Annotated in this window: 41 protein-coding genes (1 of these 41 only partly in view); 24 read left to right on the top strand and 17 right to left on the bottom strand. The window is 63.2% G+C overall.

All coding sequences use genetic code 11. The annotated features are described in order from the left end of the window. Positions 1-275: 275 nt before the first annotated feature. Positions 276-581: a DUF2288 domain-containing protein gene (locus ACNFIC_RS17905; RefSeq protein WP_138221162.1), complete on the bottom strand. Its 306-nt coding sequence runs from the start codon at positions 579-581 to the stop codon at positions 276-278. Positions 582-939: 358 nt separating this feature from the next. On the opposite strand from ACNFIC_RS17905, the gene ACNFIC_RS17900 reads away from it, so the two are divergent. The 7 genes from ACNFIC_RS17900 to ACNFIC_RS17870 all read left to right on the top strand — a co-directional run bounded on the left by ACNFIC_RS17900 (position 940) and on the right by ACNFIC_RS17870 (position 8513). Beyond that, positions 940-2055 carry a branched-chain amino acid ABC transporter substrate-binding protein gene (locus ACNFIC_RS17900; protein ID WP_138221161.1) on the top strand — a complete coding sequence of 372 codons (1116 nt, stop codon included), beginning with the start codon at positions 940-942 and terminating at the stop codon, positions 2053-2055. Between the two features lie 235 nt (positions 2056-2290). After that, positions 2291-3214 (top strand): high-affinity branched-chain amino acid ABC transporter permease LivH, encoded by a 924-nt coding sequence (gene livH, locus ACNFIC_RS17895; protein WP_138221160.1) that lies wholly within the window; start codon positions 2291-2293, stop codon positions 3212-3214. Further along, a complete protein-coding gene (locus tag ACNFIC_RS17890; RefSeq protein ID WP_138221159.1) occupies positions 3211-4467 on the top strand; it encodes a high-affinity branched-chain amino acid ABC transporter permease LivM in 1257 nt (418 codons plus the stop codon). The genes livH and ACNFIC_RS17890 overlap by 4 nt, the downstream gene beginning before the upstream one ends. Further along, positions 4464-5231 carry a high-affinity branched-chain amino acid ABC transporter ATP-binding protein LivG gene (gene livG / locus ACNFIC_RS17885; protein WP_070094357.1) on the top strand — a complete coding sequence of 256 codons (768 nt, stop codon included), beginning with the start codon at positions 4464-4466 and terminating at the stop codon, positions 5229-5231. Before ACNFIC_RS17890 ends, livG begins: the two co-directional genes overlap by 4 nt. Continuing rightward, positions 5232-5933 carry an ABC transporter ATP-binding protein gene (locus tag ACNFIC_RS17880; RefSeq protein ID WP_416781537.1) on the top strand — a complete coding sequence of 234 codons (702 nt, stop codon included), beginning with the start codon at positions 5232-5234 and terminating at the stop codon, positions 5931-5933. A gap of 194 nt (positions 5934-6127) precedes the next feature. After that, positions 6128-6802, top strand: coding sequence for a COG3650 family protein (locus tag ACNFIC_RS17875; RefSeq protein ID WP_416781536.1), 675 nt, complete (start codon positions 6128-6130; stop codon positions 6800-6802). Between the two features lie 103 nt (positions 6803-6905). Then, positions 6906-8513, top strand: a complete 1608-nt coding sequence (locus ACNFIC_RS17870; protein WP_416781535.1) for an NAD(P)/FAD-dependent oxidoreductase — start codon at positions 6906-6908, stop codon at positions 8511-8513. Between the two features lie 100 nt (positions 8514-8613). Here ACNFIC_RS17870 and ACNFIC_RS17865 read toward each other — a convergent pair whose 3' ends face one another. After that, positions 8614-9078 carry a glycine zipper 2TM domain-containing protein gene (locus tag ACNFIC_RS17865; protein WP_138221155.1) on the bottom strand — a complete coding sequence of 155 codons (465 nt, stop codon included), beginning with the start codon at positions 9076-9078 and terminating at the stop codon, positions 8614-8616. A 148-nt stretch (positions 9079-9226) separates the two neighbouring features. Here ACNFIC_RS17865 and ACNFIC_RS17860 point away from each other — a divergent pair, with 148 nt between their 5' ends. Continuing rightward, positions 9227-9457 (top strand): hypothetical protein, encoded by a 231-nt coding sequence (locus tag ACNFIC_RS17860; RefSeq protein ID WP_416781534.1) that lies wholly within the window; start codon positions 9227-9229, stop codon positions 9455-9457. Between the two features lie 29 nt (positions 9458-9486). Here ACNFIC_RS17860 and pdxH read toward each other — a convergent pair whose 3' ends face one another. From pdxH to dinG, 5 genes are all read right to left on the bottom strand, one after another. Next, positions 9487-10134: a pyridoxamine 5'-phosphate oxidase gene (gene pdxH, locus ACNFIC_RS17855; protein ID WP_138221153.1), complete on the bottom strand. Its 648-nt coding sequence runs from the start codon at positions 10132-10134 to the stop codon at positions 9487-9489. A 19-nt stretch (positions 10135-10153) separates the two neighbouring features. Then, positions 10154-11137 carry an OmpA family protein gene (locus ACNFIC_RS17850; RefSeq protein WP_138221152.1) on the bottom strand — a complete coding sequence of 328 codons (984 nt, stop codon included), beginning with the start codon at positions 11135-11137 and terminating at the stop codon, positions 10154-10156. Positions 11138-11236: 99 nt separating this feature from the next. Further along, on the bottom strand, positions 11237-12382 hold the full coding sequence (locus tag ACNFIC_RS17845; protein ID WP_416781533.1) for a serine hydrolase domain-containing protein: 1146 nt from the start codon (positions 12380-12382) through the stop codon (positions 11237-11239). Between the two features lie 124 nt (positions 12383-12506). Continuing rightward, positions 12507-14735, bottom strand: a complete 2229-nt coding sequence (locus tag ACNFIC_RS17840) for a beta-galactosidase (RefSeq protein ID WP_416781532.1) — start codon at positions 14733-14735, stop codon at positions 12507-12509. Between the two features lie 81 nt (positions 14736-14816). Continuing rightward, positions 14817-16961 carry an ATP-dependent DNA helicase DinG gene (gene dinG, locus ACNFIC_RS17835; protein WP_138221149.1) on the bottom strand — a complete coding sequence of 715 codons (2145 nt, stop codon included), beginning with the start codon at positions 16959-16961 and terminating at the stop codon, positions 14817-14819. A 98-nt stretch (positions 16962-17059) separates the two neighbouring features. On the opposite strand from dinG, the gene ACNFIC_RS17830 reads away from it, so the two are divergent. Continuing rightward, positions 17060-17524, top strand: coding sequence for a CopD family protein (locus ACNFIC_RS17830; RefSeq protein WP_138221148.1), 465 nt, complete (start codon positions 17060-17062; stop codon positions 17522-17524). 981 nt (positions 17525-18505) lie between these two features. Here the strand turns inward: ACNFIC_RS17830 and ACNFIC_RS17825 are convergent. The 4 genes from ACNFIC_RS17825 to ACNFIC_RS17810 form a co-directional block, all read right to left on the bottom strand. Further along, positions 18506-19264: a collagen-like protein gene (locus tag ACNFIC_RS17825; RefSeq protein WP_416781531.1), complete on the bottom strand. Its 759-nt coding sequence runs from the start codon at positions 19262-19264 to the stop codon at positions 18506-18508. Further along, positions 19257-19532 (bottom strand): DUF1145 domain-containing protein, encoded by a 276-nt coding sequence (locus tag ACNFIC_RS17820; protein ID WP_138221146.1) that lies wholly within the window; start codon positions 19530-19532, stop codon positions 19257-19259. The genes ACNFIC_RS17825 and ACNFIC_RS17820 overlap by 8 nt, the downstream gene beginning before the upstream one ends. 102 nt (positions 19533-19634) lie before the next feature. Beyond that, positions 19635-20357 (bottom strand): OmpA family protein, encoded by a 723-nt coding sequence (locus tag ACNFIC_RS17815; RefSeq protein ID WP_138221145.1) that lies wholly within the window; start codon positions 20355-20357, stop codon positions 19635-19637. 90 nt (positions 20358-20447) lie between these two features. Then, positions 20448-21146 carry an OmpA family protein gene (locus ACNFIC_RS17810; RefSeq protein WP_138221144.1) on the bottom strand — a complete coding sequence of 233 codons (699 nt, stop codon included), beginning with the start codon at positions 21144-21146 and terminating at the stop codon, positions 20448-20450. A 160-nt stretch (positions 21147-21306) separates the two neighbouring features. Between ACNFIC_RS17810 and ACNFIC_RS17805 the strand changes: the two genes are divergently transcribed. The 9 genes from ACNFIC_RS17805 to pdeM all read left to right on the top strand — a co-directional run bounded on the left by ACNFIC_RS17805 (position 21307) and on the right by pdeM (position 32301). Then, a complete protein-coding gene (locus ACNFIC_RS17805) occupies positions 21307-21801 on the top strand; it encodes a DUF6231 family protein (protein WP_138221143.1) in 495 nt (164 codons plus the stop codon). A gap of 4 nt (positions 21802-21805) precedes the next feature. Further along, the gene (locus tag ACNFIC_RS17800; protein ID WP_416781530.1) at positions 21806-22282 is read left to right on the top strand and encodes a YchJ family protein; all 477 of its coding nucleotides are present in this window, start codon (positions 21806-21808) and stop codon (positions 22280-22282) included. 48 nt (positions 22283-22330) lie between these two features. After that, a complete protein-coding gene (locus ACNFIC_RS17795; protein WP_138221141.1) occupies positions 22331-22528 on the top strand; it encodes an SEC-C metal-binding domain-containing protein in 198 nt (65 codons plus the stop codon). Between the two features lie 179 nt (positions 22529-22707). Beyond that, positions 22708-25137, top strand: coding sequence for a penicillin acylase family protein (locus tag ACNFIC_RS17790; RefSeq protein WP_416781529.1), 2430 nt, complete (start codon positions 22708-22710; stop codon positions 25135-25137). A gap of 142 nt (positions 25138-25279) precedes the next feature. Beyond that, entirely contained in the window at positions 25280-26296 is a 1017-nt protein-coding gene (locus tag ACNFIC_RS17785) for a ligase-associated DNA damage response exonuclease (RefSeq protein ID WP_416781528.1), read from the top strand. Then, positions 26293-27945, top strand: a complete 1653-nt coding sequence (locus ACNFIC_RS17780; RefSeq protein WP_416781527.1) for an ATP-dependent DNA ligase — start codon at positions 26293-26295, stop codon at positions 27943-27945. Before ACNFIC_RS17785 ends, ACNFIC_RS17780 begins: the two co-directional genes overlap by 4 nt. 75 nt (positions 27946-28020) lie before the next feature. Next, positions 28021-29136, top strand: coding sequence for a succinylglutamate desuccinylase/aspartoacylase family protein (locus ACNFIC_RS17775; RefSeq protein ID WP_138221137.1), 1116 nt, complete (start codon positions 28021-28023; stop codon positions 29134-29136). Between the two features lie 68 nt (positions 29137-29204). Beyond that, on the top strand, positions 29205-31652 hold the full coding sequence (locus ACNFIC_RS17770; protein ID WP_416781526.1) for a ligase-associated DNA damage response DEXH box helicase: 2448 nt from the start codon (positions 29205-29207) through the stop codon (positions 31650-31652). Continuing rightward, the gene (gene pdeM, locus ACNFIC_RS17765) at positions 31645-32301 is read left to right on the top strand and encodes a ligase-associated DNA damage response endonuclease PdeM (RefSeq protein WP_138221135.1); all 657 of its coding nucleotides are present in this window, start codon (positions 31645-31647) and stop codon (positions 32299-32301) included. The genes ACNFIC_RS17770 and pdeM overlap by 8 nt, the downstream gene beginning before the upstream one ends. Here pdeM and ACNFIC_RS17760 read toward each other — a convergent pair whose 3' ends face one another. Together ACNFIC_RS17760 and dcd are read right to left on the bottom strand one after the other, a co-directional pair. After that, entirely contained in the window at positions 32302-32532 is a 231-nt protein-coding gene (locus ACNFIC_RS17760; protein ID WP_138221134.1) for a hypothetical protein, read from the bottom strand. It lies immediately after the preceding gene. Positions 32533-32631: 99 nt separating this feature from the next. Continuing rightward, positions 32632-33198: a dCTP deaminase gene (gene dcd, locus ACNFIC_RS17755; RefSeq protein ID WP_003258001.1), complete on the bottom strand. Its 567-nt coding sequence runs from the start codon at positions 33196-33198 to the stop codon at positions 32632-32634. 341 nt (positions 33199-33539) lie between these two features. Between dcd and ACNFIC_RS17750 the strand changes: the two genes are divergently transcribed. Continuing rightward, on the top strand, positions 33540-33749 hold the full coding sequence (locus ACNFIC_RS17750; protein ID WP_016488765.1) for a cold-shock protein: 210 nt from the start codon (positions 33540-33542) through the stop codon (positions 33747-33749). 121 nt (positions 33750-33870) lie between these two features. Here ACNFIC_RS17750 and apbC read toward each other — a convergent pair whose 3' ends face one another. Continuing rightward, positions 33871-34965, bottom strand: a complete 1095-nt coding sequence (gene apbC, locus ACNFIC_RS17745) for an iron-sulfur cluster carrier protein ApbC (protein WP_138221133.1) — start codon at positions 34963-34965, stop codon at positions 33871-33873. A gap of 158 nt (positions 34966-35123) precedes the next feature. On the opposite strand from apbC, the gene metG reads away from it, so the two are divergent. The 3 genes from metG to ACNFIC_RS17730 all read left to right on the top strand — a co-directional run bounded on the left by metG (position 35124) and on the right by ACNFIC_RS17730 (position 38310). Further along, on the top strand, positions 35124-37163 hold the full coding sequence (gene metG / locus ACNFIC_RS17740) for a methionine--tRNA ligase (RefSeq protein ID WP_138221132.1): 2040 nt from the start codon (positions 35124-35126) through the stop codon (positions 37161-37163). Positions 37164-37390: 227 nt separating this feature from the next. Then, positions 37391-38029 carry an endonuclease III gene (gene nth, locus ACNFIC_RS17735; protein ID WP_138221131.1) on the top strand — a complete coding sequence of 213 codons (639 nt, stop codon included), beginning with the start codon at positions 37391-37393 and terminating at the stop codon, positions 38027-38029. A gap of 104 nt (positions 38030-38133) precedes the next feature. Continuing rightward, a complete protein-coding gene (locus tag ACNFIC_RS17730) occupies positions 38134-38310 on the top strand; it encodes a PA3496 family putative envelope integrity protein (protein ID WP_171030998.1) in 177 nt (58 codons plus the stop codon). A 48-nt stretch (positions 38311-38358) separates the two neighbouring features. On the opposite strand, the gene ACNFIC_RS17725 is transcribed toward ACNFIC_RS17730, so the two are convergent. Then, on the bottom strand, positions 38359-38985 hold the full coding sequence (locus tag ACNFIC_RS17725) for a response regulator transcription factor (protein ID WP_138221130.1): 627 nt from the start codon (positions 38983-38985) through the stop codon (positions 38359-38361). Positions 38986-39236: 251 nt separating this feature from the next. On the opposite strand from ACNFIC_RS17725, the gene ACNFIC_RS17720 reads away from it, so the two are divergent. After that, positions 39237-39719 (top strand): hypothetical protein, encoded by a 483-nt coding sequence (locus ACNFIC_RS17720; RefSeq protein WP_138221129.1) that lies wholly within the window; start codon positions 39237-39239, stop codon positions 39717-39719. A gap of 54 nt (positions 39720-39773) precedes the next feature. On the opposite strand, the gene ACNFIC_RS17715 is transcribed toward ACNFIC_RS17720, so the two are convergent. Together ACNFIC_RS17715 and ACNFIC_RS17710 are read right to left on the bottom strand one after the other, a co-directional pair. After that, positions 39774-40991, bottom strand: a complete 1218-nt coding sequence (locus ACNFIC_RS17715) for an argininosuccinate synthase (protein WP_138221128.1) — start codon at positions 40989-40991, stop codon at positions 39774-39776. A gap of 128 nt (positions 40992-41119) precedes the next feature. Then, positions 41120-42055 (bottom strand): flagellar protein MotY, encoded by a 936-nt coding sequence (locus tag ACNFIC_RS17710; RefSeq protein WP_416781525.1) that lies wholly within the window; start codon positions 42053-42055, stop codon positions 41120-41122. A gap of 130 nt (positions 42056-42185) precedes the next feature. Between ACNFIC_RS17710 and pyrC the strand changes: the two genes are divergently transcribed. Beyond that, positions 42186-43117, top strand: the 5' portion of a protein-coding gene (gene pyrC / locus ACNFIC_RS17705) for a dihydroorotase (protein ID WP_138221126.1). 115 nt of this gene lie beyond the right edge of the window; only the first 932 of its 1047 coding nucleotides appear in the window; its start codon is at positions 42186-42188; its stop codon lies beyond the right edge, outside the window.

Below are 43117 nucleotides of genomic sequence, written 5' to 3'. Positions count from 1 at the left end.
GAGTCGCCTGCTTCGCGGGCAAGCCCGCTCCCACAGGGTACGCGGCGCGCTTGCGAAATCAGTTCTCTGCACGACAGCGCAGCCCGGCAGGGCTGGGTGAACTCCTACAGGCGACGGCGACAGGGCAAGCGCAGCCGCCTCAGTTACGCATCCCGTAAACTGTTACCGCCACGCCGAATCACACCGGCATTGTTACCAACTTCCACCTTACGTGAGCTTCAATACGCACCATCGTAATGCCGCTGCGTATTTTCACGCACCAAAAACGCGCAGACTTATTCCGCTTTCTTCACCTGGATCACGATGAACGGCGAGACCACCACCGCCCAGATCTCTGGATCGCGGGTTTGCAGGTCGCGCGCTTGTTCGGCGGTAACCGCGCCGACACTGCCATCACTGCGCCACTTGGCGAAGATATCGCTACGATTCTCTGCCATCGCCTCGGCAACGGCGATCAGGTCGAGAGCGGGGTCGACCCAAATCAGGTCACCCTTGGCCCAGAAACGCTCCAGGGCTTTCCACTCGATGACGGCGGTCTCACCGAGCAATTTGGCATAGAGGGTGCTTGTTTGATCAGTCATGGGTTCACCTGCACAAAGATCGGCCAACAAAAAAGGTCGGCATTTTTGCAGAAAAACCCGGTTTCAAATACGTAATTTGGTCGATCAGGCCCGAACTCATGGGGGCGGGCCATAGATACCGGCAAAGTGATGGCGCTTTTCTATATCTTTATGTCGATCAAGCGACACCCCTGGAAACAGACGCTTTTCGCCCGCTTTTCAAGCGATCCAACGGCGCTCTACACTGTACCGGTACAGTTCCGGGACACGATTCCGGGGAAGGTGGGGTTGCGGTTCGGCGTGGCCAACCGTGAACCCGCCCGGTCTGTAGCCCTGGCCGCCAGGACTATAAGAATTACAACAGAATGAGTGGAGCACTATGATCAAGATTTCCAAGCTGTTCGCCGCGATGGTCCTGGCCGGGGTTGCCAGCCATTCGTTTGCCGCCGACACCATCAAGATCGGTATCGCCGGTCCCAAGACCGGCCCTGTCACCCAGTACGGCGACATGCAGTTCATCGGCGCCAAACAGGCCATCAAGGACATCAACGCCAAGGGCGGCGTCGATGGCAAGATGCTCGAAGCCAAGGAATACGACGACGCGTGCGATCCTAAACAGGCCGTTGCAGTCGCCAACAAAGTGGTCAACGACGGCGTCAAGTTCGTCATCGGCCACCTGTGCTCCAGCTCCACCCAGCCGGCGTCCGACATCTACGAAGACGAAGGCGTGATCATGATCACCCCGGCCGCTACCTCGCCGGAAATCACCGCCCGTGGCTACAAGCTGATCTTCCGCACCATCGGCCTGGACAGCGCCCAAGGCCCGGCCGCTGGCAACTACATCGCCGACCACGTCAAGCCGAAGGTCGTCGCAGTACTGCATGATAAACAACAGTACGGTGAAGGTATCGCGACCGCGGTCAAGCAAACCCTCGAGAAGAAAGGCACCAAGGTCGCCGTCTTCGAAGGCCTGAACGCCGGTGACAAGGACTTCTCCTCGATCATCCAGAAGCTCAAGCAGAACAACGTCGACTTCGTCTACTACGGTGGCTACCACCCAGAGCTGGGTCTGATCCTGCGCCAGGCACAGGAAAAGGGCCTGAAAGCCAAGTTCATGGGCCCGGAAGGCGTGGGTAACGACTCCATCTCGCAGATCGCCCAAGGCGCCTCCGAAGGCCTGCTGGTGACCCTGCCGAAATCGTTCGACCAGGATCCTGAGAACAAGGCCATCGTCGACGCCATCAAGGCCGACGGCAAAGACCCGAGCGGTCCGTTCGTGTTCCCGGCCTACTCGGCTGTGGAACTGATCGCCGAAGGCATCAAGGCGGCCAAGTCCGAAGATACCGACAAGGTGGCAGCCGCCATCCACGCCGGTACCTTCAAGACCCCCACCGGCAACCTGTCGTACGACGAAAAAGGCGACCTGAAAGACTTCAAGTTCGTGGTCTACGAATGGCACTTCGGCAAGCCGAAGACCGAAGTCTCCCCTCAGTAACTGCGTGACTAATAGCTGACCGAGAAGCCCACTGTGCGAGCAGTGGGCTTTGTTTTACGAGGTTCTATGGGCCTGATTCCCGTGATCCGGGAGCCCGCCCACCTGAAAATCTTAAAACCGTCACCCGCGGTTTCCTGGCAGTGCCCACACACATCACGTGGCGTAGACCACGAGAACCTGGGCCGGGGTCACCCCCCTCCAGCGAAATGCAAATCAGGTTTTTAGGAGCGCTGTAATGCCTGAGATCTACCATTTCCTACAACAACTGGTTAACGGATTGACCATCGGCAGTACCTACGCGCTGATCGCCATCGGTTACACGATGGTGTACGGCATCATCGGCATGATCAACTTCGCCCACGGCGAGGTGTACATGATCGGTAGCTACGTGGCCTTCATCGCCCTCGCCGGCCTTGCCATGATGGGCATCCATTCACTGCCGATCCTCATGACCGTGGCCTTCGTCGCCACCATCTGCGTCACCAGTGCCTACGGCTACAGCATCGAACGGGTCGCCTACCGGCCGCTGCGCAACAGCAACCGGCTGATCCCACTGATCTCGGCCATCGGCATGTCGATCTTCCTGCAGAACACCGTGCTGCTCTCGCAGGACTCCAAAGACAAGTCGATTCCCAACCTGATCCCTGGCAGTTTCTCGTTCGGCCCCGGCGGCGCCGAGGAAGTGCTGGTTTCGTACATGCAGATCCTGGTGTTCGTGGTGACCTTGATCGCCATGACCTGCCTGACACTGTTCATCTCCCGTTCCCGCCTGGGCCGCGCCTGCCGCGCCTGTGCCGAGGACATCAAGATGGCCAACCTGCTGGGCATCAACACCAACAACATCATCGCCCTGACCTTCGTCATCGGTGCCGCCCTCGCGGCGGTGGCGGCCGTGCTGCTGAGCATGCAGTACGGGGTGATCAACCCCAACGCCGGCTTCCTGGTGGGACTCAAAGCCTTCACTGCGGCGGTACTGGGCGGCATCGGCAGTATCCCGGGCGCCATGCTCGGCGGCCTGGTGCTGGGGGTGGCCGAAGCGTTCGGCGCCGACATCTTCGGCGACCAATACAAGGACGTGGTGGCATTCGGTCTTTTGGTACTTGTCCTGCTGTTCCGGCCGACCGGCATCCTGGGCCGCCCGGAGGTTGAAAAAGTATGAACAAAAATCTCAAACAGGCGTTCTTCAGCGCCTTGCTGGTCTGGGCCGTGGCCTTCCCGGTACTGGGCCTGAAACTGAGCATCGACGGCATCAGCCTGGTGGTGCACAGCCAGGGTTCGTTCAACCTGACCATCATCAGCGTGTGCTCGGTGCTGATGTTCCTGCGCGTGCTGTTCGACAAGCAGTGGAGCGCAGTGATGGGCCGCCGCTCGGATCGCAAGCTGATCTCACCGGCCGTCAGCAACTTCCTCACCCTGCCGAAAACCCAGCGTTGGATCATCATGGGCCTGATCGTGGTCGCCTTGATCTGGCCGTTCTTCGGCTCGCGCGGGGCGGTGGACATCGCCACACTGATCCTGATCTACGTACTGCTGGGCCTTGGTCTGAACATCGTGGTCGGCCTGGCCGGCCTGCTGGACCTGGGCTACGTCGGCTTCTACGCGGTCGGCGCCTACAGCTATGCGATGCTCTCGCACTACCTGGGCTGGAGCTTCTGGGTGTGCCTACCGATCGCAGGTCTGATGGCTGCTACCTTCGGCTTCCTGCTCGGTTTCCCGGTACTGCGCCTGCGTGGCGACTACCTGGCGATCGTGACGCTGGGCTTCGGCGAGATCATTCGCCTGTTCCTGCGTAACCTCACCGACTGGACCGGCGGCCCCAACGGCATCAGCAACATCGAGAAGCCCACCTTCTTCGGTTTGACCTTCGAACGTCGCGCCGCCGAGGGCATGCAGACCTTCCATGAGTTCTTCGGGCTGGAATACAACTCGATCAACAAGGTGATCTTCCTCTACCTGGTCGCGCTGCTGCTGGCCCTGTTGGCACTGTTCGTGATCAACCGCCTGCTGCGCATGCCCATCGGGCGTGCCTGGGAAGCGCTGCGTGAAGACGAAATCGCCTGCCGTGCGTTGGGCCTGAACCCCACCGTGATCAAGCTTTCGGCGTTCACCCTGGGTGCCTGCTTCGCCGGTTTCGCCGGTAGCTTCTTCGCCGCCCGCCAAGGGCTGGTGACACCTGAGTCGTTCACCTTCATCGAATCGGCGATCATCCTCGCCATCGTCGTACTGGGCGGCATGGGCTCGCAGCTGGGCGTGATTCTGGCGGCCATCGTGATGATCCTGCTGCCAGAGATGATGCGTGAGTTCAGCGAATACCGGATGCTGATGTTCGGTGCGCTGATGGTGTTGATGATGATCTGGCGTCCGCAGGGCCTGCTGCCTATGCAACGTCCACATTTGGAGCTGCGTCGATGAGCCGCGAAATTCTGCAAGTCAGCGGCCTGAGCATGCGCTTCGGCGGCTTGTTGGCGGTCAACGGCGTGGGCCTGACCGTAAAAGAGAAACAGGTGGTAGCCCTGATCGGCCCGAACGGCGCTGGCAAGACCACCGTATTCAACTGCCTCACCGGCTTCTACAAGCCCAGCGGCGGCACCATCCTGCTCGACGGCCAGCCCATCCAGGGCCTGGCTGGCCATCAGATCGCCCGCAAGGGCGTGGTGCGGACTTTCCAGAACGTGCGCCTGTTCAAGGAAATGACCGCGCTGGAAAACCTGCTGATCGCCCAACACCGCCACCTCAACACCAACTTCTTCGCCGGCCTGTTCAAGACCCCGTCGTTCCGCCGCAGCGAAAAGGAGGCCATGGAGCGTGCGCAATACTGGCTCGAGAAGGTCAACCTGACCGAGTTCGCCAACCGCACCGCCGGGACCCTGGCCTACGGCCAGCAGCGTCGCCTGGAAATCGCCCGCTGCATGATGACCCAGCCACGCATCATCATGCTCGACGAACCGGCAGCCGGATTGAACCCCAAGGAAACCGAAGACCTCAAGGCCCTCATTGGCTACCTACGTGAGTCGCATAACGTGACCGTGCTGCTGATCGAGCACGACATGAAGCTGGTGATGAGCATTTCCGACCACATCGTAGTGATCAACCAGGGCACGCCCCTGGCCGACGGCACGCCGGAAGAAATTCGCGGCAACCCTGATGTGATCAAGGCCTACCTGGGGGAGGCGTAAATGCTGAAGTTCGAGAACGTTTCCACCTTCTACGGCAAGATCCAGGCGCTGCACAGCGTCAACGTGGAGATCAATCAAGGCGAGATCGTCACACTGATCGGCGCCAACGGTGCCGGCAAGTCGACCCTGCTGATGACCCTCTGCGGCTCGCCACAGGCCCACAACGGCAGCATCAAGTACCTGGGCGAGGAACTGGTCGGCCAACCGTCCTCGCACATCATGCGCAAGAGCATCGCGGTTGTGCCCGAAGGTCGCCGTGTGTTCGCGCGCCTGACCGTCGAGGAAAACCTGGCCATGGGTGGGTTCTTCACCGACAAGGGTGACTTCCAGGAACAACTGGACAAGGTCCTGGAACTGTTCCCACGCCTGAAGGAACGTTACCTGCAGCGTGGCGGCACCATGTCCGGCGGCGAGCAACAGATGCTGGCGATTGGCCGGGCCTTGATGAGCAAGCCCAAGCTGCTGCTGCTCGACGAGCCATCGCTGGGCCTGGCGCCGATCATCATCCAGCAGATCTTCGACATCATCGAACAGCTGCGCCGCGATGGCGTGACGGTGTTCCTGGTGGAGCAGAACGCCAACCAGGCCCTGAAGATCGCCGACCGCGCCTATGTGCTGGAGAACGGCAAGGTGGTGATGCAGGGCACCGGTGAAGCCCTGCTGACCGACCCGAAGGTGCGCGACGCGTACCTCGGGGGTTGAATCAACAAAGGGCCTTCGGGCCCTTTGTCTTGCCTGCTGATCAGCGGTGTGCGCCCAAGCTCAGGCTGGCGCGGTACCTGTGGGAGCGAGTTTACCCGCGAACAAGCACACGCAAATCGCCCTGGTGCTTGAGATCCCGACGCACCCTGCGTAACGTGGCCAGCTCTTTCGCGAAGATTCCCGGAGCCCGCCCCATGCGCCTCACCCCTTCCCTGCTGCTCGCCTCGATGCTGCCGCTGTTCGCCGGTTGCCAGATGCTGGCCGAAAAGCCCGTCGATCCGAACCTCGGCACCACGCGCATGCAGGGCGAACTGAGCGCCGGTGGCGGCCACCTGCTGTTCAAGCCGTGCAACGAAGCCCGCCAGTTCGTGATAAACGACGCCGGTGGCACGGCCATCCTGCAAGAGGCCTCCAACCTGGCCAAGGATGCCAAGGACAAACTGTTCGCCGACCTGCGCGGACGCCTGGCTGCAAGCAAGCAGGCCGGCAGCGATGGGCAGATCGACGTGACCCGTGTGTACCGCCTGGAACACGGCGCGCGCGGCTGTGAAGACCCCAACTTCAAGCAACTGACCCTGCGTGCAGGCGGCCAACAGCCTGTCTGGGATGTCAAGGCCAGCGGCAAGGGCATGGTGATCAACCGCGAAGGCCAGGCGCCTCTGCCACTGCCGTATCTGGAAGAAGAAATGCCCGGCGGCGGCCTCAGCCTGTCCAGCGAGGCCAATGGCCAGCGCGTCGAACTGTGGGTCGCCCCGCAACGCTGTGTCGAGCCCGTCACCGGCGCCATCCGCCACCTCAAGGCCGAGCTGCGCATCGACGGCAAGACCCTGCAAGGCTGCGCTTACTACGGCGGTGCCCGCGACCTCTGATCGCCAGGCACTTTTATCCTGCCAGTCAGGGCGGCTAACAGCTTATACTTGGCGGTTTGTGTAAAGCCGCCGGCCGCCCATGGCCGGGATACTGGACCCTGCCATGCTACGAATCACCGAACTGAAGCTGCCCCTGGACCACTCCGACGACGCGCTGCGCGCCGCCATCGTCCAGCGCCTGGGCATCGCGGATGAGCAACTGCTCGGTTTCACCCTGTTCAAGCGCAGCTACGATGCGCGCAAGAAGAACAGCGAGATGCTGTTCATCTACACCATCGACCTCGAAACCAGCAACGAAGCCGAACTGCTGAAAACCTTCGCCGACGACCCCAAGGTCGGCGTGGCGCCGGATGTCAGCTACAAATTCGTGGGCCAGGCGCCGGGCGACCTGCAGGAGCGCCCACTGGTGGTCGGTTTCGGCCCCTGCGGTATCTTCGCAGCCCTGCTGCTGGCGCAAATGGGCTTCAAGCCCATCGTCCTGGAGCGCGGCAAGGAAGTGCGTCAGCGCACCAAGGATACCTGGGGGCTGTGGCGCAAGAGCGTGCTCAACCCCGAGTCCAACGTGCAATTCGGTGAAGGCGGCGCCGGGACCTTCTCCGACGGCAAGCTGTACAGCCAGATCAAGGACCCACAGCACCACGGTCGCAAGGTGCTGGAAGAGTTCGTCAAAGCCGGTGCACCGGAAGAAATCCTGTACATCAACAAACCGCACATCGGCACTTTCCGCCTGACCAGCATGGTCGAGAAAATGCGCGAAGAGATCATCAATCTGGGCGGCGAAGTGCGCTTCGAACAGAAGGTCACCGACCTGCTCACCGATGGCGAACAGCTGACCGGCGTGGTGTTGCACAGCGGCGAGCAACTGCAATCGCGCCATGTGGTGCTGGCGCTGGGGCACAGTGCCCGCGACACCTTCCGCATGCTGCATGCCAAGGGCGTGTTCATGGAGGCCAAGCCGTTCTCGGTGGGCTTCCGTATCGAGCACCCGCAGTCGCTGATCGACAAAGCTCGTCTGGGCAAGTATGCCGGGCACCCGAAACTCGGTGCTGCCGACTACAAGCTGGTACACCACGCCAAGAACGGCCGTTCGGTCTACAGCTTCTGCATGTGCCCAGGTGGCACCGTGGTAGCCGCCACCAGCGAACCGGGTCGTGTGGTCACCAACGGCATGAGCCAGTACTCGCGTAACGAGCGCAACGCCAACTCTGGCATCGTCGTGGGCATCGACCCTGAGCGCGACTACCCAGGTAGCCCGTTGGCCGGGATCGAACTACAGGAACGTCTGGAAGCCCACGCCTACGTGATGGGTGGCAGTAACTACCAGGCACCGGCACAGCTGGTCGGCGACTTCGTCGCAGGCCGCCCGTCTACTGCCCTGGGTAGCGTCGAGCCGTCGTACAAGCCGGGCGTCACCCTCTGCGACCTGGCTCCGAGCCTGCCGGCCTTCGCCATCGAAGCCATCCGCGAAGCCCTGCCGGCCTTCGACCGCCAGATCAAGGGCTACAACCTGCACGACGCGGTGCTGACGGGCATCGAGACACGCACCTCTTCACCGCTGCGCATCACCCGCGGCGCCGACTTCCAGAGCCTTAACCTCAAGGGCCTGTTCCCAGCCGGCGAAGGTGCAGGCTACGCGGGCGGCATCCTGTCGGCAGGTGTGGACGGCATCCGCATTGCCGAAGCAGTGGCGCGGGACATCCTCGGCTTCTAAAGCGCCAGTGCATTCGCGGGTTGACCTGCGAATGCGCTAGAGCAGGCAAAGAAAAACCCCGAACAGGCTAAGCCCATTCGGGTTTTTTCTTTTATCGCGATCAGTGGCTGACGCGGCTGGTGCCATCGACAGTCATGATGCGCACGCGCTCGCCGACGCGGAAGATTTCGTTCTGCTGCACCTGCTGCACGTAGGCACGCATGCTACCGTCGTCTTCACGCACGGTGATCTCCACACCTTGGGTACGGGTCAGGCCCTCTTCGGCGGCGGAACCCGCCAGGCCACCCGCTACGGCACCGATCACCGCAGCGACGATGCTGCCACGGCCACCCCCGACGGCAGAACCCGCCACGCCACCAACGATGGCGCCGGCACCGCCGCCGATCGGGGTCTTGGTGCCTTCGATCTTGACTGGACGCAGGGATTCAATGGTGCCCATGCGCACGGTTTGCACGCGGCGGGCCTCGTCACGGGAGTAGCTGTCGCCGGTCAGCGACGACTGGCAGCCGCCCAGCAGCAACGACAGGGTGGTGAAGCTCGCCACCAGCAAAACGGATTTACGCATGAGGACAATCTCCATAAGACAGGTGAGTATTAGACGCTTCGTCATGACGAGTGTCACGACGCAAATGTTGTTTATTTGTTCTCATTCAGCTTCACGACAGCCAGCAACGGCTGTAGCACGGGCATTTCACGTTGGACCAAGGATAGCCATGGATTACTTCATCGTCGTCGTCATCACGGTTGCCGGCCTGTACTTCCATGGCTGGCTGTACCTGCGCATGCGCCGCTGGATGGACCGTGACCTGGCCTTGTCGCTAGCCGGAGACGATCCGCTCAAGCAGGCGCGGATGCTTGAATTGTTGGAACAGGCACGCCGCGAAAAGGTCAATCGCAAGGCCTTGGCGGCCTGGCTTGAGCGCGAGGACCAGCGGACGGGATGATCAGGGGCTGCGACGCAGCCCCGTGGATTTCAAGGCGCCAGGCGCTCGCGTACCCACTGTCCATCTACCAGACGGTAGTTGAGCCGGTCATGCAGACGACTGGCACGTCCCTGCCAGAACTCGATGCGTTCTGGCAGCAAGCGGTAACCGCCCCAGTGCTCGGGGCAATGCGGCTGGGTGTCACTAAAGCGCGCTTGAGTGGCCTTCACCATGTCTTCAAGCTCGGTGCGGTCGGCAATCACCCGGCTCTGCGGCGAGGCCCAGGCTCCCAGGCGACTGCCCAACGGACGCACCTGGTAGTAGTCGTCCGATTCCTTGGCCGAGACTTTCTCCACCCGCCCCTCGATGCGCACCTGACGCTCCAGCGCCGGCCAGAAAAAAGTCATGGCGGCAAAAGGGTTCGCCGCAAGGTGCTGGCCCTTGGCGCTTTCGTAGTTGGTGAAGAACGTGAACCCGTGCGCATCGAGGGCCTTGAGTAGCAGCACGCGGCAATGCGGGCGGCCGTCGGCATCGACGGTGGCCAGGGTCATAGCGTTAGCTTCCACCGGCAACTGCTCAGTGTTCACCGCATCGGCGAACCATTGGTGAAAGAGTGCGAACGGCTCACCCGGGGCCTGGGCTTCGGCCAAGCCATCACGGGTGTAGTCGCGGCGCATATCGGCCAGGGATTGGGTCATGGCTGCGTTTCCTTGACGATCAGTTGGTCTTCGCAGGGCTGTTGGCAGCGACTTTCTTGTCAGTGCTGGCGGTCTTCGCCGCAGGCTTGGCAGGCGCGGCTTTCTTCTTGGCGGCAGTGGCTTTGACCGGCGCCTTGGCTTTGGCCACGGGTTTCTTCGCGGCCGCCTTGGCGACAGGTTTTGCAGCAGGTTTGGCAGCCGCCACGGCAGGAGCCTTGGCTTCCTGACTCGCCACCAGCGAGGTTGGCGCAGGGCTCAGGTTTGGTTGCTGGTACTTGGCCAGCAGCGCGACCATGGTGTTCTGCGGGGTCAGCAGCAGTTCCACGCGGCGGTTCAAGGCACGCCCAGCAGCGCTGTCGTTGGCCGCACGCGGCATCACCGAACCCATGCCCTTGAGCATCAAGCGGTCGCGTTGCAGGCCGCTCAGGCGGAAGATCGCCGACACCGAGGCGGCGCGTTCAAGGCTGAGTTTCTGATTGGCAGCGGTGGCGCCGGTGCTGTCGCCGTGGCCGAGGATCAGGATCGCAGTCTTGCTGTCGGACTCGATGGCCTTGGCCACCTGGGTGATCGGGCCAAGGGTCACCGGCAGCAACATGTTCGGACGGTCCGGGTTGTACGAACCGTCCACCGGGATGGTCACCGCGAGCACGTCTTCACGGCGCTCCAGCTCGAACTTGCTGCCCTTAATGGCTTCGCGCACCTTGGGTTCGTACTGATCGAGCCAGGCCTGGGTGGCTTTCTGGTCGATCTTCGGCACGGCAGCGGCCTGCGGCTTGCTGTCGTCCCCGCCGAACGGCCACCACCAGCGGCTACCGCTCTCGGACTTGGCATCGGCCTTGGCGACGTTCTCGGTAACGGCTTGCTTCACTTCCTTGTCGGCGACCTTGTCCGAACCAAAGGGCCACCAGCTCAAGCCCTCGTCTTTGGAGGCATCCTGCGAGTGGCTGGCGCAGCCGGTCATGGCCAGGCACAGGGCGAGTGCTAAGGTTTTGTGTGAAGACATCAGCGATACACCATGAAATAGAAAGAGATTTTGCCCACACGTATCAGGCGTCGGCATTGAGGATAGTCAATGGGACCGGGCAATACCCGCGTTACCCGATCAAAGGCACTCACCCAGAACCCGTACCAGCTGCTGGGCACGCGGATCCATCAGCACGTAGGGCCCCAGGGTATTGGTGACAAAGCCAAAGGCCACGTCGTATTCGGGGTCGGCGAAGCCCACCGAGCCCCCCGCGCCAGGGTGACCGAAGGCACGCGCGCCGAGACCGAAGGTGGCGTTGGCCACGTGCGGTTGGTCAAGCATGCAGCCCAGGCCGAAGCGCGTCTGGGTGAGCAGGGTACGATCATCACCAAGGCTGTGTTCGCGGGTCAGTTCATCGAGCAATTCGGACTCAAGCAGGCTGCCGTCGAGCAGGCCGGCATAGAAGCCGGCCAGGCTGCGCGCATTGCCATGGCCGTTGGCCGCCGGCTGCTGCATGCGCCGCCACTGCGGCTTGTTGGTGCTAGTCAGGATGGCTGGCGGGTTGGTGAAGGCACGCGTCGAGAGTGCCTCGGGTTCACGCAAGGTCACCTGCAACAGGCGCTGAGCGGCCGCATCACCGGGATTGCCCTTGCCGCGCGCGATATGCGCCACACGATGGAACTCATCGTCGGCAAGGCCAACATGGAAGTCCAGGCCCAGTGGCCTGGCGGTCCGTGCCACGATCGAATCGCCAGGGCCACGGCCATCGGCACGGCGGATCAACTCACCGATCAGCCAGCCATAGGTGATTGCGGCGTAGCCATGTGCGGTGCCAGGCTCCCACCAGGGCGTCTCGGCGGCCAAGGCGTCGACCATGGCCTGCCAGTCGTAGAGCATGTCTGCCGGCAGCAACTGGCGGATGGCCGGCAGGCCGGCACGGTGGCTGAGCAACTGGCGCAGGGTGATGGCTTCCTTACCGGCCTGGGCGAACTCCGGCCAATAGCGGGCCACCGGAGCATCGAGCGCCAGCTTGCCCTCGCCCACCAGTTGCAGGGCAGTGACAGCAGTGAAGGTCTTGGTACATGAGAACAGGTTGGCGATGGTATCGCTGTGCCAGGCCTCACGGCCGTCCTTGTCAGCGCTGCCGGCCCAGAGGTCAACCACGGTCTGGCCGCCGACCTGGATGCACAGCGCAGCACCACGCTCCTGGGGATCTTCGAACAACGCGGCGAAGGCATCGCGCACCGCCTCGAACTTCAGCTCATAGTGACCCTGGATCTGCACCCGCTACCTCTCCGAACGACCTGGCTGGCAAAGGCGTGCATTGTTTCAGTAGTTAAGCGATTTGCCTACTGGATGTCGCGTGATGGGCGCCAGTAAACCCCGCTTTGGTTGAAGCGCAAGGCACTCACTGCGCGGGTTTCTCCAATACGGCGCGCACCTGACCAACGGCTTGCAGGTTGCTCCTGCGCACCGATTCGACAAACCCCGGATACGCCACATCGGTAATGGCCACCAGCCCAAGGTGGCCATTCTCGCCATCGAGCAGGCGGCCACTGGCGGGCTGGTCGAGGTACTGGAACCAATGCACCCCGACGATCATAGGCTGGGCCAGAGCTGCCTTGAGGAACGCCGCATAGGCCGGCCCCCGGTCCTCCTCCCTGGCCACTTCCACAGGCCCTGGCCAGAACGGGCCACGATCGCGCGAACCGAACTGAAACTCCGAGACCAACACTGGCTTGTCCAACTCGGCCAGGCGGGCGAAGTCGTAGCCATCCTCTGGCTTGAGCGTATAGAAGTTGAAACTCAGCACGTCACAGAACTCGCTACAGGCCTTCACCGCTTCCGGCGTACTGACCGCATAGCGCCCCCCCAGCAACAGGTGGTTCGGTGCATGCCACTTCAGGGCATCGGAGATGGTCTTGAAATAGGTCTGGGCGAACACCTGCTGGAAGTACTGGTAATCGCGTTCGATCTCCGGGTGCTCAGGGTTGGGCAACGGCGCCTCGAAGCCTGGGTCTTCCATCAGTTCCCAGGCGCTTAGCTCGATGCCCCAGGCCTTCGAGAGCCCTTCCTGATTGCGGTACTTGTCGCGCAGTTGCTTGAGGAAAGCACGCTTGGCGGGCACGTCGGTGGTCAGGCGCAAGGTGCCGTAGGCCAGGCCATAGCGGGCCTTGGGGTCATCGCCCGGCGCAGCCCAAGCCAGTTCATTGTCGGCGAAATAGCCGATCAGCCAGGGGTCATCGCGATGGTCGCGCGCCGCGATGGCGACGGCGCGCTCGGTGGCCATGGCAAAACGCGGATCGAACGGATCGGGCATGCGCCCCCACCAGTCCATGCCGGTGCTGATGCTGGCGTAGTCACCGACGATCGACAGCGGCAAGGTGTAGGGCATGCGCTTGGCCTGTTCCAGCTCAGGGTCGCTCCAGTTGCCAAGGGTGTTGAAGCCCCAGGCTTGCAGCCGATCGAGGGTGTGCGCCTGCCAGCGCGGCGCATCAAAAGCGAATGGCGCGCAGGCCGGTTCCTGCGGCCCAGTCTGGCACGCCTTGCCGTAGGTACGTTGCAGGTTGGCCGCATAGAAGTCGAACCAGCGCCCCTGCTTGAAATGCCGGCCGTCAGACGACGCGTTGCCATCATCGTTGTTGCCCTGCCCATAAAATGCAGCCAGTGGCTCACCCTCAGCGGGCAAGTCCCTGAACATGCCTTCACGGCCTTCGACATAAGTACGCCCACCGTCGACTGCCACAGCATTGACGCCCAGCGAATAGAACGGATGGCCGTCGGGCGTGACCAGATACCAGCGCCCGTCGCGTTTTTCGGTGCGGAAAAAGCCCTTGGCTTCGAAGGCTGGCCCGGCTCGGACGCCGCCGTACGGGTCCAAGCCAAGCTTGTCGCGTTCGGCCAGCCAGGTCTTGAGCTGCGCTTGCTCGCGGTTGTCGGCAGCCTTGAGCAGGTCTTCGCTGGTGATCTTTTCCGGCCACTGCCCCCGGGTGGACTGGCCATAGCTGTCGATCAGCTCATGATAGGCCGCTTGGTAGGCCTGCTCGTCATCCTGCAGGCCGACCCGCTCGATCAGCAGGCTCTGGGCCACCTTGGGGTTGGGAATGCTGAGGCTGACAGAAGCCACCTGCTTAAGGTCCAACGCGCCATTGCTGCTAGTCAGCAGCAGGCGTTGTCCCTCGAAACTCCACGGCATCGGTGGGCCGGCGCGCATACCCTGGCTGAGCGGCGAGCGGGCGGTGAGTGGGATCATGACGGTTTGTGCAGGCCCGGCCGGCAAGTCGATTCGGCTGTTCAGGCTCCGCCCGTCGCTGTCGGTGACCTGCACGTCCACCGTCAACGCCCAATCCATGGCGCTTTGCAGGCGCAGCGTGAGAAAACGCCCAGCAGACCAGTCCCAGACTCCCGCTTGCGGGGCCAAGCGAAGTGTCGGCTGGGCCGCCGGGTTGAACACCACGCGCCGCAACACTTCGCCCTCAGCGGTCTGCTCCGCATTGTACTGCGGCATCCCGGCATCCTGGGTGATCACGTTCACCACCGAAGCCGGACGCACGAAACTGAACAGGGTCTGTTGCCCAGCGAGCAATGGCGCGCTGAACAACAGGGTGAGCATGGCGGGCAAGGTGCGACGGATCATGGGGCGGTCGATCTCCTTCTGAACCCTCACGGGTTCGCGACAGCGTGATGAACAACGGACCGGAGCATCGTGCTCCGGGGGTCAGCCGATTTCGCGCCGGAACGGCGGCAGTGCGTTGAGGATAGCCTTGCCATAGCGTTGGGTGACCAGACGCCGGTCGAGCAAGGTGATCACCCCGCGATCCTGCTCGGTTCGCAGCAGCCGCCCGCAGGCCTGGATCAACTTCAACGAGGCGTCGGGCACGGCAATTTCCATGAACGGGTTACCGCCGCGCGCCTCGATCCATTCGGACAACGCCGCCTCGACCGGATCATCCGGCACCGAGAACGGTATCTTGGCGATCACCACATGCTCGCAGTAGGCACCGGGCAGGTCGACACCTTCGGCGAAGCTGGCCAGGCCGAACAGTACGCTGTGCTGGCCATCGTCGACCCGCGCCTTGTGTTTGTTGAGCGTCTCCTGCTTGGACAGGTTGCCCTGGATCAGCACCAGCTTGCGCCAGTCGCGGTCCAGGCCATCGAACACGTCCTGCATCTGCTTGCGCGACGAAAACAGCACCAACGCGCCACGAGCTTCTTCGACGATAGCTGGCAGCTCGCGGATGATCGCCGCCGTATGCGCCGTGGCGTCCCGTGGATCGGCACCCAGGTCTGGCACTCGCAACAGGCCGGCATCGCCATGCACGAACGGGCTCGGCACCACGCACTGCACGGCATCGCGCGGCAGGCCCGAACGCATGCGAAAACGATCGAACTTGCCCAGTGCGGTCAGCGTCGCAGAGGTCACCAAGGCGCCGTGGGCGACATTCCACAGGCTCTTGCGCAGCATCTCAGCGGCCAGGATAGGGCTGGCATTGACCTCGATATCGAACAACGCGCCACTTTCGGCCAGCGTCAGCCACCGGGCCATGGGCGGGCTGTCCTCAGGGTCTTCGGCGGTGAAAGCGGTCCACAACTCCCAGTTGCCCTGGGCGCGCGTCACCAGGCTGCCGAACAGCGGGTACCACTCCTCGGCCTGGTGACTGGCGATGCCGATGCTGTTCTCACCGTCCATGCCTTCCTTGAGCAGGTCGGCCAGGCGGGTAAACAGGTCATTGAGGCGAGCAAAGCCTTTTTTCAGCTCGATGCCCACCTCGCGAATTTGCTCGGGGACCACGCCGCCCTCGAAACGATACCGCGGGCGATCACGGCCCTCGACGTCCTCGCCAGTACGGAAGTCCGCCACCTGCTCGCAGAGGGTGAACATGAACTGCTGCTGGGTTCGCACTTCCCGCGCCAGCTCGGGGACTTGCTCGATATAGCGCCCCAGATCGCCCGGCAACGGATGCTGGGCCAGCAGCTTGGTGAGGTTCTTGGCCGTCTGCTCCAGCCATTCGGCGGTGGAACGCAGACGCGAATAATGGGCGAAATGACCGATGGCCTTGTCAGGCAGGTGGTGGCCTTCGTCGAACACGTACATCGTGTCGCGCGGGTCGGGCAGCACCGCGCCACCGCCCAGGGCGAGGTCGGCCAGGACCATGTCATGGTTGGTGACGATCACATCGACCTTGCCCATGCCTTCACGGGCCTTATAGAAAACGCACTGCTGAAAGTTGGGGCAGTGCCGGCCGGTGCACTGGCCGTGGTCGGTGGTCAGGCGCGCCCAGTCCTGGTCCTCGATGGTTTCCGACCAGCTGTCGCGGTCGCCGTCCCAACGATTGCCGGCGAGCTTCTCGATCATGCTGTTGAACAGCTTCTGGCTGCGCTCGTCGACCTCGATGCGAAAGCCTTCTTCCTCGAACAACTGGGCGGTGGCCGACTGGGCGTGGCCCTCTTGCAGCAGGATGTCGAGCTTGGACAGGCACAGGTAGCGGCCACGGCCCTTGGCCAGGGCGAAACTGAAATTCAGCCCGCTGTTGCGCATCAGGTCGGGCAGGTCCTTGAACACGATCTGCTCCTGCAGCGCGACGGTCGCGGTGGCGATCACCAGGCGCTTGCCGGCCGCCTTGGCTGCCGGAATCGCAGCCAGGCTGTAGGCGACCGTCTTGCCGGTACCAGTGCCGGCCTCGACCGCGACCACCGCTGGCTCGCCGGCACGGCGACCTTCGTCGTCACAGGCGATGTCGCCAAGTACCTTGGCGACTTCGGCGATCATCAGGCGCTGGCCATAGCGTGGCTTGAGGCTTTTGGCTTCGAGGAAACGCGAATAGGCGCCCTGGATGGTGGCTTTGAGTTCGTTGCTGATCATGGTCTGCGGGCGCCCGGAGGGCTGGATATATTTTCAGTGTTTCGCATGGGCCGGCTATCATACCCCGCTATTGACCTTTATGCCGCATGGAGATCCGCATGCTCGCCTTTGCCCTGCCCTACACACTGCATGTCCTGGCTGCCCTGGTCTGGGTCGGCGGGATGTTCTTCGCCTGGCTGGTGCTGCGCCCGGCAACGGCTACAACGCTGGAAGGGCCGGCTCGGCTGCGCTTGTGGGTGGAAGTTTTCCGACGCTTCTTCGGATGGGTCTGGCTGGCGGTGGCGATTCTGGCTGTCAGCGGGGTGGGCATGATCCACCTGCGCTTCGCCGGGTTCGAGACGGCGCCGCGCTATGTGCAGGTGATGATCGGCGCAGGGATCGTCATGTTCGCCTTGTTCATGCGGGTTCAATCACTATTGCTGCCGGAGTTGCGGGCGGCAGTGCAGGCTGAGGATTGGGCGGCGGGCGCTGGGGTGTTGGGGCGGATTCGACGGATGGTCGGCGCTAACTTGCTGATTGGGGTTGGGGTGGTGGTTGTGGCGAGTTCGCGGGTTTTGATTTGATTCGTTTGGGCTCGATGGCCAGGGTGTTTGTTTTTGGAGATGTGTGCGCATTCGTTGGCGATGTCGACTTTTAGGCACCTTTCCGCCCTTACGGCGGGTTACTTTGGTCGTGGCCAAAGTAACCAAAGCCGTCCCGCTCCATCATCCGGCCCCTGCGCTATGCGCAGGGGTTCCCTCGCTTCGGCGCCTTTCGGGCCCGCGCGGCCTCCGACTTGCTGCGCAAGTCTACATCTCGCGCCTTCGGCTACGCCGAAGGGTGCTACGCACCTGGCCCTACAGACGCCTACACTCGGCCTCCTGAAGTCGCAATTGGCGGCGCCTGGACTATTGCGCGCTTAGAAGCAAGAGCAAGTTCTGAAGTTCTGTGCAATTCAGGCTTTGCGCAATCCTGTAGGAGATCACCCAGCCCTTTGGGCTGCGCTGTCGCGCAGAGAACTGATTTCGCAAGCGCTCCCACAGATTCCTTCTAAATCAACAAGTTATGTGTATTTCTATGAGAGCGGGCTTGTCCCGCGAAGCAGGCAACGCGGTGGATGGCACCGGCTGTGCCGGTGTTCGCGGCACAAGGCCGCTCCTACAGGTGCAGCGCTGGGTTCAGGCTTGGCGTATTCATGTAATCCGGAGTTCCCACAACTGCAACTAGCGGTTAGCTGCGCAAGTACAGGCGCCACCCCTAACTTCGCGACTTCAGTAGGCCGAGCGGAGGTGACTGGAGGGCCCAAGGTGCGCAGCACCCTTCGGCGCAGCCGAAGGCGCGAGATGTAGACTTGCGTAGCAAGTCGCAGGCCGCGCGGGCCCGCAAGTCACCGCAGCGAGGGAACCCCGGAGCGAAGCGCAGGGGCCGAATGAATGGAGCGAGCATTTTTTGGTTCCTTTTTGATGCTTCAAAAAGGGACCCGCCGTAAGGGCGGAAAGGTGACTCAAAGTCAACTTCACAAATGAATGCGCATACAAACCCCAAAAAAAACAACTAAAAAACCCTCACAACCTCTGCAAAATCAACTCCCCCGAAGCACCCGCCAACCCAGCCGCTCCCTCCACCCCAGGCCGCCCATTAGCCCCAGCATCGGTTCGGTACACCAGGCATCCCTTGCTGACCCCGCCCTTGCCAGCCTTCCCGGCAGCCCCCGGCTTACCCGCAGCGCCCCCCTCCAGCCGCACCACGATTCGCTCCTGAGCGAACCCTTCAGGCACGGCCAGGCGAACCCGCCCACCCGGCGCCCCATCATGCCCATTGCCGCCATTATCCCCATTGGCCCCACGGCTGGCCTGCCCCCAGGTACAACCTCCGGGCTTGCCATTTCCTCCGTCGAGCCCCGCATACCCCGGTGCACCGGCACCACCCCGCGCATCGATGGACAGCCGCTTGGCGTCCAGGCGATCAAAACGCAGATCCAGGTTGCGCCCAGGACGCGCCGGCCGCTCGAAGGTGCCCGACGCACCTGGCGCGCTGATCTCGCTACCTTCACCCAGATAAGCGCTGGCCGCCGCGATACGCAGGTCCTGCCCGGCAGGCGCGATGGCGATGCGCGCATCGCGGCCCAGCTCAAGTCGGTCGATCTTCAGTTCAGTCAGCGTGGCCGGCAGCAGCAGGGTTGCCGAATCCGCTACCCGCACGTGCTCCAAGTGCACGCTGGCCGCTTTGTTGGGCAGACGCAACATCGAGTGGGCAGCGACATCAAGATTCTCGGCCTGAGCCAGGGGCGCCGCCAGGGCGGCCAGCAACATCAATTTACGCACGACGGGTCGCCTCTTCAGGTTTGCGAATGGACATGACATGGAAGATCCCGGTGAGCAGGATCTGCAACCGGTCGAACCAACGGTGGCTACGGCCGCGCAGGCTGCCGTTGAAGCACAGCACTTCGAGCACATGCAGCGTCAGCAGCACGAGGCCAGCAGCATTGATGAGCAGGTTGATCGGCAGTGGCTGCGGCATGAACACGTTGAACAGCACCACCCACCAGAACACCACGGTCAGGGCTTTGCCCAAGCCCAGGATGAACTTCATGAACCGCCCCCACGGATTTTTATGGTTGTGTCGGCCAGGCCCGTAGCCACGGGCCCGGCCAGCAACAGTACCCCGCTTGCCGGGGCGCACGCCAGTGGTGGCTCAGTTCAGGTGCAGCTCTACCCGACGATTGCGCGCCCGGCCCTCGTCGGTGTCGTTGTCGGCCACTGGTTCGCTCTCGCCATGGCCTTGGCTGGTGACCTTCTGCGGCACCAGTCCCTGACTGATCAAGTACTCAGCGACACTACTGGCACGGCGTTCGGACAAGCCTTGGTTGTAGCTGTCGGAACCCACGCTGTCGGTGTGACCGATCACCTTGACGCTGAGCACGCTTGGGTCGCTGAGTTTGGGCAACAAGGCTTGCAGACGCTGCTGGGCGTCGGCGCTGAGTGCAGCCGAGTTGAAGGCGAACAACACCGGGCCCTGATCATCGAGGGTGATCACCTCGGGCGCTGCGGCGACCGGCTCAGGCCTTGGCTGTGACGGCGGGTATTGGGGCAACGGGCAGCCCATGTGGTCAACCTGGGTGCCCGCCGGGGTATCCGGGCAACGGTCGCGGCGATCGAAGACGCCATCGCCATCCTCGTCACCATCCTGGGCGTAGCAGATCAAGCCGCCAGCAATCGCCCCGGCTGCGCCAGCACCGGCTGCCCAGCTGGAACTCTCGATGGCCCCCAGGCCACCGCCGACCAGCCCACCAAGCAGGCTGCACAGTGGCCAGGTCCTTTGATTGAGAGGCGCGCTGCCATCGCTGTGGGTGGCACAACCGGCCAACAGCCCGGTGGCCATCACCAGCGGCAGTGCCGCCTTCGACAAAACACTCATGGTGAATGCTCCTGTGTCACCGGCCGCTACCGGTCACACAGGAGTAAAGACGCGCCCGCGCCACTTCACAAGGCGCGCACGCAGGGGCCGTCAGCGCTGGATCTTGATCTCGGTGCGACGGTTCATGGCACGGCCTTCGGCAGTGGCGTTGTCAGCAACTGGCTGCGTTTCACCGGCGCCCACCACCGAGACGAAGCTGCTGCGCGGAACGCCGTTCTCGACCAGGTAATCAGTCACCGAGTGCGCACGGCGCTCGGAGAGTTTCTGGTTATAACGGTCGGAACCAACGCTGTCGGTGTGCCCGGTGACGCTCAGGCGAGCCGAGCTGGTTTCTTGTTTCAGGCGTGTGGCGATCGTGTTCAGGCGCTGCTTGTCGGCAGGCGTCAGACGCGCGGAATCGAATTCGAAGTGCACATCACGGATGACGATGACCTCTTCCTTCGGTGCCGGCGCAGGCGCTGGCGCTGTCACAGGTGGTGGTGCCGGAGGGCAGCCATTGGCGTCCACCTGCACGCCACGCGGGGTGCCCGGGCACTTGTCGCGGCTGTCCGGCACACCATCGCCGTCCTCGTCGCCATCGCCATGGGCCCAGCAATAGCCGGCCGCCAGACCACCACCGAGCAACGCGCCCCAACCTGCCCAACTAGAACTTTCAATGGCGCCCAAGGCAGCGCCACCTACACCCCCGACGGCAGCACACTTCGGCCAGTCGGTTTTTTGCAAACCTGCACAACCAGTCAACACACTGGTGAGCAGAACCAGGGGTATCGCTGTGCGTACTATGCTCATCTTGTTGCTTCTCCTAGGGGGAATCGGTGCAAAACCGATGCTCTGGGAGTAAAGACCGCCGTTTGGCGCATTGCCAGCAATCAGCCACGCAACGGCGTCATGCCCCTTTGCCCGCAAGCCCAAGCCCGCTAGTCTTGGCCGATCTGAACGAGGACTGGCAATGACCGACGTTTTCTCTTCCCGCACCCCGCAACAGGCGCTAGCCGCCCTGCTCGAGCGCTTCGCCCCGCACAACCTGCTGCTGGTGGGCAGCCGTTTTCCGGCCCTGGAGGCGTTCGCCCAGGCTCACCCGGACACTCGCATCGAGCAAGCAGCGCCCGGTCCGCTGCCGGCGCCACTGGCCGCACAGCGCTTCGACCTAGCGTTGCTGGTGGACTGCCTCGAACACCTGCCCAAGCGCGGCGGCTTGGAGCTGCTGGGCGGCATCCGCAACCTAAATGCCAGCCGTGTAGCGGTACTGGCCGACCTGCCCGCCTGCGGCTGGCAGGACACCGATTTCTTTTCCCTGGCACTGGTCGCCAGCGAAAAATTTGAACGCGATGGCCAGGTGCTGAGCCTGTTTACCTATGATCTGCATGACTATAAACAGGTCCCGGATTGGCTCAACGCCAAGTTCTGGGCCAATCCTGAAAACTTCGGCAAGTACTGGTGGTGATTCAATGAGTGTCTCAGTCTGCCCCTGTGGCAGTGGCAACCTGCTCGACGCCTGCTGCGGGCATTATCACGCCGGCACCCCGGCACCGGATGCGCAGGCATTGATGCGTTCGCGCTACAGCGCCTACGTGCTGGGGCTGGTGGATTACCTGGTGGCCACCACCCTGCCGGCCCAGCAAGCGGGCCTGGACCGCGCCGGCATGGCGGCCTGGAGCGCCCAGAGCACCTGGCTGGGCCTGGAGGTGGAGAGCGCCGAGGTGCTTGGCGGGCAGCCCGAGCACGCCTTCGTCACCTTTACCGCACGCTGGCACGACCTGGAAGGCGATCACCAGCAGCGTGAGCGCTCGGCGTTCGTCCAGCACGCCGGGCGCTGGTATTTTATCGACCCCACCGTGGGCCTGAAAGCCGGACGCAACGACCCTTGCCCCTGCGCCAGCGGACAGAAATTCAAGAAGTGCTGTGCCGCCTACCTCGCAGGCTGAGGCGCACTGGTGCGATAATCGCGCCATATTCAACCGGAGTACCCCGCAATGACCCAGCAACCCCACGTCCATGGCCCCGACTGCAACCACGATCACGACCACCATCACGACCACGGCCATGTGCACGGCCCGCACTGCAACCACGGTCACCAGGAGCCTGTGCGCAACGCCCTGAAAGACGTTGGTCGCAACGACCCGTGCCCCTGCGGCAGCGAGAAGAAGTTCAAGAAGTGCCACGGCGCTTAACAGCAGCCACTCGCGGCAAGCTACAAGCTGCAAGCAAGAGCAAATCACCAGCGCACGTGCTTTTACTTGCAGCTTGCCCTACCACTGGTAAATAAACCGCCCCGGCACCTTGCATGGCGACTGCGCGCTCACTACCTTAGCGCCTTTCCAACCCCGCCACGCCCTGCAGGAGCCCCGCCATGGCCGCCCTTCCCCCTTTCCGCCTTCGCTTCGGCGGCGCCGCCGCGCTGCTCGGCATGCTTGCGCTGGCCGGCTGCCAGATGGGCGGCTACCAGGACAGCGTTCCGCCAAGCACGGGCGTGCAACCGCTCAAGGGCCTGGCACAGAACGTGTCGGTACGGCGCAACGCCATGGGCGCGCCACTGATCGAAAGCAGCAGCTTCCATGACGCGCTGTTCAGCCTGGGTTATGTGCATGCCGGTGACCGCATCGGCCAAATGCTCAGCATGCGCCTGCTGGCCCAGGGCCGCCTGGCCGAGCTGGCCGGCCCCGAGGCACTGGACATCGACCGGCTGATGCGTGCGGCCAACTTGAAGCAGAGCGCCGGCCAGCTCTACGCCGACGCCTCGCCACGGCTCAAGCGTTTCTTCGAGGTGTACGCCCGCGGCGTCAACGCCTACCTGTTCCGCTACCGCGACAAGCTACCAGCGGAGCTGGCCAGCAACGGCTACCGCCCGGAATACTGGAAACCCGAGGATTCGGCGCTGATCTTCAGCCTCTATGCGTTCAGCCAGTCGGTGAACCTGCAAGAAGAGCTGTCGGCCCTGACCCTCGCGCAACAGGTGGGTATCGACAAGCTGGCCTGGCTGCTGCCCGGTGCCCCCGACGAGCCGCTGGCGCATGCCGAAACCGACAAGCTCAAGGGCCTGAACCTGGCCAGCCAACTGCCGGGACTGACCTCGCTGGCCGCCTCCAGCCAGCAACTGGCTGATCTCGGCCTGCTGGGCAACCCTGGCTCATCCAACCTGGCCCTGGGGCCACAGCGCAGCCGCAGCGGCAAGAGCCTGCTGGCCAGCGAAAACCGCGCCACCTGGGCACTGAGCCCGGTGCAGATTCACACCGGCAAGTATCAGGTCGCCGGTCTGTCGCTACCGGGCCTGCCGATCATGCTGGCGGGCTACAACGGCAAACTGGCCTGGAGCGCCAGCGCGGTGATGGCCGACAATCAGGACCTGTTCCTCGAACAGGTGCGTCGCCAAGGCAACCAGCTCACCTACCTGGCCGACGGCAAATGGCAGAATGCCCGGGCGCGCAACGAAACCTTCTTCGTGCGTGGCCAGCGCCCACAGCGCGAGCTGATGTACGACACCCGTCATGGCACGCTGCTGCCGGGTCACGGCAGCCTGGGCCTGGCCCTGCACCTACCGCAGCTCAAAAATGACCGCAGCCTCGATGCGCTGTTCGACCTGACCCGCGCCAGCAACGTGGAGCGGGCCTTCGACAGCACCCGTGAAGTCGGCGCTGCCGCCCTGAACTTCGTGTTCGCCGAGCCCGAGCACATTGGCTGGCAAGTCAGCGGCCGCTACCCGAACCGCCGCGACGGTCAGGGCCTGCTGCCCTCGCCCGGCTGGGACGGTCGTTACGACTGGGACGGCTTTGCCGACGCCATGCTCCATCCCTATGACCAGGACCCGGCCAGTGGCTTCATCGGCCACGCCAACCAGCGCAGCCTGCCCAAGGGCTATGGCATGCAGCTCTCAAGCACCTGGTATTACCCCGAGCGCGCCGAACGCCTGGCCGAACTGGCTGGCAACGGTCGCCACGACAGCCGCAGCCTGATGGCACTGCAGAACGATCAGGTGACGCTGCTGGCGGCCAAACTCAAGCAGATGTTCGACGCCCCAGGCATGGCCCAGCCGCTCAAGCAGGCCATCGATGCCCTGCCTGCGGCGCAGCGCGACAAGGCGCGTGACGCGCTTGCGCGGCTCAAGGCCTTCGACGGCCGCCTGAGCCCGGTATCGGCGGATGCCGCGCTGTACGAGCTGTTCCTGCAAGAGGTCACCCGGCAAACCTTCCTCGACGACCTTGGCCCGGAGTCCAGCCCAGCCTGGCAAGCCTTCGTCAGCAACGCGCAGCTGTCGTACTCAGCCCAGGCCGACCACCTGCTGGGCCGCGACGACAGTCCGTTCTGGGACGACCGCAGCACCCCGCACAAAGAAGACAAACCTACGATCCTGGCCCGCAGCCTGGCGGCAGCCATCGATGCCGGCACGGCCCAACTGGGCGCCGACCGCCGCGCCTGGCAGTGGGGCAAGCTGCACCAGTACCGCTGGCCAGCGGCTAACTACAAAGGGCTGGGCGACACCCTCAACCGCTCGCCGATGGACGCCGGTGGCGACTTCACCACCCTGGCCCTGACCCCGTACGCCTGGGGCAGCCACTTCGACACCCGCCTGCCGGCCTCGGCACGGATGATCGTCGACTTCGGCCAGGCCGAGCCCTTGCAAGTGCTGACCAGCAGCGGGCAATCGGGCAACCCCGCCAGCCGTCACTACAGCGACGCACTGGACGCCTGGTTCAAGGGCCGCTTCAGCAGCCTGCCGCTGCAACCGCAGAACTTCGGCCGGGCCTACGGCAGCCAGCGCTTGACGCTGGTGCCGGGCAAGTAGCCGGTTGCAGGCATGAACACGCCGCCTGGGCTGGCGGCGTGCTCCTTCAACACACACCCTTGCGCCAAAGCGCGCCAATAACAGAACTTTCCCGAAGCTTTCACGCTCCCACCTTGTAACGTCGCTACCGAAGCCCATGCCCATGGACCTCGTCATTGCCCGCCCTGAAGGCCTCTATTGCCCACCTGGGGACTTTTACATCGACCCGTGGCGCCCGGTGGAGCGCGCGGTCATCACCCACGGCCACGGCGACCACTCGCGCCCCGGCAACCGTCACTACCTGACCGCCGCTGACGGCGCCGGTGTGCTGCGCAGCCGCCTGGGCCAGGGCATTGATCTGCAAACACTGCCCTACGGCGAACGCCTGCTGCACCATGGCGTGACCTTGAGCCTGCACCCGGCCGGCCACGTACTGGGCTCGGCCCAGGTTCGCCTGGAATACCAGGGCCAGGTGTGGGTCGCCTCGGGCGACTACAAAGTCGAGCCCGACGGCACCTGCGCGCCGTTCGAGCCGGTGCGCTGCCATACCTTCATTACCGAATCCACCTTCGGCCTGCCGATCTACCGCTGGCCGCCGCAAGCCGAGGTGTTCGCCGCCATCAACGCCTGGTGGCGCGGCAACCGCGAGGCGGGCAAGGCCAGCGTGCTGTTCTGTTATGCCTTCGGCAAGGCGCAACGCATCCTGCACGGCTTGGACGCCGGGCTCGGGCCGATTCTGGTGCACGGTGCGGTGGAGCCTCTGAACCGGGTCTACCGCGAAGCCGGCGTGCACCTGCCAGAGACCCGTTACGCAGGCGACATCCCACGCAATGACCCACTGCTGCGCCAAGCCTTGGTGCTGGCACCGCCCTCGGCGGCGGGCAGCAGTTGGATGAAGCGCTTCGGCGACTACAGCGACGGCTTTGCCAGTGGTTGGATGCGCCTGCGGGGCACGCGCCGTCGGCGTGGCGTCGACCGTGGCTTCGTACTCTCCGACCATGCCGACTGGCCCGGCCTGCTGTGGGCGATCACCCAGACGGGCGCTGAGCGGGTGATGGTGACCCACGGCTCGGTCAACGTGCTGGTGCGCTACCTCACCGAGCAAGGGCTGGATGCCCGGGGCTTCGTCACCGAGTACGGCGAGGAAGACGACAACGCCAGCGCAGAGCCTGGCGCATGAAGGCCTTCGCCGACCTCTACCTGCGCTTGGACGCCACCACGTCGAACAATGCACGCCTGCACGCGCTGGTCGACTATTTCGCCAGCGCACCGCCACAGGATGCCGCCTGGGCGGTGTACTTTCTGGCAGGAGGCCGGCCACGCCAACTGGTCCCCAGCCGCCTGCTGCGCGAGCTGGCCACGCAACTGTCTGGCCTGCCGCCGTGGCTCTTCGAGGAGAGCTACCAAGCCGTGGGTGACCTGGCCGAAACCGTTTCATTGCTGTTGCCCGAAAGCCCCGACGCCAGCGACGAAAGCCTGGCCGACTGGGTCGAGCAGCACCTGCTGCCGCTGCGTGGTCAACCACCGGAGGTTGTGCGCGAGCGCTTGCCAATACTCTGGTCACAGCTAGACCGCCCGAGCCTGATGCTGTGCCTGAAGCTGATCACCGGTAGCTTCCGCGTTGGGGTCTCCAAACTCTTGGTCACCCGCGCCCTGGCACAACTGGCGGGGCTCGACGCCAAGCGCGTAGCCCAGCGCCTGGTGGGCTACACCGACCTCAACCATCGCCCCAACGCCGAGCGCTACCTTGCGCTGATCGCCCCCGAATCCACCGATGAACACCAGCAACGTGGCGGCCAGCCCTATCCGTTCTTCCTGGCCCATGCGCTGCAACTGCCAGTGGCGCAATTCGACGCGCTGCTCGGGCCGCCGTGCGACTGGCTGGTGGAGTGGAAGTGGGATGGCATCCGCGCCCAGGTGGTCAAGCGTGAGGGACGCGTATGGGTGTGGTCGCGAGGCGAGGAGTTGATGACCGAACGCTTCCCCGAGCTGCATAGCCTGGCGGACACACTGCCCGATGGCGTGGTGATCGATGGCGAGATACTGGTCTGGAAACCGGATACCCAAGGCATTGCCGTGCAGCCCTTCGCCTTGTTGCAACAGCGCCTGGGGCGCAAGACCCTGAGCAAGAAGCTGCTGGCCGAGGCGCCGGTGGTCCTGCAGGCTTATGACCTGCTGGAATGGCAAGGACACGATTGGCGCAACCAACCGCAACATGTACGTCGCCAGCAACTCGAACAACTCCTGCAACGCTACCCGTTGGCGCCCTTGCTGCTATCGCCACTGCTCACCGGCGACAACTGGTCCGAACTGGCCCAGCAACGCGAGCGCTCGCGCAGCCTGGGCGTCGAGGGGCTGATGCTCAAGCGACGCGATGCCCTGTACGGCGTGGGCCGCACCAAGGACATGGGGCTGTGGTGGAAGTGGAAAGTCGACCCGTTCAGTATCGACGCGGTATTGATCTACGCCCAGCGGGGCCACGGCCGGCGTGCCAGCCTGTACAGCGACTACACCTTTGCGGTGTGGGATGCACCACCCGGTACAGCCGGACGCAGCCTGGTGCCATTCGCCAAGGCCTACTCGGGGCTCAGCGACGAACAAATGCGCCAGGTCGATGCCATCGTGCGCAAGACCACCGTCGAGACCTTCGGCCCGGTACGCAGCGTCACCCCGACCTTGGTGTTCGAGCTGGGCTTCGAAGGCATCGCCTTGTCCAAGCGCCACAAGAGTGGCATCGCGGTGCGCTTCCCCCGGATGCTGCGCTGGCGTCAGGACAAAACTGTCGAGCAGGCCGACGATCTGGCCACTCTCCAGGCGCTGCTGGGCTGACGCTGCGCCGCAGGTGAAGTTGTACTGCTATCCTTGGCCCCGGCTCATGTCACCGATCGTTATCCCAGGACCCCCATGCACCATTCGACCCACGACCTGCTCTCCCCTGTTCCGGGCAGCGCCCGCCAACTTCACAGCTTCCACTTTGGTCCGCGCGGCGGCACCAAGGTGTACATCCAGGCCTCGCTGCACGCCGACGAGCTGCCCGGCATGCTGGTGGCCTGGCACCTGAAGCAGCGTCTGGGCGCGCTTGAGCAACAAGGCCGACTGCGTGGCGAGATCGTGCTGGTGCCGGTGGCCAACCCGGTGGGTCTGGAGCAGGTGTTGTTGGATGCGCCGCTGGGCCGCTTCGCGCTGCAAAGCGGCGAGAACTTCAACCGCAACTTCGTCGATCTGTCGGACAGCCTCGGCGACCAGATCGAGGCTCACCTCACCCAGGACCCCGCGCATAACCTGGCGCTGATCCGCGAGTACCTGCGTCGCGGCCTGGATGCCCACCCGGCGCTCACCCCGCTGCAGTCCCAGCGCCTCACCCTGCAACGGCTGGCCTGCGATGCCGACATCGTGCTCGACCTGCACTGTGACTTCGAGGCCGTGGAGCACCTGTACACCACGCCCGAGGCATGGCCCCAGGTCGAGCCCCTGGCGCGCTACCTGGGCGCGCAGGCCAGCTTGCTGGCCACCGACTCCGGCGGGCAATCGTTCGACGAATGCTTCAGCCTACTCTGGTGGCAGTTGCAACAACGTTTCGGCAAGCGCTTCCCGATCCCGCAAGGCAGCTTCTCGGTGACCGTCGAACTGCGCGGACAAGCCGACGTCAGCCATGAACTCGCCACCCAGGACTGCCAGGCAATCCTCGACTTCCTGACCCACAACGGCATCCTCGAGGGCCAGCCAGCGCCACTGCCGCCCCTGCGCCAACCCGCCACGCCGCTGGCGGCGGTGGAACCCGTCACCGCCGCGCTGGGCGGGCTGCTGGTGTTTCACGCCAAGCCCGGACAGTACCTGGAGGCCGGGCAACTGATCGCCGAAGTCATCGACCCTCTCAGCGATCGCGTGACGCCGCTGCGCAACAGCCAGGCCGGGCTGCTATATGCACGTAGCCTGCGGCGCATGGCCACGGCGGGCATGGTGGTTGCCCACGTGGCGGGCGAAACGGTGTGCCGCAGCGGCTACCTGCTGGGCAACTGATCGGCTAAACCATTGGGTGGCTGGCGTGGTCCACTAGAGGCACAGTCCTCGACGGATCATTCGCCAGCATGCCTGACCTCGCTTCCACCTGGTTCGCCGCCCGCGGCTGGAAACCCTTCGCCTTTCAGCGCCAGGTCTGGGCGGCGGTCGGCAGAGGCCGCTCAGGCCTGCTCCACGCCAGCACCGGCGCGGGCAAGACCTATGCGCTCTGGCTGGCCGCCCTGCGCGCGTTCGCCCAAACCGATGGCCGGCGCCAGCCCGCCCCCTTGCAGGTGCTGTGGATCACCCCCATGCGCGCCCTAGCCGCGGACACGGCGCGAGCCTTACAGGCCCCATTGGATGATCTTGCCCTGAACTGGACCGTTGGCGTACGCAGCGGCGACACCGACAGCGCCGAGCGTGCCCGCCAGGCTCGGCGCCTGCCCAGTACGCTGATCACCACCCCCGAAAGCCTTACCTTGTTGCTCACCCACGCCCAGGCCGAACATCACTTCGCCAGCCTGCGCATGGTGGTTGTCGACGAGTGGCACGAATTGCTGGGCAACAAACGCGGCGTGCAATTGCAACTGGCGCTGGCACGTCTGCGCCGCTGGCATCCAACGTTGCAGGTGTGGGGGCTGTCGGCGACCTTGGGCAACCTCGACCATGCCTTGCAGGTGCTGGTGCCCGATGACGGGTTGTTGATCAAAGGGCGCCAGGGCAAGCAACTGGTGGTCGACAGCCTGATCCCCGCACAACTCGAACGCTTCCCGTGGGCTGGGCACATGGGGCTGAAGATGCTCGAGCCGGTAGCCAACGCCATCGAAAAGAGTGCCAGCAGCCTGGTATTCACCAATACCCGCGCCCAAGCCGAACTGTGGTATCAAGCCCTGCTCCAGGCCCGCCCGGAATGGGCAGGGCTGATCGCCCTGCACCACGCCTCACTGGCCCGTGCGACCCGCGACTGGGTCGAAGCAGCGCTCAAGCAAGGCCAGCTCAAGGCGGTGATCTGCACCTCCAGCCTGGACCTGGGCGTTGATTTCTTGCCGGTGGAACGGGTGTTGCAGATTGGCTCAGCCAAAGGCATCGCCAGGCTGATGCAGCGTGCTGGACGCTCGGGGCACGCGCCGGGACGCACCTCGCGCATCACCCTGGTCCCGACCCACAGCCTCGAACTGGTCGAGGCCGCCGCCACGCGCCAGGCGTTGGCCAGCGGACGCATCGAAGCACGCTACTCACCGCGGCTTTGCATGGATGTGCTGGTGCAGCATCTGGTGAGCATGGCGCTTGGCGCCGGCATGCGCCCGGACTCATTGCTGCAAGAGGTGCGCAGTACCTGGGCCTACCGTGATCTACACGACAGCCAATGGCAATGGGCCCTGGACTTTGTCCGCAACGGTGGCGGCGCGCTGAGCGCCTACCCTGACTACCAACGCGTCGAAGCACACGCCGACGGAGTCTGGCGGGTCACCAGCGAGCGCCTGGCGCGGCGCCATCGTTTCGGTATGGGCACCATCGTCAGCGATGCCAGCCTACAGGTGAAATACTGGAGCAAAGGCGGCGCAGGGCAGTCGCTGGGCAGCATCGAGGAGGCCTTCATCGCGCGCCTGCGTCCCGGCGACAGCTTGATGTTCAGTGGCCGCGTACTGGAGCTGGTGAGGGTCGAGAACATGACCGCCTACGTGCGCCGTAGCACTTCGCGCAAGGCCGCCGTGGCGCGCTGGAATGGCGGGCGCATGCCTCTGTCCAGCGAGTTGGCCGACGCTGTGGTCGAACAGTTCGAGGCCGCAGCCCAGGGCCGCTTCGACAGCGACGAACTGCGCGCCGTGCGGCCCTTGCTGGCGCTTCAGGCGCAATGGTCGGCACTGCCCACGCGCTCGAGCTTGCTGGCCGAAACCCTGACCACTCGCCAGGGCTCGCACCTGTTCCTCTACCCCTTCGCCGGACGCATGGCCAACCTCGGACTGGCCAGCCTGATCGCCTGGCGTGTCAGCCGCGACCAACCCCTGTCGGTCTCGATAGCGGTCAGCGACTACGGCCTTGAACTGCTCACCCCTTCGCATCTGGACTGGGCCGCCCACCTGCCCGCTGCACTGTCAGGCGAGGCGCTCCTGGCCGATACCCTGGCCAGCCTCAACGCCAGCGAAATGGCCCTCAGGCGTTTTCGCGAAATCGCCCAGATCTCCGGGCTGGTGTTCGGCGGTTACCCGGCCGCGCACAAGAGTGCCCGGCAGATCCAGGCGTCCAGCGGCCTTTACTTCGAGGTGCTGCGCAAGCACGACCCCGGCAACCTGCTGCTCGATCAGGCCCATGCTGAGGTACTGGCCGAGGAACTACAGATCGAGCGCCTGCAACATCACCTGCGCAGGATCGCCAGCCAGCGCCTGGAGCTGCGTGCACTGCGCCGCCCTGGTCCGCTGGCCTTCACCTTGTTGGTGGAAGGCATGCGCGAAACCCTGAGCACCGAAAAGCTGGCCGACCGCATCGCACGCATGGTACGAGACCTGGAAAGCGCCGCAGGCAATGGGCATGGATGAACTGCTGATCGAACATGCCGGCGAGCCATTGTGGCTGCTGGCCGACAAAGCCCTGTACTGGCCGGCCCGGCAAGCGCTGCTGGTGGCCGACCTGCACATTGGCAAGGCGGCCAGCTACCGTGCATTGCATCAACCGGTGCCAAGCGGCACCAGCGAGGCCACCCTGGCCAGGCTGGACGCCCTGCTGGCGCGATACACCTGCTCAATGCTGATCGTGCTCGGCGACTTCCTGCACGCCCGGCATGCCCGCACACCCACCACACTGGCCAAGTTGGCCGCGTGGCGGGAACGCCATGCAGACCTTCAGATCATCCTGATAAGGGGCAACCATGACCGCCATGCGGGCGATCCGCCCGCGCAGCTGAACATTACCGTGCACGAGGAACCCTGGCTGCTGGAGCCGTTCGCCCTGCGCCACGATCCCGAGGCGCATCCGACCCACCCGGTCCTGGCAGGCCATGTCCACCCGGCCTTCGTGCTGCATGGGCGCGGCCGCCAGCGCGTCCGTCTGCCCTGCTTCGTGGTCGGGCCACAGGTCACGCTGTTGCCGGCCTTTGGCGAATTCACCGGTGGCTGGAACGTCGTGTCGAGGCCCGGCACACGCCTGTATCTGACGGGTGCCGGGCAGGTATGGCCGATTCCAGAATGATCAGGCCACGGGCGCAGGAGGCGGCTCGTCGGGCAAGGTCGGTTCGCCGGGCTCCATTGGCGGGTGCTCGCCGGGCTCAGTCGGCTGTGGGGTATCGGGACCAGGCTGGTGCGGCACGCCGCCAGCCTGTACGCAAGTGGGCGGATGAGCCAGCAGCGACCAGGCCAGTATCCCGATCTGGTTCGGCTGCAGGACGGCCAGCTTGGCGCTGATTGCGGGGTCAATCTTCATGGGCAACTCCTGACGAGAGCCGGTGAGCGTCATGCACACCAGGACTGTTCATCTCGTTGGAGTCCATTGCCTGCAAACAATTCCAGGCAATTGGTCGACTCAGGTGCGCGGCAGGGTGACGCCACGCTGACCCTGGTACTTACCGCCACGGTCCTTGTACGAGACTTCGCACTCTTCGTCCGATTGCAGGAAGAGCATCTGTGCCACGCCTTCGTTGGCGTAGATTTTCGCAGGCAGCGTGGTGGTGTTGGAGAATTCCAGCGTCACGTGGCCTTCCCACTCGGGCTCGAGCGGGGTGACGTTGACGATGATGCCGCAGCGCGCATAGGTGCTTTTGCCCAGACAGATGGTCAGCACATCGCGCGGAATGCGGAAATACTCCACGGTACGCGCCAGGGCGAAGGAGTTAGGCGGGATGATGCACACGTCGCTCTTGATGTCGACGAAGCTGCCGGCATCGAAGTTCTTGGGGTCGACAGTGGCCGAATTGATGTTGGTGAAGACCTTGAATTCGTCGGCGCAGCGCACGTCGTAGCCGTAGCTGGAGACGCCGAAGGAGATGACTCGGCTGTCCTGTTCGCCGCGCACCTGGCGCTCGACGAACGGTTCGATCATGCCGTGTTCCTGCGCCATGCGGCGAATCCACTTGTCCGATTTGATGCTCATGGCGGGGAGTCCTGAGAGTGCAAGGTGAAAAAAATCGTGACGCGCATCTTACCGGTCCCGGCGCCTGCGGCAAAGTCGCATCCTTGCTCCTGGACCCAATCCCCGCCAGTCGGGGCCTGTGGCGCCACCGATCCGAATTGCGACAAACCCATCGACGGTTATTGGCAGGCCAGGGAAAGTGGGTTAAGGTGACGCCACTGTGCTGCACGCGACACCGAAGATCTGTTTGATGCACGATTTACGATCGGCCCATCTCCAAGAACCCTTCTGCTCCTTTGCACTCAGTTCACGGCCAGGGCTGTTCCTGAGCCGCCATCAACTTTGTCCAAGGAGACAGAAAAATGTCCAACCGTCAATCCGGTACCGTCAAGTGGTTCAACGATGAAAAAGGCTACGGCTTCATCACCCCTCAGTCGGGCGACGACCTGTTCGTGCACTTCAAAGCCATCCAAGCTGACGGCTTCAAAACCCTGAAAGAAGGCCAGGCTGTTACTTTCGTCGCTACCCGCGGCCAGAAAGGCATGCAGGCTGAAGAAGTTCAAATCGCCTAAGTCGATTTAGCTTCCTCGCTTCAGAAAAAACCCGCCATTGGCGGGTTTTTTTGTGTGCGTTGCAAAACCATGCAGGCCGTGGGAGCAGCGCTGCACCGCCCCCAACGTGATGGCCTACGGCTCAGTCTTCGCTGATGGTGATACTCGGCATCGCAGGGGCTGCGGCTTCCTGCAACACGATACGCGCGCCCACCTGCCGCGCCAGCTCCTGATAGACCATGGCAATCTGGCTTTCGGGCTCGGCGATAGCTGTCGGCTTACCGTTGTCGGCTTGCTCACGGATCAGCATCGACAACGGCAACGACGCCAGCAGCTCGACGCCATACTGCGCGGCCAGTTTCTCACCCCCGCCTTCACCGAACAGATGCTCGGCGTGACCACAGTTGGAGCAGATGTGCACAGCCATGTTCTCGACCACACCCAATACCGGGATGTTGACCTTACGGAACATCTCGACGCCCTTGCGCGCATCCAGCAGCGCCAGGTCCTGAGGCGTAGTGACGATTACAGAACCTGCCACCGGCACTTTTTGCGCCAAGGTCAGCTGGATATCGCCGGTGCCCGGCGGCATGTCGATCACCAGGTAATCCAGGTCGTCCCAAGCCGTCTGGGTAACCAGTTGCAGCAGCGCACCGGAAACCATCGGCCCACGCCAGACCATCGGCGTATTGTCGTCGGTGAGGAACGCCATGGACATCACTTCGACGCCATGGGCCTTGATCGGGACGAACCACTTCTGGTCGCGTACTTGTGGTCGAGTGCCTTCGGCGATGCCGAACATCACGCCTTGGCTGGGGCCGTAGATGTCAGCGTCAAGCATCCCGACCCTGGCGCCTTCACGGGCCAACGCCAGGGCCAGGTTGGCTGCGGTGGTCGACTTGCCTACCCCGCCCTTGCCCGACGCCACGGCGATGATGTTCTTGACGTTAGCCATGGCCGGCACCTGGGCCTGGGCCTTGTGGGTGGCGATCACGCAATCGATGGAGACGCTAACAGAACTGACCCCGTCCAGATTGCCGATGGCGGTTTGCAGCACTTGCGCCCAGCCGCCCTTGAACAAACCAGCGGCATAGCCGAGCTGCAACTGCACGCTGACCTGCCCGCCCTGGATCTCGATGGCCCGTACGCAACCGGCGCTGACCGGATCCTGGTTCAGGTAGGGGTCGGTATACTGGCGAAGCACGCCTTCGACGGCGGCACGGGTGACGGCACTCATGGAGACTCCCATTGGCAAACTGAATACGAAACAGGCGCCTATGCTAACCCGTCAATCGTCAGCATATGCGTTCGCGGGGTGAAATATATTCGTCAGGCCTTTATAGTTGCCGATCACCCTCATTTTTACCCCGTAGCCAGATAAGTAGCCGAGCCACCATGTCCGAGCCACGCCAGATTCTCGTCACCAGCGCCCTGCCCTATGCCAATGGATCCATCCACCTTGGCCATATGCTGGAGTACATTCAAACGGACATGTGGGTGCGCTTTCAGAAACTGCGCGGTAACCAGTGCATCTATGTCTGCGCCGACGATGCCCACGGCTCGGCGATCATGCTGCGTGCCGAAAAGGAAGGCATCACGCCTGAGCAGTTGATCGCCAACGTCCAGGCCGAGCACAGCAGCGACTTCGCCGACTTCCTGGTCGATTTCGACAATTTCCACTCCACGCACAGCGAAGAGAACCGCGAGCTGTCGAGCCTGATCTACACGCGTCTGCGTGATGCAGGCCATATCGCCACCCGTTCGGTGACCCAGTACTTCGACCCGGAAAAAGGCATGTTCCTGGCCGACCGCTTCATCAAGGGCACCTGCCCCAAGTGCGCGGCCGAAGACCAGTACGGCGACAACTGCGAAAAATGCGGCGCCACCTATGCCCCGACCGAGCTAAAGAACCCCAAGTCGGCGATCTCCGGCGCCACTCCGGTACTGCGTGATTCCCAGCACTTCTTCTTCAAGCTGCCGGAATTCCAGGCCATGCTGCAGCAGTGGACCCGCAGCGGCACCCTGCAGGACGCAGTCGCCAACAAGCTCGCCGAATGGCTGGACTCCGGCCTGCAGGAGTGGGATATCTCCCGCGATGCACCGTACTTCGGCTTCGAGATCCCGGGCGAGCCAGGCAAATACTTCTATGTCTGGCTGGACGCGCCGATCGGCTACATGGCCAGCTTCAAGCACCTCTGCGCACGCCGCCCGGAGCTGGACTTCGACGCGTTCTGGAACGAAGGCTCGCAGGCCGAGCTGTATCACTTCATCGGCAAGGACATCGTCAACTTCCACGCCCTGTTCTGGCCAGCGATGCTCGAAGGCGCAGGTTTCCGCAAGCCGACCGCAGTCAATGTGCACGGCTACCTGACCGTCAACGGCGCCAAGATGTCTAAGTCTCGCGGCACCTTCATCAAGGCGCGCACCTACCTGGACCACTTGCAGCCCGAGTACCTGCGCTACTACTACGCAGCCAAGCTCGGCCGCGGCGTCGACGACCTCGACCTGAACCTTGAGGACTTCGTGCAGAAGGTCAACTCCGACCTGGTCGGCAAGGTGGTGAACATCGCCAGCCGCTGCGCAGGCTTCATTCACAAGGGCAACGCGGGCGTGATGGTTGCAGGCGACGCTGCACCGGAGCTGACCGAGGCCTTCATCGCTGCCGCCCCCTCGATCGCCGATGCCTATGAAGGCCGTGACTTCGGTCGTGCAATGCGCGAAATCATGGCACTGGCCGACCGCGCCAATGCCTGGATCGCCGACAAGGCGCCATGGTCGCTGGCCAAGCAGGAAGGCAAGCAGGATGAGGTGCAGGCCATCTGCGCCCAGGGCATCAACCTGTTCCGCCAGCTGGTGATCTTCCTCAAGCCGGTTCTGCCGGTGCTGGCCGCCGACGCCGAGGCCTTCCTCAACGTCGCACCGCTGACCTGGAACGATCACCAGTCGCGCCTGGAAAATCACACGCTCAATCCGTTCAAGGCCCTGATGAGCCGTATTGAGCCTGCCAAGGTCGAAGCCATGGTCGCCGCCAGCAAGGAAGACCTGCTAGCCGCTGAGGCCAAGGTGTCCACCGGCAACGGCGAGCTGGCCAAGGATCCGCTGTCGGCAGAGATCGAGTTCGACACCTTCGCCGCCGTCGACCTGCGCGTGGCCTTGATCGTCAAGGCCGAAGCCGTGGCTGGCGCCGACAAACTGCTGCAACTGACACTGGACATCGGTGACGAGCGCCGCAATGTGTTCTCCGGGATCAAGTCGGCCTACCCCGACCCGAGCAAGCTCGAAGGCCGCCTGACCATGATGGTTGCCAACCTCAAGCCGCGCAAGATGAGGTTCGGCGTGTCCGAAGGCATGGTGATGGCCGCAGGCCCTGGCGGTGAAGAAATCTATCTGCTGAGCCCGGACAGCGGCGCCAAGCCCGGTCAGCGCATCAAGTAAGCCCCCGACTGCCCCGGCCCTTTGGCCGGGGCAGTCGCATCCGCCAGGCGCAGTCCCGCCAATCAAGCCACATCGCGGCGCTCGGTACGCTCAGAGCGTTGCAACAGCAACTGCTCGTCTGCGTGGTAAGCGAGGGCCGGCGACCTGCCGCCAGACCTCGCATCGGGCGTACAATTGCCTGCGCCCAGCGCCTCCACCCTCACGTCGTCAAGGAAGCCTTTGACCCCATGAATGCCGCAAAACGCCTGGAGATCTTTCGCAGGCTGCATGAAGACAACCCGTCCCCTAAGACCGAACTGGCTTACACCACGCCCTTCGAACTGCTGATCGCCGTGATCCTTTCGGCGCAGGCGACCGACGTCGGTGTCAACAAGGCGACGGCACGCCTGTATCCGGTGGCGAACACGCCCCAGGCCATTCATGCCCTGGGGGTGGAGGGGCTGAGCGAGTACATCAAGACCATCGGGCTCTATAACAGTAAGGCCAAGAATGTCATCGAGACCTGCCGCCTGCTGATCGAACTGCATGGTGGCGAAGTACCGCAAACCCGCGAAGCACTCGAAGCGCTCCCCGGCGTCGGTCGCAAAACCGCCAATGTGGTGCTCAACACCGCTTTCGGGCAATTGGCCATGGCCGTCGACACGCATATCTTCCGGGTGAGCAATCGCACCGGCATCGCGCCAGGCAAAACCGTTCTAGAGGTTGAAAAGAAACTCCTCAAGTTCGTACCCAAGGACTATTTGCTGGACGCCCACCATTGGCTGATTCTGCATGGGCGATACGTCTGCCAGGCACGCAAGCCGCGTTGTGGCAGTTGCCGTATCGAAGACCTGTGCGAATACAAGCACAAGACTTGCGACGATTGACTCACATAGAGAAAACCGCATATCACGATTGAAAAAATCTTTTTTACCGACTCCAAGAATCCCGTTATAAGGACGGCCAATGGCCCCTTGGCTTGGAGTGACGCATGAGCACCGATAAAGAAGACCTGGTTGTCGATGATGATTTCCCTAGCACGGATGAAGAGGTTGAGCCTCGGGTCGAAATCGCCAAGACCAATCTCAGCAAACGTCGCACCATCGACAACCTGCTGGAAGAGCGCCGCCTGCAGAAGCAACTGGCGGACTTCGACTACGACCTGTAAGACGGGCCAGCCAAAAGCCTCATCGGCAGAGGCTTTTGGCCTACAGTGTCAGGCCAGCCCGTGGCGCTGAGCCAATTCAATGAGGTCAACCAGCGAGCGGGCATTGAGCTTGAGTAACAGCCGGGTCTTGTAGGTACTCACTGTCTTGTTGCTAAGGAACATGCTGTCGGCGATCTCCTTGTTACTCTTACCCCGCGCAAGTTGTTGCAGCACCATCATTTCACGCCCCGAAAGGCGTTCGACCATTTCCTCCTCGGTACATCCACCATTGATGTTGCGGCCTTTTTGCAGGGCTTGATTGGGGAAGTAGCTGTAACCGGACAAGACCGCCTTGATTGCGCTGAGCAGCTCGGTGAGTTCCTGTTGCTTGCAGACATAACCGGCCGCCCCGGCCTGCATACAGCGCATCGAGAAGTGCCCAGGGGCCTGGGAGGTGAGCACCAGAACCTTGCTGCCCGGGCTCGCCATCGCGATGCGGGCGACCACTTCAAGGCCATCGAGCTTGGGAATCCCGATATCCAGAATGACGATGTCCGGCAGGTGCTCCCGCGTCAACTGCAAAGCGTCGACGCCGTTGTCGGTTTCCGCCACCACCTCGTAGCCATGCCGCTCCATCAGCATGCGCACCGCCAGGCGAATGACCGGGTGATCATCAACGATCAGCACTTTGTTCATGCGTTACCCATTAGATCCGTATTTAGTTTTGGCCAGCCACCATAACCGAGCATCGTGATCCGATAATCCGTAATTGTCCGCGAACCCTCATCAAAAGAGCTGTACTACTTCATTTAAAGAAACTTCCTACAGGCATGACGCTCCCGCAGCGCCTGGATGGTGCCTCGGACGCTTCCCGGGGAAGACCGCCGCTCTTACGCGTGCTCGATAAAAGACTTACAGATAAGGCAAAGCATGTCGGGGGCATTTATATGAAACAGGAAAACTTCAGCCCTTTGAGCCTTATCGCGATCTTCGCTGGCATCGTCGAGGCCTCAGCGCTGGCGTCACTGCCATTTCTCAGCGAAGCCAGCCAGGGCATCTACACTTGGTTTCTGGTCGGCTTTCCGTTCTTCCTGACGGTACTGTTCTTCCTGACACTGAACTTCAATGCAAAAGCCCTGTTCAGTCCGCAATCGTCCAGCGTCGCGCCAGCCCCCAGCGGCCAAGCTGACCCCCTTAGCCCTGCGCTGGCGCGGGCCACCACGCGCGAGCCGAACGCCAGTTTGATCGCTCTGTCCGGCCCACAAAGCGGCGTGGCCCTAGAGCAGCACATCCTGCGCATCGTCCGCCAACCGCAAAACCAGGCGCAACGCTGGGTCTTCTACGACCTGGAGGGTCAGCGCTGTCTAGAAATTTGCAGAACACCTCTGGAGGACGATGCGCCCAGGCCGCCCAGCGCTCCTGAGGCTTGAAACAGGCGTAAAAAAACCCGGCCGAGGCCGGGTTCTTCAGCACACGCGGGCGAATCAGAGCATCGAACGGCCTTTGTTGGCGGCGATGCGCATACGCAGTGCATTGAGCTTGATGAAGCCAGCAGCATCCGCCTGGTTGTAGGCGCCGCCGTCCTCTTCGAAGGTCGCGATATTGGCATCGAACAGCGAATCGTCCGACTTGCGGCCGACCACGACGACGTTGCCCTTGTACAGCTTCAGGCGTACGACGCCGTTCACGTTGACCTGCGAAGCATCGATCATCTGCTGCAGCATCAGACGCTCCGGGCTCCACCAATAGCCGGTGTAGATCAGGCTGGCATACTTGGGCATCAGCTCGTCTTTGAGGTGAGCGACTTCGCGATCCAGGGTGATCGACTCAATGGCACGGTGAGCCTTCAGCATGATGGTGCCGCCTGGGGTCTCGTAGCAGCCACGGGACTTCATGCCTACGTAGCGGTTCTCGACGATGTCCAGGCGACCGATACCGTTGGCACCACCGATGCGGTTCAGATCGGCCAGCACGGTGGCTGGACTCTTCTCGACGCCGTCGATGGCGACGATGTCACCGTTGCGGTAGGTCAGCTCGATGTAGGTCGCGGTGTCCGGGGCGTTCTCAGGCGAGACGCTCCAGCGCCACATGTCTTCTTCGTGCTCGGTCCAGGTATCTTCCAGGACACCGCCTTCGTAGGAGATGTGCAGCAGGTTGGCGTCCATCGAGTACGGCGACTTTTTCTTGCCGTGGCGCTCGATCGGGATGCCATGCTTCTCGGCGTAGTCCATCAGCTTCTCGCGCGACAGCAGGTCCCACTCGCGCCATGGTGCAATGACCTTGACACCCGGCTTGAGCGCGTAGGCACCCAACTCGAAGCGCACTTGATCGTTGCCTTTGCCGGTTGCGCCGTGGGAAATGGCGTCAGCGCCGGTTTCGTTGGCGATCTCGATCAGGCGCTTGGCGATCAGCGGACGGGCGATGGAGGTACCCAGCAGGTACTCGCCTTCGTAGACGGTGTTGGCGCGGAACATCGGGAACACGAAATCACGCACGAACTCTTCGCGCAGATCGTCGATGTAGATTTCTTTAACGCCCATCGCCTGGGCCTTGGCGCGGGCCGGCTCGACCTCTTCGCCCTGACCCAGATCAGCGGTGAAGGTCACCACTTCGCAGTTGTAGGTGTCCTGCAGCCACTTGAGAATCACCGAAGTATCAAGGCCGCCGGAATACGCCAGTACGACCTTTTTTACGTCCGCCATGCCATCACTCCACGGGGTTGTACGGAAAGCCTTCAAGTCTAACGGCCTTGCCGCAAAATTTACAGTGGGGCGACAGCTTGTGATGCCAAAGCGACAGGAACTGTCGTGCACGCGACCAACGCCTGCATTCAGGCCTTTTTAGCCGCCGATTGTGCAGGTGGCGCAGGCGTTGCAGCCGGTGCAGGCGCTGGCTCAAGCGGTTTCTCCACAGGCGTGACGCGGTCGAGTGTGATGTTCACGCGACGATTCTGCGCACGGTTGGCAGCACTGTTGTTCTTGACCAGCGGATAGCGCTCGCCGTGGAAACGCACGGTGATGTGCTCCTCCGGGACGCCATGGGCTTTGAGATAGTCGGCGACTGCCAGCGCGCGCCGGCGTGAGTTGTCACGGTTGCTCAGGCGGTTGCCGCTGTTATCGGAGTGCCCGTCAAGCTCGATGTGATTGACCGACGGATCGGCCTTGAGGTAATCGAGGATGATATCCAGGCGGGCCCTTGCCGAGCTGTCCAATTCAAGGCCGGTGCCCGGGAAGCCGATCTGGGTCTGGCGGATCTGATCAAAGTTCACCGGCAGCATCTTGCCGGCGCACGTCTGGTAGTCCGCATAGGCCTTGGCAAAGCTGACCGGCAACACTCGCACCTCCATGGCACGGCCACCTTCGCCTGCGTAATTGCGTATCACCGTGCTGCGCCCATCGAGCAAGCCGTTGATCAAACGGCTGGCCTGGCCTTGGCTGGAGGTAAACAGCACGCCCGTGCGGGCCATGCGCACCGCGCCCAGATTGATATCGCCGCGCCCCGGCTGCCAAGGTGCGGCAGCCGCCAGCAGAGTCGCGGAGCCGGCACCCAGCACGTTGCTGTCCGAACGCAGGCGGAAGGTTGGCTGCTCGCCGGCGCGGCGCACGAACTCGCCACTGCCGAAGCCTTCGATCGGCTGGACCAGGCGGCATTCGAACTGATCGCCCTCGACTTGCCAGGCAACGCTCTCCATGCGGGTCTGGAAGGTCATGGCCGCAGCCGGCAGGCTGGCAACGAGGGTGAACAGGGCTAGATAACGCTGGCGCACGGGAGGCTCCACAAATTCTGACGACTTACCCCAAGGCTATCGGACGCCTCGGGCAAAACTTGATAGCCGTGCTCGCGCCAGGGTTTTCCGGTAGGATTGGCAGTCGAGTTCGACCCGCCTGGAAACCCCAATGTCCGATCGCCTGACCCTCCTGCGTCCCGACGACTGGCACATCCATCTGCGCGATGGTGCCGTCTTGCAACATACCGTCGGTGACGTGGCGCGTACTTTCGCCCGCGCCATCATCATGCCCAATCTGGTCCCGCCGGTGCGCAATGCCGTCGAGGCAGGCGCCTACCGCGAGCGTATTCTCGCCGCTCGCCCGGCCGGCAGCCGCTTTGAACCGCTGATGGTGCTGTACCTCACCGACCGCACCAGCCCCGAGGATATTCGCGCAGCCAAGGCCAGTGGCATCGTGTACGCCGCCAAGCTGTACCCGGCCGGAGCCACCACCAATTCCGACTCGGGCGTGACCAGCATCGACAACATTTTCCCGGCGATCGAGGCCCTGGCCGAGACCGGCCTGCCGCTGCTGGTGCACGGTGAAGTGACGCGCAGCGAGATCGACGTGTTCGACCGCGAGAAGCGCTTTATCGACGAACACATGCGCCGTCTGGTCGAACGTTTCCCGACCCTAAAGGTGGTGTTCGAGCACATCACCACCAGCGATGCCGCGCAATTCGTCACAGAGGCCCCGGCCAACGTCGGCGCCACCATCACTGCTCAGCACCTGCTGTACAACCGCAACCACATGCTGGTTGGCGGTATCCGTCCGCACTTCTATTGCCTGCCGATCCTCAAGCGCAACACCCACCAGGTTGCGTTGCTGGATGCGGCTACCAGCGGCAATCCGAAGTTCTTCCTGGGCACCGATTCGGCCCCCCACGCCCAGCACGCCAAAGAGAACGCCTGTGGCTGCGCGGGCTGCTACACCGCCTACGCCGCCATCGAGATGTACGCCGAGGCGTTCGAGCAGCGCAACGCGCTGGACAAGCTCGAAGGCTTCGCCAGCAAGCACGGCCCGGACTTCTACGGCCTGGCGCGCAACACCGACACCATCAC

It is taken from the genome of Pseudomonas sp. NY15463 (assembly GCF_048068415.1).
GTDB lineage: Bacteria > Pseudomonadota > Gammaproteobacteria > Pseudomonadales > Pseudomonadaceae > Aquipseudomonas > Aquipseudomonas mosselii_C.
The sequence above is the reverse complement of the archived record's forward strand: the minus strand, read 5'-3'. Positions and strand labels throughout refer to the sequence as shown.

What these genes read in the sequence shown, in the direction of transcription:
- nth (WP_138221131.1), top strand. Translation starts at nt 37,391, where the DNA reads ATGAATGCCGCAAAACGCCTGGAGATCTTTCGCAGGCTGCATGAAGAC.
- livH (WP_138221160.1), top strand. Translation starts at nt 2,291, where the DNA reads ATGCCTGAGATCTACCATTTCCTACAACAACTGGTTAACGGATTGACC.
- ACNFIC_RS17865 (WP_138221155.1), bottom strand. Translation starts at nt 9,078, where the DNA reads ATGCGTAAATCCGTTTTGCTGGTGGCGAGCTTCACCACCCTGTCGTTG.
- ACNFIC_RS17870 (WP_416781535.1), top strand. Translation starts at nt 6,906, where the DNA reads ATGCTACGAATCACCGAACTGAAGCTGCCCCTGGACCACTCCGACGAC.
- ACNFIC_RS17830 (WP_138221148.1), top strand. Translation starts at nt 17,060, where the DNA reads ATGCTCGCCTTTGCCCTGCCCTACACACTGCATGTCCTGGCTGCCCTG.
- ACNFIC_RS17775 (WP_138221137.1), top strand. Translation starts at nt 28,021, where the DNA reads ATGCACCATTCGACCCACGACCTGCTCTCCCCTGTTCCGGGCAGCGCC.
- ACNFIC_RS17800 (WP_416781530.1), top strand. Translation starts at nt 21,806, where the DNA reads ATGAGTGTCTCAGTCTGCCCCTGTGGCAGTGGCAACCTGCTCGACGCC.
- ACNFIC_RS17905 (WP_138221162.1), bottom strand. Translation starts at nt 581, where the DNA reads ATGACTGATCAAACAAGCACCCTCTATGCCAAATTGCTCGGTGAGACC.
- ACNFIC_RS17900 (WP_138221161.1), top strand. Translation starts at nt 940, where the DNA reads ATGATCAAGATTTCCAAGCTGTTCGCCGCGATGGTCCTGGCCGGGGTT.
- pdeM (WP_138221135.1), top strand. Translation starts at nt 31,645, where the DNA reads ATGGATGAACTGCTGATCGAACATGCCGGCGAGCCATTGTGGCTGCTG.
- ACNFIC_RS17770 (WP_416781526.1), top strand. Translation starts at nt 29,205, where the DNA reads ATGCCTGACCTCGCTTCCACCTGGTTCGCCGCCCGCGGCTGGAAACCC.
- ACNFIC_RS17730 (WP_171030998.1), top strand. Translation starts at nt 38,134, where the DNA reads ATGAGCACCGATAAAGAAGACCTGGTTGTCGATGATGATTTCCCTAGC.
- dinG (WP_138221149.1), bottom strand. Translation starts at nt 16,961, where the DNA reads ATGATCAGCAACGAACTCAAAGCCACCATCCAGGGCGCCTATTCGCGT.
- ACNFIC_RS17810 (WP_138221144.1), bottom strand. Translation starts at nt 21,146, where the DNA reads ATGAGCATAGTACGCACAGCGATACCCCTGGTTCTGCTCACCAGTGTG.
- pdxH (WP_138221153.1), bottom strand. Translation starts at nt 10,134, where the DNA reads ATGACCCAATCCCTGGCCGATATGCGCCGCGACTACACCCGTGATGGC.
- ACNFIC_RS17820 (WP_138221146.1), bottom strand. Translation starts at nt 19,532, where the DNA reads ATGAAGTTCATCCTGGGCTTGGGCAAAGCCCTGACCGTGGTGTTCTGG.
- ACNFIC_RS17875 (WP_416781536.1), top strand. Translation starts at nt 6,128, where the DNA reads ATGCGCCTCACCCCTTCCCTGCTGCTCGCCTCGATGCTGCCGCTGTTC.
- ACNFIC_RS17750 (WP_016488765.1), top strand. Translation starts at nt 33,540, where the DNA reads ATGTCCAACCGTCAATCCGGTACCGTCAAGTGGTTCAACGATGAAAAA.
- ACNFIC_RS17785 (WP_416781528.1), top strand. Translation starts at nt 25,280, where the DNA reads ATGGACCTCGTCATTGCCCGCCCTGAAGGCCTCTATTGCCCACCTGGG.
- ACNFIC_RS17760 (WP_138221134.1), bottom strand. Translation starts at nt 32,532, where the DNA reads ATGAAGATTGACCCCGCAATCAGCGCCAAGCTGGCCGTCCTGCAGCCG.
- apbC (WP_138221133.1), bottom strand. Translation starts at nt 34,965, where the DNA reads ATGAGTGCCGTCACCCGTGCCGCCGTCGAAGGCGTGCTTCGCCAGTAT.
- ACNFIC_RS17795 (WP_138221141.1), top strand. Translation starts at nt 22,331, where the DNA reads ATGACCCAGCAACCCCACGTCCATGGCCCCGACTGCAACCACGATCAC.
- ACNFIC_RS17880 (WP_416781537.1), top strand. Translation starts at nt 5,232, where the DNA reads ATGCTGAAGTTCGAGAACGTTTCCACCTTCTACGGCAAGATCCAGGCG.
- ACNFIC_RS17780 (WP_416781527.1), top strand. Translation starts at nt 26,293, where the DNA reads ATGAAGGCCTTCGCCGACCTCTACCTGCGCTTGGACGCCACCACGTCG.
- ACNFIC_RS17720 (WP_138221129.1), top strand. Translation starts at nt 39,237, where the DNA reads ATGAAACAGGAAAACTTCAGCCCTTTGAGCCTTATCGCGATCTTCGCT.
- metG (WP_138221132.1), top strand. Translation starts at nt 35,124, where the DNA reads ATGTCCGAGCCACGCCAGATTCTCGTCACCAGCGCCCTGCCCTATGCC.
- ACNFIC_RS17715 (WP_138221128.1), bottom strand. Translation starts at nt 40,991, where the DNA reads ATGGCGGACGTAAAAAAGGTCGTACTGGCGTATTCCGGCGGCCTTGAT.
- livG (WP_070094357.1), top strand. Translation starts at nt 4,464, where the DNA reads ATGAGCCGCGAAATTCTGCAAGTCAGCGGCCTGAGCATGCGCTTCGGC.
- ACNFIC_RS17805 (WP_138221143.1), top strand. Translation starts at nt 21,307, where the DNA reads ATGACCGACGTTTTCTCTTCCCGCACCCCGCAACAGGCGCTAGCCGCC.
- ACNFIC_RS17790 (WP_416781529.1), top strand. Translation starts at nt 22,708, where the DNA reads ATGGCCGCCCTTCCCCCTTTCCGCCTTCGCTTCGGCGGCGCCGCCGCG.
- dcd (WP_003258001.1), bottom strand. Translation starts at nt 33,198, where the DNA reads ATGAGCATCAAATCGGACAAGTGGATTCGCCGCATGGCGCAGGAACAC.
- ACNFIC_RS17860 (WP_416781534.1), top strand. Translation starts at nt 9,227, where the DNA reads ATGGATTACTTCATCGTCGTCGTCATCACGGTTGCCGGCCTGTACTTC.
- ACNFIC_RS17815 (WP_138221145.1), bottom strand. Translation starts at nt 20,357, where the DNA reads ATGAGTGTTTTGTCGAAGGCGGCACTGCCGCTGGTGATGGCCACCGGG.
- ACNFIC_RS17890 (WP_138221159.1), top strand. Translation starts at nt 3,211, where the DNA reads ATGAACAAAAATCTCAAACAGGCGTTCTTCAGCGCCTTGCTGGTCTGG.
- ACNFIC_RS17725 (WP_138221130.1), bottom strand. Translation starts at nt 38,985, where the DNA reads ATGAACAAAGTGCTGATCGTTGATGATCACCCGGTCATTCGCCTGGCG.
- ACNFIC_RS17840 (WP_416781532.1), bottom strand. Translation starts at nt 14,735, where the DNA reads ATGATCCGTCGCACCTTGCCCGCCATGCTCACCCTGTTGTTCAGCGCG.
- ACNFIC_RS17850 (WP_138221152.1), bottom strand. Translation starts at nt 11,137, where the DNA reads ATGTCTTCACACAAAACCTTAGCACTCGCCCTGTGCCTGGCCATGACC.